This window comes from Rhodococcus sp. EPR-134, from assembly GCF_001647205.1.
Lineage (GTDB): Bacteria > Actinomycetota > Actinomycetes > Mycobacteriales > Mycobacteriaceae > Rhodococcus_F > Rhodococcus_F qingshengii.
Genome location: NZ_LVCT01000360.1, coordinates 1 through 46,325 on the forward strand (window position 1 = coordinate 1; position 46,325 = coordinate 46,325).

At 64.0% G+C, this 46,325-nt stretch carries 40 protein-coding genes, 1 tRNA gene, 1 pseudogene and 1 riboswitch; of the genes and pseudogenes, 22 read left to right on the plus strand and 20 right to left on the minus strand.

Going from position 1 to position 46,325, the window contains the following annotated elements:
* Positions 1 to 282: 282 nt before the first annotated feature.
* The 6 genes from A2J01_RS16085 to A2J01_RS16110 all read left to right on the plus strand — a co-directional run bounded on the left by A2J01_RS16085 (position 283) and on the right by A2J01_RS16110 (position 10,676).
* Entirely contained in the window at positions 283 to 1,137 is an 855-nt protein-coding gene (locus A2J01_RS16085; RefSeq protein ID WP_223257810.1) for a PAC2 family protein, read from the plus strand.
* Positions 1,134 to 2,294: an MFS transporter gene (locus A2J01_RS16090; protein WP_050655280.1), complete on the plus strand. Its 1,161-nt coding sequence runs from the start codon at positions 1,134 to 1,136 to the stop codon at positions 2,292 to 2,294. Before A2J01_RS16085 ends, A2J01_RS16090 begins: the two co-directional genes overlap by 4 nt.
* 146 nt (positions 2,295 to 2,440) lie before the next feature.
* Positions 2,441 to 3,526, plus strand: a complete 1,086-nt coding sequence (locus A2J01_RS16095) for a hypothetical protein (protein WP_019748530.1) — start codon at positions 2,441 to 2,443, stop codon at positions 3,524 to 3,526.
* 33 nt (positions 3,527 to 3,559) lie between these two features.
* A complete protein-coding gene (locus A2J01_RS16100; RefSeq protein ID WP_007733760.1) occupies positions 3,560 to 5,065 on the plus strand; it encodes a TIGR02677 family protein in 1,506 nt (501 codons plus the stop codon).
* Positions 5,062 to 6,504: a TIGR02678 family protein gene (locus tag A2J01_RS16105; protein ID WP_042450991.1), complete on the plus strand. Its 1,443-nt coding sequence runs from the start codon at positions 5,062 to 5,064 to the stop codon at positions 6,502 to 6,504. Before A2J01_RS16100 ends, A2J01_RS16105 begins: the two co-directional genes overlap by 4 nt.
* Positions 6,501 to 10,676, plus strand: a complete 4,176-nt coding sequence (locus A2J01_RS16110; protein ID WP_064113091.1) for a TIGR02680 family protein — start codon at positions 6,501 to 6,503, stop codon at positions 10,674 to 10,676. Before A2J01_RS16105 ends, A2J01_RS16110 begins: the two co-directional genes overlap by 4 nt.
* A gap of 57 nt (positions 10,677 to 10,733) precedes the next feature.
* On the opposite strand, the gene mshC is transcribed toward A2J01_RS16110, so the two are convergent.
* Positions 10,734 to 11,975: a cysteine--1-D-myo-inosityl 2-amino-2-deoxy-alpha-D-glucopyranoside ligase gene (mshC, locus tag A2J01_RS16115; RefSeq protein ID WP_047270508.1), complete on the minus strand. Its 1,242-nt coding sequence runs from the start codon at positions 11,973 to 11,975 to the stop codon at positions 10,734 to 10,736.
* Between the two features lie 10 nt (positions 11,976 to 11,985).
* Positions 11,986 to 14,076, minus strand: coding sequence for an MMPL family transporter (locus A2J01_RS16120; protein ID WP_225320402.1), 2,091 nt, complete (start codon positions 14,074 to 14,076; stop codon positions 11,986 to 11,988).
* Positions 14,077 to 14,203: 127 nt separating this feature from the next.
* Here A2J01_RS16120 and A2J01_RS16125 point away from each other — a divergent pair, with 127 nt between their 5' ends.
* On the plus strand, positions 14,204 to 14,662 hold the full coding sequence (locus tag A2J01_RS16125; RefSeq protein WP_064113092.1) for a MarR family winged helix-turn-helix transcriptional regulator: 459 nt from the start codon (positions 14,204 to 14,206) through the stop codon (positions 14,660 to 14,662).
* Here the strand turns inward: A2J01_RS16125 and A2J01_RS16130 are convergent.
* From A2J01_RS16130 to A2J01_RS16145, 4 genes are read right to left on the minus strand one after another with little or no spacing between them, the layout of a single operon-like run.
* On the minus strand, positions 14,659 to 15,465 hold the full coding sequence (locus tag A2J01_RS16130) for an SCO1664 family protein (protein WP_064113093.1): 807 nt from the start codon (positions 15,463 to 15,465) through the stop codon (positions 14,659 to 14,661). The genes A2J01_RS16125 and A2J01_RS16130 overlap by 4 nt on opposite strands.
* A 4-nt stretch (positions 15,466 to 15,469) precedes the next feature.
* On the minus strand, positions 15,470 to 16,069 hold the full coding sequence (locus A2J01_RS16135) for a DUF3090 domain-containing protein (RefSeq protein WP_003946200.1): 600 nt from the start codon (positions 16,067 to 16,069) through the stop codon (positions 15,470 to 15,472).
* Between the two features lie 55 nt (positions 16,070 to 16,124).
* Positions 16,125 to 16,820 (minus strand): histidine phosphatase family protein, encoded by a 696-nt coding sequence (locus A2J01_RS16140; RefSeq protein ID WP_003946173.1) that lies wholly within the window; start codon positions 16,818 to 16,820, stop codon positions 16,125 to 16,127.
* A 58-nt stretch (positions 16,821 to 16,878) separates the two neighbouring features.
* Positions 16,879 to 17,724 (minus strand): undecaprenyl-diphosphate phosphatase, encoded by an 846-nt coding sequence (locus A2J01_RS16145; RefSeq protein ID WP_030537531.1) that lies wholly within the window; start codon positions 17,722 to 17,724, stop codon positions 16,879 to 16,881.
* A gap of 228 nt (positions 17,725 to 17,952) precedes the next feature.
* On the opposite strand from A2J01_RS16145, the gene A2J01_RS16150 reads away from it, so the two are divergent.
* The 5 genes from A2J01_RS16150 (at position 17,953) to A2J01_RS16170 (ending at position 22,689) form a co-directional block, all read left to right on the plus strand.
* Positions 17,953 to 18,888 carry an aldo/keto reductase gene (locus tag A2J01_RS16150; RefSeq protein ID WP_003946175.1) on the plus strand — a complete coding sequence of 312 codons (936 nt, stop codon included), beginning with the start codon at positions 17,953 to 17,955 and terminating at the stop codon, positions 18,886 to 18,888.
* A 92-nt stretch (positions 18,889 to 18,980) separates the two neighbouring features.
* A complete protein-coding gene (locus tag A2J01_RS16155) occupies positions 18,981 to 19,667 on the plus strand; it encodes a biliverdin-producing heme oxygenase (RefSeq protein ID WP_064113094.1) in 687 nt (228 codons plus the stop codon).
* The gene (locus tag A2J01_RS16160; RefSeq protein WP_003946195.1) at positions 19,664 to 20,671 is read left to right on the plus strand and encodes a heme/hemin ABC transporter substrate-binding protein; all 1,008 of its coding nucleotides are present in this window, start codon (positions 19,664 to 19,666) and stop codon (positions 20,669 to 20,671) included. Before A2J01_RS16155 ends, A2J01_RS16160 begins: the two co-directional genes overlap by 4 nt.
* A gap of 63 nt (positions 20,672 to 20,734) precedes the next feature.
* Entirely contained in the window at positions 20,735 to 21,829 is a 1,095-nt protein-coding gene (locus A2J01_RS16165) for a FecCD family ABC transporter permease (protein ID WP_050655282.1), read from the plus strand.
* Positions 21,826 to 22,689, plus strand: coding sequence for a heme ABC transporter ATP-binding protein (locus A2J01_RS16170; RefSeq protein WP_007733386.1), 864 nt, complete (start codon positions 21,826 to 21,828; stop codon positions 22,687 to 22,689). The genes A2J01_RS16165 and A2J01_RS16170 overlap by 4 nt, the downstream gene beginning before the upstream one ends.
* On the opposite strand, the gene A2J01_RS16175 is transcribed toward A2J01_RS16170, so the two are convergent.
* Complete coding sequence (locus A2J01_RS16175; protein WP_042924727.1) at positions 22,670 to 23,092, minus strand: hypothetical protein; 423 nt, start codon at positions 23,090 to 23,092, stop codon at positions 22,670 to 22,672. The two genes, A2J01_RS16170 and A2J01_RS16175, sit on opposite strands and share 20 nt — an antisense overlap.
* Before the next feature lie 183 nt (positions 23,093 to 23,275).
* Between A2J01_RS16175 and A2J01_RS16180 the strand changes: the two genes are divergently transcribed.
* From A2J01_RS16180 to A2J01_RS16190, 3 genes are all read left to right on the plus strand, one after another.
* Complete coding sequence (locus tag A2J01_RS16180) at positions 23,276 to 24,301, plus strand: YncE family protein (protein WP_064113095.1); 1,026 nt, start codon at positions 23,276 to 23,278, stop codon at positions 24,299 to 24,301.
* On the plus strand, positions 24,301 to 24,549 hold the full coding sequence (locus A2J01_RS16185; RefSeq protein ID WP_003946171.1) for a DUF5703 family protein: 249 nt from the start codon (positions 24,301 to 24,303) through the stop codon (positions 24,547 to 24,549). Before A2J01_RS16180 ends, A2J01_RS16185 begins: the two co-directional genes overlap by 1 nt.
* 63 nt (positions 24,550 to 24,612) lie before the next feature.
* Positions 24,613 to 25,683, plus strand: coding sequence for a quinone-dependent dihydroorotate dehydrogenase (locus A2J01_RS16190; protein WP_003946149.1), 1,071 nt, complete (start codon positions 24,613 to 24,615; stop codon positions 25,681 to 25,683).
* A gap of 58 nt (positions 25,684 to 25,741) precedes the next feature.
* On the opposite strand, the gene A2J01_RS16195 is transcribed toward A2J01_RS16190, so the two are convergent.
* Both A2J01_RS16195 and A2J01_RS16200 read right to left on the minus strand, forming a co-directional pair.
* A complete protein-coding gene (locus A2J01_RS16195; protein WP_064113096.1) occupies positions 25,742 to 26,278 on the minus strand; it encodes a YbhB/YbcL family Raf kinase inhibitor-like protein in 537 nt (178 codons plus the stop codon).
* A gap of 65 nt (positions 26,279 to 26,343) precedes the next feature.
* Positions 26,344 to 27,696, minus strand: a complete 1,353-nt coding sequence (locus A2J01_RS16200; protein WP_003946170.1) for a M20/M25/M40 family metallo-hydrolase — start codon at positions 27,694 to 27,696, stop codon at positions 26,344 to 26,346.
* 118 nt (positions 27,697 to 27,814) lie between these two features.
* Between A2J01_RS16200 and A2J01_RS16205 the strand changes: the two genes are divergently transcribed.
* The 7 genes from A2J01_RS16205 (at position 27,815) to A2J01_RS16235 (ending at position 36,771) form a co-directional block, all read left to right on the plus strand.
* Positions 27,815 to 27,900: transfer RNA gene (locus A2J01_RS16205), tRNA-Leu, on the plus strand.
* 108 nt (positions 27,901 to 28,008) lie between these two features.
* Complete coding sequence (locus A2J01_RS16210; RefSeq protein WP_074447104.1) at positions 28,009 to 29,550, plus strand: SDR family NAD(P)-dependent oxidoreductase; 1,542 nt, start codon at positions 28,009 to 28,011, stop codon at positions 29,548 to 29,550.
* Between the two features lie 156 nt (positions 29,551 to 29,706).
* The gene (locus A2J01_RS16215; protein WP_003946198.1) at positions 29,707 to 30,138 is read left to right on the plus strand and encodes a universal stress protein; all 432 of its coding nucleotides are present in this window, start codon (positions 29,707 to 29,709) and stop codon (positions 30,136 to 30,138) included.
* A 44-nt stretch (positions 30,139 to 30,182) separates the two neighbouring features.
* Positions 30,183 to 31,433: a saccharopine dehydrogenase family protein gene (locus A2J01_RS16220; RefSeq protein ID WP_064113097.1), complete on the plus strand. Its 1,251-nt coding sequence runs from the start codon at positions 30,183 to 30,185 to the stop codon at positions 31,431 to 31,433.
* 152 nt (positions 31,434 to 31,585) lie between these two features.
* Positions 31,586 to 33,769, plus strand: a complete 2,184-nt coding sequence (locus A2J01_RS16225; protein WP_064113098.1) for a malate synthase G — start codon at positions 31,586 to 31,588, stop codon at positions 33,767 to 33,769.
* A gap of 159 nt (positions 33,770 to 33,928) precedes the next feature.
* The gene (locus A2J01_RS16230) at positions 33,929 to 35,623 is read left to right on the plus strand and encodes a VWA domain-containing protein (RefSeq protein ID WP_058038818.1); all 1,695 of its coding nucleotides are present in this window, start codon (positions 33,929 to 33,931) and stop codon (positions 35,621 to 35,623) included.
* Complete coding sequence (locus A2J01_RS16235; protein ID WP_064113099.1) at positions 35,623 to 36,771, plus strand: metallophosphoesterase; 1,149 nt, start codon at positions 35,623 to 35,625, stop codon at positions 36,769 to 36,771. The genes A2J01_RS16230 and A2J01_RS16235 overlap by 1 nt, the downstream gene beginning before the upstream one ends.
* Positions 36,772 to 36,793: 22 nt before the next feature.
* Here A2J01_RS16235 and gcvP read toward each other — a convergent pair whose 3' ends face one another.
* The 11 genes and pseudogenes from gcvP to A2J01_RS16290 all read right to left on the minus strand — a co-directional run.
* A complete protein-coding gene (gene gcvP, locus A2J01_RS16240; RefSeq protein ID WP_064113100.1) occupies positions 36,794 to 39,652 on the minus strand; it encodes an aminomethyl-transferring glycine dehydrogenase in 2,859 nt (952 codons plus the stop codon).
* A gap of 53 nt (positions 39,653 to 39,705) precedes the next feature.
* A riboswitch (glycine riboswitch) is annotated at positions 39,706 to 39,834 on the minus strand.
* A gap of 220 nt (positions 39,835 to 40,054) precedes the next feature.
* Positions 40,055 to 40,609, minus strand: coding sequence for a MerR family transcriptional regulator (locus tag A2J01_RS16245; protein ID WP_021344354.1), 555 nt, complete (start codon positions 40,607 to 40,609; stop codon positions 40,055 to 40,057).
* 332 nt (positions 40,610 to 40,941) lie between these two features.
* Positions 40,942 to 41,415 carry a bifunctional nuclease family protein gene (locus A2J01_RS16250; RefSeq protein ID WP_003946194.1) on the minus strand — a complete coding sequence of 158 codons (474 nt, stop codon included), beginning with the start codon at positions 41,413 to 41,415 and terminating at the stop codon, positions 40,942 to 40,944.
* A gap of 93 nt (positions 41,416 to 41,508) precedes the next feature.
* Complete coding sequence (gene ftsR, locus A2J01_RS16255) at positions 41,509 to 42,246, minus strand: transcriptional regulator FtsR (protein WP_003946161.1); 738 nt, start codon at positions 42,244 to 42,246, stop codon at positions 41,509 to 41,511.
* A complete protein-coding gene (gene garA, locus A2J01_RS16260; protein ID WP_003946166.1) occupies positions 42,246 to 42,740 on the minus strand; it encodes a glycogen accumulation regulator GarA in 495 nt (164 codons plus the stop codon). Before garA ends, ftsR begins: the two co-directional genes overlap by 1 nt.
* Positions 42,741 to 42,951: 211 nt before the next feature.
* Complete coding sequence (gene gcvH, locus A2J01_RS16265) at positions 42,952 to 43,356, minus strand: glycine cleavage system protein GcvH (protein WP_003946160.1); 405 nt, start codon at positions 43,354 to 43,356, stop codon at positions 42,952 to 42,954.
* A 45-nt stretch (positions 43,357 to 43,401) separates the two neighbouring features.
* Positions 43,402 to 44,184, minus strand: a complete 783-nt coding sequence (locus tag A2J01_RS16270) for a DUF881 domain-containing protein (RefSeq protein ID WP_047270499.1) — start codon at positions 44,182 to 44,184, stop codon at positions 43,402 to 43,404.
* A 3-nt stretch (positions 44,185 to 44,187) separates the two neighbouring features.
* Positions 44,188 to 44,538 carry a small basic family protein gene (locus tag A2J01_RS16275; protein ID WP_064113101.1) on the minus strand — a complete coding sequence of 117 codons (351 nt, stop codon included), beginning with the start codon at positions 44,536 to 44,538 and terminating at the stop codon, positions 44,188 to 44,190.
* Positions 44,539 to 44,551: 13 nt separating this feature from the next.
* On the minus strand, positions 44,552 to 45,418 hold the full coding sequence (locus tag A2J01_RS16280; protein WP_003946177.1) for a DUF881 domain-containing protein: 867 nt from the start codon (positions 45,416 to 45,418) through the stop codon (positions 44,552 to 44,554).
* Positions 45,415 to 46,014 (minus strand): CDP-alcohol phosphatidyltransferase family protein, encoded by a 600-nt coding sequence (locus tag A2J01_RS16285; RefSeq protein WP_064113102.1) that lies wholly within the window; start codon positions 46,012 to 46,014, stop codon positions 45,415 to 45,417. The genes A2J01_RS16280 and A2J01_RS16285 overlap by 4 nt, the downstream gene beginning before the upstream one ends.
* Before the next feature lie 109 nt (positions 46,015 to 46,123).
* Positions 46,124 to 46,325, minus strand: a pseudogene (locus A2J01_RS16290) (coenzyme A pyrophosphatase); the annotation flags it as partial.

The window sequence follows — 46,325 nt, forward strand, 5'->3', positions numbered from 1 at the left end:
GAAGTCGTCCAGGGTGAGGTCCGCGGCCTGCAACATGGTGCCCATCGCTCCGTCGCCGATGACAACGCGCTGTTTCAGCGCATCAAGCAGGGCAGAGTTAAATGGGGCAGACATGCCGTCCAGAGTAGTGGGCGCACCGACAAGCTCTGGCCGTAGGCTGGGTGGGTGAGTCCAAGTGAGTTCCCCGTCACTCCCGACGGCCCGGTCGATTTCGATGATTCCGCGGCCTTCGAGAGCCCTGACGGCTTTGCCGTCGACAGCAGCGACCGCCTCGAGGGCGACATCCCTGTCCTACGTGATCCCATCCTCGTTGCAGCTTTCGAGGGCTGGAACGACGCCGGTGACGCAGCCAGCGGTGCGGTCGAACATCTCGAGCTGATCTGGGATGCCCAGCCGCTCGCCGAACTCGATTCAGAGGACTACTACGACTATCAGGTCAACCGCCCCACAGTCCGGCAGGTCGACGGTGTCACTCGCGAAATCGTTTGGCCGGCAACACGTTTGTCGGTCTGTTCGCCTCCTGGCAGCGAGAGCGACATCGTCCTGCTTCGCGGGATCGAGCCCAACATGCGGTGGCGCAGTTTCTGCGAGGATCTGCTCGAGCTGATCGACCAACTGAACGTCAAGACGGTCGTCATCCTCGGCGCCCTGCTCGCCGATACTCCGCACACCCGACCGGTCCCGGTGACGGGCACGGCCTACAGCAGTGAATCCGCCGCCCGATTCAACCTGGAACAGACGCGGTACGAAGGCCCGACGGGCATCACCGGGGTTCTTCAGGACGAGTGCGTTCGTGCTGGTGTACCCGCTATTTCGTTCTGGGCGGCGGTTCCGCACTACGTCTCGCAGCCACCCAACCCGAAGGCCACAGTGGCCCTCCTTCAACGAGTCGAGGATGTTCTCGACATCGAGGTCCCACTCGGGGAGCTCCCGGCTCAGTCGGAGGATTGGGAGGAAGCGGTCAACGAAATGACCGCGGACGACGAGGAAATCGGCGAATACGTGCGCACCCTGGAAGAACGGGGAGACGCCGAAACCGACATCAGCGAAGCAATCTCCAAGATCGACGGCGATGCCATCGCCGCGGAATTCGAGCGCTACCTCAGACGGCGAGGCCCCGGCAGCTTCGGACTGTGAGCAAGAACACTCCAGAAGAAGGTGGAAGTACGCAGCGCCCACTGCGCCTCCGGCTTCAACTGATCGCGCTGTACGCCGGCGGGTTCCTCGGCCCGTTCGGCGGCGGCGTGGTTGCTTCGATCCTTCCCGAGATCGGTGACGATCTAGGGGTCGGTCCGTCGGCGGCCGCCTCTTCCCTCACCGCGTACCTGCTCCCCTTCGCCGCTCTGATGTTGGTGTCCGGGACGCTCGGGACGCGGTGGGGCAAGGTTCGGACGGTGCGCATCGCATACGGCGTCTACGTCCTCGCGTCGTTGGCATGCTTCCTCGCCCCGACACTCGAGATCTTCCTTGCCGCCCGGGTACTGCAGGGCTCCGCGAACGCATTCACCACGCCGCTACTGCTTGCCTCGTTGGCGGCCGCAACACCGCAGGCACGGCTGGGTCGAGCCCTCGGAGCCTTCGGCGCTTTCCAGGCCGCAGGGCAGTCGTCGGCTCCGTTGATCGGCGGACTGGCGGCCGAATTCGACTGGCGTCTGGCCTTTCTCGTCATCGCAGTGGTCGCGGGCATTCTGGGAGCCGTTGGACTTCCGAAGTCCGAAGCACCGGCAGCGACCACTCCCGCCCGTCTCCGCGATGCATTACGCCCCGAAGTGCTCCGCATCGGTATCGCTGCATTGCTCGGCTGGGGCGCCCTCGGTGGACTGAGCTTCCTGCTCGCCTTCCGCTTCGAAGACGAGTTCGGGCTGTCCCCCACCGTCCGCGGCCTACTGCTCACCGTCTTCGGCGTGGCCGGCATCCTCTCGGCCCGGCGCATCGGAATCCTCATCGATCGCATCGGCGCACGCTCCTCCGTGATGATCGGCGCCCTGGGCGGAGCAGTTCTGGTCTCCGTCGTCGGCCTTGCCGGCTTGGTGCCGGTGATCGCGATCGCATGGTTTGTCGCAGGCGTCGCGAGCCAGTTCGTGCTGGTCGGCGTCAACGCGGCGGTCCTCGGATCCGCGGGGCCGAACCGTGGCGGCGCCGTGTCCGTCGTCCAAGCGATGCGCTTCGGCGGCGCCGCTCTTGCTCCCCTGGCCCTGACACCGATTTACGACTCTTCGCCTGCCGCGAGCTTCCTGATCCCCGCACTACTGCTCGCTGTCGTCGCTCCCCTGATCATGCCGAAGCAACGCTGATCGATCTCGGCAATTTCGAATTTGAAGTTGTGTAGGTAGTGAGTTTCTCGGCGAAAGCGAGCACCGTTGTCGCGAGGCTGTCAGGGCGAACATTATTCGGCAAATCTTGTGTTTCCGTCGTCGACAGATATTGATACCATTGGAACATGAGCGAATCTGAGTCGGAACCGGAACGGCCGATCGACATTTTTCGGCGATCGGTTGCCGTCATCGAAGAAAATTTGCCTCCTACGTGGTCTTTGTCGACACAGCGCTCCCCCGACCTGTCCGAGGCGCCACTCCGACTCGACCTCCGCTCCCCTGACGGCGCGGTGGCCAAATTCGGCGTCTACGCCGCTCACGGTGTCCTGAGCAGCGACGTTCCCGGTATCGCCGATCGCTTCCCCACCGGTCAACCCGGCTTCGTGTGCGCAAAATATCTGTCCGAGCCGGTTCGCCGGCAGCTCGATTCCCACGCGATTTCGTACGCAGACGCCACGGGCAACGTGTCGTTGACCGCTGATCGACCCGCCGTCTGGGTGCGTGGACGCGGAGCCGACGCCGATCCGTGGCGGGGGCCTGGTCGTCCTTCCGGACAGCTGACGGGTGATCCGTCAGCTCGCGTCGTGCGTGCGCTTGCCGATTTCGCGGCGCCACTGGCGATCACTGCCTTGGTGCGCCTGGCCGGTGCATCGACGGGAGCAACCTACCGGGTGGTTCAGACACTGTCGGATCGTGAACTGGTCACCCGGCTCCCCCGCGGTGGGATCGGTGACGTCCGCTGGCCGAAGATGCTTCGTGAATGGGCGGCTGAGGCCGGGGCCAAAGCGCCGACGCCTCACGGCTTTCACGCGCCGGACGGGTTGGAAGCACTCTTCGATCAACTGCGTCAGCTCAGCGGTCACATCTACGCCGGTACCGCCTCGGTGGCCGCCGCACCCTTTGCTCGGTACGCGCCCACTCGACGTGCCCACTTCCATGCCGACAACGTCGATCAGTTCGCCGACGCTCTCGGACTACGGCGTGTGGAATCCGGCGGTGACGTGTGGATCACCGCTCCCCTCTCACCGTCTGCCTTCGACCGATTGCTCACCCGCGACGGCATCCGCATCGTCGCCCCCAGCCAAGCGTTCGCCGATCTGCTGGTCGGCCCGGACTCCGACGAGGCGGCGGCCGAGCACCTGCTCACATGGATGATCGAGAACGAATCGCAGTGGCGACGCGCCGCATCCCCTGCTACGGATCGCCCGTAGGAAAAAGAGGGGGCGTCTCTCGCCTACCCTGTCATGGTGGAAGAAACGAGTGCGCCCGATTACGCCGCGTACGCCGACACCAATCGACTGAAGCTGTTTTCGTTCACGATCGCGGAAAAACGGGCCGAGTACCTCTGGGTACTTCGTGCCTTCGACCATGCTCGCGCCAACTACACCGTCCTGCTGCATGCCGGAGCCGTCGCGCACATCCTCGAGAAGATCGGTGGATCGGATCCGGCGGCCGATCTGTCGGCAGCAGAGGTCACTCCCCTGTTGGATCAGCTCCACGTGTGGGAGATCCTCGAGCGCAGCTACGACGGCACCCGCGCGGCCACGCTGGCCGAGTACCGCAATCGCCACTTCGTCTACCAGTTCGGTCAGGCCGGATACCAGGTCTATCGATCGGTCGAAGACGTTCTCGCCGCACGCCTGGACTCGGCGTCGCTCTCGCGTCTCGCTCTGCCGGACCTGCTCGCAGACATGTCCGAACTCGCCGAGGCCAACCGAAGCTCCGACGGCGATCTGATCTTCCGCAAGCTCAAGCGCCTCGACTCGACACTCTCCGACATGGCCGATCGAGCCGCGCACTTCTATCTGACCCTCGGGGACCTCGTACGGACCACGGAGATCACCCCGCAGGCTTTCCTCACGCACAAGGACGCACTGCTCACGCACATGCGGGAGTTCAGCTCCGATCTGGCGCGCTACGCCCCCAAGCTCAAGGAAGCGATCGAGCACGTCGAATCCACCGGGGTCGATCGCATGATCCGCCTCGCCGCCGCCAGTGACGAACGGGTGTTCGTCCCGATCACCGAACGCGAAGACGACTGGGCTGCGCGCTGGCGAGGATTGACCGCCTGGTTCGTCTCTGCGGAATCGGGAATCAGCGAGTCCGAACGCCTGCGTGAGGGCACGATGAGCGCGATCGCCGCGGTTCTCGCGCTACTTCGCCGCGTCACGGAAACCCGTCGCGGCGGTGTCAGCCGTGAGAGCCAGCTCCGGCACCTCGCCGGCTGGTTCGCCGCCACGCCGTCCGAAGACGCAGCTCATGCTCTGTTCCAGGCAGTGTTCGACCTCGGCCGTCCACGCCACCTCTCGATGGTGCATCCGGACGCCGACATCATTTCTCACTCACGTTCGTGGTGGGAGGCACCGCCGGTCGAGATCGCGCGAACACTCGCCGAAACCGGCCGCCCGCCCTCACCCGGCTTGCCGAGCAAAGTTGCCCGCAACGACGGCAGCATCCGCCGCCTGCGCGAAGAGCAGTTGGCGGCGCAACGTACGCGCAGTGCCGCGGCGCAATCCCTCGCGTCGAACGGTGTTTATCAGCGCGAACTCAACGAGCAGGAGACCGAAGTTTTGCTGAGTCTGCTCAATGCAGCACTGACCGCGCGTGTTCCGGTGGTGGGACGCGTCAAGAGTTCCACCGGTAGTGAGAACGGGGTGAAGCTGACGCTCAGTCCCTCGGACGGTTCGACCACCATCAAGACCGCCCGCGGGCGTATGCACCTCGACGGCATCGAGGTCAGTGTTCGATGAGAGCTCGCGAGATCACGCCCCTTGCCCTCGACTCGTATCAACGCGCGGCGCGAGTGATCCTGTCCAACCACCTGATCACCTCGACGTACCCGGATCGAATTGCGTTGCCGCTCTTGCGCCGTTGGGCCACCGAGCTGCGTGACGACCTACTCGAACTGTTCGGCTACCGCCTCGAGGTGACGGAGACCACCGCGCGCCTGTTCACGGTGTCGGATCGACTCAACCCGTCGGCACCGGCCCGAACTGCCTCCGAGCGAACCTTCGATCGCACGCGTTACGCCTACCTGGCATTGTGCCTGGCCGCGTTGGGCCGCGCCGGGAACCAGATCACGTTGTCGGAGTTGGCGGATCACGTCGCGGCCGATGCTGCACAAGTCGACGGCGTCGAACTCTCCACCGATCGTGCGTCCGACCGCGACGCCTTCGTCGACGCAGTGGGCTGGCTCGGAGTCAGAGGCGCCATCGCCCTCGCCGACGGTGACGCAAACGGCTGGGCGTCCAATCCCGAAGCGGGAGAAGCACTCTACGACATCGACCGTTCCGTCGTCGTAGCGCTGTTCCGTCCACCGCGCGCCCTGCAGCACCTTCACTCCATCCGCGGACTCCTGGCCGCCGAGACCTCGAGCGCCTCCGAGGACGACGGAATTCCCGTGGACGCGAAAGAGATCGGACGCCGAGTACGTCGGGCACTCGTCGAGCGCCCGGTCGTACTGGCCGGTGAACTCGATCAGCACGAATTGATCGCGTTGGCGCAGCCCAAGACCGCGTCGGAAGTCGAACTACTGACGGGGTTGGTGGCCGAGCGCCGCGCCGAGGGAATCGCGATGATCGATCCCACCGGCCGACTCTCCGACGTCCGCTTCCCGAGCACCGGAACGATCGCTCAGGTGGCACTTCTCCTGGCCGGCGAGATTGCCGACCGCGTACTCGACGTCGACGCTCCCGAACTGCCGAAACTTCCGATCCCGCACGTGTCGGACGATCACCTGATCGAACAACTCGATGCCGCCATCCCCGAGGCTGGAATCTTCGAGGACCTCGCCGACGAGGAAGAAGAATTCCCGCTTCCTGCCGGCGAACCGACCGAGCCACCGGAACCCGTCACGTACCCGAAAATCGACGACGACTGGCTCGCCGACAAGGTCACCGAGTTGGTGGACCAGTTCGGGCGAACCTTCGCGGCGCAGTGGCAGGCCGATCACAACGGACTGCGCAAGCAGGCGCTCGGGTTGTTGCAGCGTCTACGCCTGACGCATGCGGTCGACGGCGGCGTACTGGTGTTGCCCGTCCTTGCCCGGTACCGCGACGTCGTGGTCTCCGTGCGCGAACGCGATCCTCAGATCGACTTCGCGGTGGACAACTCCGCACCGGATCCGGTCGACGAATTCGGCCCCGAACCTTCCCCCAACGGCGAACTATCAGAGGTAGAGAACGTATGAGCAACGCCCGCTTCCGACCTACTCGGGCTGGAATCATCAACCTCTGGGATTACCGAGACCAAGAGTTCTCGTTCGCCGACGGTCGACTGGTTCTGCGGGGACCCAACGGATCCGGCAAGACCAAGGCCCTCGAGGTCCTGTTCCCGTTCGTCTTCGACGGCCGCATCGAACCGCGGCGCCTCAACCCGTTCGCCGGTGAAGAGCGCACGATGAAGTCCAACCTGCTCTACCGGGGCCAGGACAGCGCGCACTCCTACGTGTGGATGGAGTTCTGCCGCGGCTCCCTCGAAGATCCCGAGTCGGTGACCGTGGGAATCGGAATGCGGGCAACCCGAACCAACGACAAGGTCACCCGCTGGTACTTCGTCGCCGACGGCCGCGTCGGAGTCGACTTCTCGCTGATCGGCAACGACGATCGTCCTCTCACCAAGAAGCAGTTGGCCGAACAACTCGGCAGCGATTCCATCACCGACCGTCCCCTCGACTACCGCACAGCCATCGACGCGCGAATGTTCGGTCTCGGAGTGCAGCGCTACGACCAGCTGATCAATCTCATTCTCACGCTTCGCCGTCCCCAGCTCGCGAAGAACCTCGACCCGAAGGGCCTTTCGCAGGCACTCACCGACGGTCTCCGTCCACTCGACGATCAGTTGGTCCTCGAAGCTGCGCGTTCGTTCAGCGACATGGAGGAAGTCGGCCGCGCGCTCGAGGGGCTCGCGGCCGCCGATCAGGCAGCCCAGAGTTTCATCGGGGTCTACACCAAGTACCTGCGTCAGCAGTCTCGCGGAGAGATCGAACAGGTCAGCACCCGCCTCGCAGCGGTCACCAGAGGTGTTGCCGCCATGGACGAGTCGTCGCTCGCCCAGACCCGCAGCCGTGAGGCGCGGGCAGCAGCCGAGGAGCGCTTCAACCAGGCCGAGCAGGCACTCGAGAACGCGCGCGCCAATGTCGAAGCACTGCAACGCTCGAGCGCGTACGAAGGCAAACAGCAACTCGACGACCTCGCCCAGGCCGTCGCGACGCTCAAGCTCTCGACCGAGCAGCAGGCAGACAAGTCCCGGAAAGCGCAGGCCGCACTCGCTCAACGCGGCGACGAAGCCGACAAGGCTGCATCGTCAGTCAAGCGTGCGGCCGAAGCACTCTCGCGCGCCGAGGACGAACTTCAGGCAGCAGCCGAGGACGCCGGCATCGTCTGGACTCCCCTGCCCGACGGCTCACGCAGTGACCAGATCACGGCAGCCGTCCGTGGCCATGCCGAGGAGCGTGACGGTGACGTACGCGTCGTCCGCACCGCACTGGCGACCGTCGAGAAGGCGGCGACCGAACGAACCCGGGCCGAAAACAGCTCTCGCCGTGGACAAGAGCTGCTCGAAGCGTCCAAGGCCGCGGTACTCGAGGGCGAAGCTGCCGTGGAACTCGCACGCAGTCAGTGCGCCAGCGGGCTGCGCGCGTGGTGGACCGATCACTCCTCCCTGTTTTCGGCTGTCGGCGCCGACACGTCGCTGTTCGAAGCTCTCGACGCGGCGCTCGCCGAGGTCGGCGACGAAGACGCTCCGGCGCTGTCCGCAGTTCTCGCCGAGCACACCGTGGCCGGCACCGAGACGCTGCGCGAGCGTCGACGTGAGGCCGAAGCTGAAATATCTGCATCACACGCCTCCATCGCGGCTCTCAAATCCGAGCGCAAGGCCGTCTCCGCGGAACACGACGACGCTCCGCCTGCCTTCCACGCACGCTCCGACAACCGCAGTGAACTGGGTGGTGCACCGCTATGGCAGTTGGTGCGCTTCGCCGATTCCGTCGAACCAGACGTGGCCACGGGAATCGAATCCGCACTCCAGGCGGCAAATCTGCTCGACGGCTGGGTCTGCCCGGACGAGAAGATTCCCGAGCACGTCAGCGAGCAGTTCCTGACGGCTCTGCCCGTCAAGCAGCGTCCGAAGGGACGAACGCTGGCCGACGTCCTCGAGGTCGAAGGCAATGCCGACGTACCCGACGCTCGGGTACAGGACATTCTCGCGTCGATCAGTCTCGTCGAGGCGCCGGGCGACTCCGACGCAAGCGTCGCGATCGGCGTCGACGGCCGCTTCTGGCAGGGCGTCGCGCGTGGCCGGCACGTCAAGGCCGACGCCGAGTACATCGGCACCACAGCACGGGCGCGTCGACGCGAGGCTCGGATCACCGAGATAGACGCGGCTCTGGAAGAACTTGCCGCGGCAGTCGATACGGCCATGGCACTGGTGGCGCAGACCAACGAGCAACTGAGCCGGATCAACTCTGCGGCAAAGGAATTGCCGAAGACAGGTTCGATCCTGCGCGCACTCAAGACGGTCACCGAATCCGCCGGCGCACTCCGTACTCGTTCGGAGGCCACGGAAACGGCACAACGAGAACTCGATGCGGCGATCGCTGATCTCGCGGCGAAGGAAAAGCAACTCCGAGCGACGGCGTCGCAGCACCGGACGCCGCATATCGGCCGTGAACTCGACTCCCTCGCGGCGGCGATCCGTCATTTCGAGAAGCAGGGGGAACTGGCGCTGCGCTGCCGACGGGAGCATGCCAAGGAAGTCGAACTCGAACGCGAGTCTCGCGACCGTCTCGACGAATCACGCGCCAATGCGGAGGAATTCGCCGAGGAAGCCGCCATCGCCGAGGAGAGTCTGCTCCAGCAGGTGCAGCGTCTCGAGACGCTGCGCGACACCCTCGGTGCCAGCGCCGAGCAGATCGACCTGGACCTGGCAAAAGCCCGCGCGAAGATCGAAGAATGCAAGGTCGAACAGCGTGCGGCGCGAAAGGCGTACGACGCCGCCGTCCTCCAGATCGGCACGGCGGAGGGTGCGTACAACACCGCCGTGGAGACCTTGCGTCACACCCTGACCGAAACCCGCAGTGATGCAGAGCGACTCGCACCCTACGCGCGCCCGGACCTTCTCGAGTTGTTGGGCGTCAAGGAACATCTGAGCTGGCCGGCAAGTTCAGCGGCGTGGATGAGCCCCGATCAGTTGGTCTACCGCATCCAGAACGAAGATCGCAGCGAGGACGCAGCCCACCCGCCTGTCCTCCCCGAAGACGTCGACAAGTTGTACCGAGCGCTCGAGGCTGCGACCTCGGCAGTCCGAGTCACCGACGGCGCCCGAAAGGCAACCCGCACGGCACTGACCTCGGCGCTGCAGGACTTCGACGCGCAACTCGCAGCAGCCGGACAGGACTACCGTCTGCAGTGGGATGCACCGGATGGGCTGACCGTCGTACGAGTCCAGGACGATCAGGGCTATTCGTCGATCGGCGAGTTCGCAACGCGGAACCACGCCGCTCGCGGCGATCAGGAGCAGTTGCTCACCGAATCCGAGCGTCGCATTCTCGAAGATGCCCTGTTGACGGGATTGGCTCAGCAGATCCACGAGCGCACGGTCGACGCACGCGAGTTGATCGCACAGATGGGCACCGAGATGCGTGAGCGTCGGATGTCCTCAGGTAATACCATCGGCGTTCACTGGGTGCTCGCCGACAACCTCGACGACAGCTCGCGGGCGATCTCCAAGCTGCTGGATCGAGACGCGTCGGCCCTCGGCGTCGATGAACTGGCAACTCTGCGAGCACATTTCGCGACGCAGATCCGTACCGCCCGCGCGGCGCACCCCGAACGCTCGTACCCGGAGATTCTGTCCTCGGCGCTCGACTACCGTCAATGGCGCGTGTTCTCGTTCACCCTCATCAGCGGTGAGGGCAAGGAAGACCGTCTTACCGTCGCGCGGCACAGCGCGCTGTCCGGTGGCGAGCAGTCCGTCTCGCTGCACCTTCCGCTCTTCGCGGCGGCGCACGTCATGTTGGACTCGGCCGACCCGCACGCCCCGCGTCTGCTGGCACTCGACGAGGCTTTCGCCGGTGTCGACGACAACGGTCGCAGCGAGCTTCTCGGCTTGAGCGTTCAGTTCGACCTGGACCTCTTCATGACCGGCTACGACCTGTGGATCACATACGCAGACGTCCCCGGGTGTGCGCACTACGACCTCGCGCACTCCACGGCCGAACAGGCTGTCAGCGCCGCGCTGCTGGTCTGGTCGAACGGTGAGCTGCTTGCCGAGCACGACGGAACGGATCTGGCGAGGGCATTGGGCTCGCCGCTACGGCGCCGGGTGCCGACACCCGCCGAAGGTGCGTTGGACTACGCCTAGAAACTGCTGTGCGCCTTTATTAACCGCCCGCGCTTAATAAAGGCGCACAGCAGGGGTTCAGCGAAGCGAAATACCCAGTAGGGCGTCAACGGCATCGGCGAAATCGCCGGGTGCCTGCGTGTCGGATCCGCCGCCCTCGATGGCGCGGCGGGCCCAACCGTCGAGCGCGTCGAGCGCCTTCGGGGTGTCGAGATCGTCGGCCAGGTGCTGACGCAAACGCGCAACAGTGTCAGTGGCAGACGGCGCAGAACCGAGAGCTGCTGCCTCGCGCCACACCTTCAGGCGCGACTGAGCATCCGCGAGGACCTGATCGGTCCACGCGCGATCCTGGCGGTAGTGGCCGGACAGAAGTCCGAGACGGATTGCCGCTGGGTCCACCCCCTCGCCGCGCAGCTTGGAGACGAAGACCAGGTTTCCGCGACTCTTCGACATCTTCTCGCCGTCGAGACCGATCATGCCGGTGTGCACATAGTGCCGCGCGAATCGGCGATCACCCGTTGCCGATTCGGCATGCGCAGCCGAGAACTCGTGGTGCGGGAAGATCAGATCGCTGCCACCGCCCTGGACGTCGAAGCCGGAGCCGATGCGGTTGAGTGCAATGGCCGCGCATTCGATGTGCCAGCCGGGGCGCCCCGGCCCGAAGGGTGAGGGCCACGAGGGCTCGCCCGGACGCTCCGCACGCCAGACAAGTGCGTCGAGCGGATTGCGCTTTCCGACGCGATCGGGATCTCCGCCGCGTTCGGCAAAGAACTTCTCCATCGTCGCGCGGTCGTAGCCCGACTCGTAGCCGAACTGCTCGGTCGCGTCGGCACGGAAGTAGACGTCGGGGAACTCCGCGTCGTCGACGATGTACGCGGCGCCGGACGCCACGAACTTCTCCACCAACTCCACTACTTCGTTCACCGATTCGACGGCGCCGATGTAGTCCTTCGGCGGAAGCACACGCAGCGCTTCCATGTCCTCTCGGAAGAGTGCCGTCTCACGCATGCCGAGGACGATCCAGTCCTCGCCGTCGCGATTGGCTCGCTCGAACAGCGGGTCGTCCACGTCGGTCACGTTCTGGACGTAGTGGACATCGTGTCCGGCGTCGCGCCAGATTCGGTTCACGAGGTCGAACGTGAGGTACGTGGCCGCGTGGCCGAGGTGGGTGGCGTCGTACGGGGTGATGCCGCAGACGTACATCGTCGCCTTCTCGCCCGGGGTGACGGGGCGAACCTGACGGTCGGCTGTGTCGTACAGCCGCAACGGCGGCCCCTGACCGGGAACGGACGGGAGTGCGGTATCGGACCAAGACTGCATGCTGCCGAGCCTAGTGGAGACTGCTCTGAGGCTGGGAAGGTGCTGGCTGATCCTGCTCCGGTTCGGGCGTCGACGCGAGCTTGCTCGGCCACCAGATCTTCTGACCGATGTCGTAGGTCAAGGCCGGGACCAGCAAGGATCGGACGATCAGAGCGTCGAGCAGGACACCGAACGCCACGATGAACGCGATCTGGGCGAGGAACAACAGCGGGATCACCGCCAACGCCGAGAAGGTTGCTGCCAGAACAACTCCGGCAGATGTGATCACCCCGCCGGTCACCGTGAGTCCCCGCAGAGCGCCCGCCCTGGTGCCGATCTTCAGCGCTTCCTCACGCACCCTCGTCATGAGGAAGATGTTGTAGTCGATTCCCAGAGCCACGAGGAACACGAACGCAAAGAGCGGGACCACCGGATCCGCGCCGGGGAAACCGAAGATGTGGTCGAACACCAGCGACGAAATGCCCAGTGTCGCAGCAAACGAGAGCACAACGGTGCCCATGAGAAGCAGCGGTGCGAGAAGCGAACGCAGCAAGAGCGAGAGAATCACGAACACCACGATGATCACCACGGGAATGATGAGTGTCCGGTCCCGTGTCGAGGTGGTCTTCGTGTCGAGGTCGGTCGCAGTGACGCCACCGACCAATGCGTCGGCACCCTCCACTGAGTGAACTGCATCACGCAGTCGCACGATGGTGTCTTCGGCCTCGAGCGAGTCGGCAGCGTCAGTCAACGTCGCCTGCAGGGAGACTCGCCCGTCGACAACCAGAGGCGCTCCCCCGTTCTGCACGACGCTTACGTCGCTGACACCCTCCACGCGACTGGCTGCCGCAACGGCATCCACTTGGTCTGCATTCGCGATGACCACGGCCGGTGAACCCGAACCCGCGTCGAAGTGCTCGCCGAGAATCTCCTGGCCTGCAACCGAATCGACATCGAGCAAGAAGATGTCGGACGACGAGACACCGCTGGCTTTGAACTGCGGCATCATCATCGCGAAGATCACCAGCACCAGCGTCGACGCCACCCAGAAGCGGCGCGGATGCCTACCGATTCGAGCAGCGAGCCCGGCCCAGAACCGGTGATCGTTCGCCTCGTCGTGGTGCTCGCGGTCGGCATCGAACTTCGGCTTGGTCGGCCAGTACGCCGTCCTCCCGAACAGAACCAGGACAGCAGGTAGGAAGGTCATCGATGCGAGGAAGGACGCGGCGATACCGATGGCGGCCACCGGACCGAGTCCGCGGTTCGAGTTCAGGTCGGAGAGCAACAGGCACAGAACGCCCGCGATGACCGTTCCTGCAGACGCTGCGACAGGTTCGAGCGTCGCGCGCCACGCAGTGCGCATTGCTGCGTACTTGTCCTTCTCGATCCGCAATTCTTCCCGGTAGCGAGAGACCAGCAGTAGCGCGTAGTCGGTGGCGGCACCGAACACGAGGATGAACAGGATGCCCTGGCTCTGACCGTTCAGTGCGATGACGTCCGCGTCCGCGAGCAGATACACGAGCAAGCTCGACAATCCGAGTGCGAAGATCGCCGAGAAGATCACCACGAACGGCAGGATCGGGCTTCGGTAGACGATGATCAGGATCACGATCACGACGGATCCGGCTACCAACAACAGCAATCCGTCGATACCGGCGAATGCTGCCGACAGATCCGCAACCTGCCCAGCGGGGCCGGTGACCTTGACTGTCAGTCCGTCAGGGCTCGACTCCAGCGCCGCGCGCAGCGCTTTCACGCTGTCCTTGACTTCGAGGGTGCTGTCGACCGGCAGGAACATCTGGAGTGCCTGGCCGTCGGCCGACGGGATCGGCGGCGATGAGGCGTCGCCGAATCCTTCGGTACCGACGAACGAATCGACGGTCTGGGAAAGGAAGGTGGAGTCGGCGGGCTCGAGGCCACCCGGTCGTTCCGCCACGATGATGGCCGGCACGAAGCGCGTGTCCGTGAAGCTCTCTTGAAGCTTTGCCACCTCGGTCGCTTCGGCCGACGCGGGCAGGAACGACGTGTTGTCGTTCTGCTGCACCGTGCTGAGCTTTCCGGCGAACGGACCGCCGAATCCTCCGATTGCCAGCCAGCCGATCACGAGGAGAGCTGGCACAATCCATCGAAGGCGACGAACAGGACGATTTTGTACTGGTGTGCTCACTGGGTCTCCAGGGATCGGCAGCAGAGGACTTGCCGACTATTTTGTTCAGCATGCTGAGTAATTGCAAACGGAAGGCAGAAAAATGAGCAGCGACGGCCTGGACGACTGGCCCACCGGCCGGCTGTTGTCCACCGCTGCACGCCTGGTGGAGCACTCGTGGGAGAAGGTCTTGCGGTCTCAGGACATGACGCACGCGGGCCTGATCGTGCTCCACTCGATCGCCGGTGGGGCGGCGTCTCAACGCGACATCGCGAAGAACGCCCGCGTCACCGATCAGACGATGAGCCGCACGATCGACCGTCTCGAACGAGCGGGTTACGTCACTCGTGACACCGATCCGAGGGACGAGCGTCGGCGCGTGATCGCGATAACCGACGCCGGAAGACTGACGTACGAGCGACTACTGACGCTCGAGAAGGAAGATGCGGCGTTGACCGTCGGCGTCGGGGATGTCGCCGCGCTGCGCGAACAACTACTGCGATTGGTTCGCTCACCCGGATTGACGGCAACTCGCGAACAGCGGGAAACGTCTCGCGACTAGAAGGCCGGCCAGGGAATCGTTCGATGGCCGTTCGGCTCAGGCATCACAGCGGACTCGGCGAACTGCATCGCCCGCACCGCCAAGGCCACGATTTCCTCTTCGGTGATCAGTTCGGACAACTCGTCGCCGAGATCCCCGTCGAGAGTTGTCGCGAATTCGGCGACGTCGGCGATCAAAGCACCGGGTACGGGCTGCCCGGCCCACCCCCACAACACGGTCCGCAGCTTGTTCTCCGAGTGAAGACAGATTCCGTGATCAACGCCGTACACCGAGCCGTCGACGCCTTCGAGGGCGTGACCACCTTTGCGGTCGGCGTTGTTGATGAGGACGTCCAGAACGGCCATTCGATGCAGCCGTGGATCGTCCGCATGGATCAGGGAGACTGGTTCACCCTCCGAGTCGAAGGCCTGCAGGACCTCGAACCACCCCGGCGGAACGTTGCCGGGACTGCACAGGTCCACCATCTCGAGTCCGCCAGATCCATCCGCGCGGCGATCGACGGTGTCGATCCATCGCTGCACCATGCCTGGACCGAAGGGGCCGTCCCGCAACACTGTTCGCGGAATCACTCCCCAACCCAGCGCCTCGGACACGCGGTACGACGCGACCTCACGCCCCGCCAGAGTGCCGTCCGGGAAATCCCACAGTGGGCGTTCACCCCGCACCGGCTTGTAGACCACACGGGTGGACTGCTCCCCCAGAGTCGACTCACATACCAGCGTGGCGTTGCTCGCTGTGGTGATCTGACCGATCAGAGTCAGATCACCCTCGAGCAGCACGTCCGGCACACCAGGTTCGGACACGACGTCAGACCTCGTCGTCGTCTGCGTCGTCGATCGCGAAACCGAAGGACTCGCCGCGTCGGTACCCATTGGTGCGGATGCAGACGTGCCCCTCGGGCGCCAACGGTTCACCACACAGCGGGCACGGCGCGCGTCCCGCCGCGATGACGCGTTCGGACCGCAGCGAAAACTCGCGCGCTTGCTCCGGAGTCAGGAACACACGGACTGCGTCCGGACCGTCGTCGGCGTCGTCGAGGACAACCGATTCGTCGAACTCCGTCTCGCTGACGGCAAGCAGCTCCACGACGACCGCGCCGGCATCGGCGTCCCAACCGAGCCCCATCGTGCCGACCCGGAACTCCGCGTCGAGCGGTGTGACCAGCGGGCTGAGGTCGGAGACGTCGTCGGCTTGTGGCGGAACCTCGGTTCCGAAGCGTCGATGTACCTCTTCGAGGAGTAAGCCCATGCGATCGGCGAGAACCTGAACCTGCTGCTTCTCGAGCAGCACACTCACCACCCGTGATTCGTGCACGGCCTGGAGATAGAAAGACCTGTCACCGGGTTCGCCCACCGTTCCTGCGACAAATCGGTCAGGAGTGCGAAATACGTGAATCGCGCGCGACATTGCACCTCCTCGAGTTCGAGCAGAACATCACTGAATACCCATTATCCGTCACAGCTCACGCACCGACCTCTCCGCCGGGGACGGACTCCTGCGCGGGAGCCGAACCGTTGGTCGCGGCCTTCGCTGCACCGATCGCGGCGAGCACGTCTCCGGTGTCGTTGACGCGAAGAACGAACGGCAGTGTCGCCGTGTAGCGAATCACACTGACCGAGGCGGGCTCGGCGACGATGCGCTGGAACGAATCGAGATGCATCGCAAACGCGTCGGCGAGAACCGATTTGATGACGTCACCGTGCGTGCACGCGATCCAGACGACGTCCTTGCCGTGTTCTTCGGCCAGCCGTGCGTCGTGCTCTCGGATCGCGGCAACGGCTCGCGCCTGTACCTGGGCCAGCCCTTCACCGCCGGGAAACACTGCACCGGAAGCGTGGCGCTGCACCACTTTCCAGAGCGGTTCTTCCAAGAGTTCCTTGAGCGGGCGACCCGTCCAGTCGCCGTAATCGACCTCGATGAGGCGATCCTCGACCACCGGCGTCAGACCACGGTCGACGGCAATGGGGCCGACCGTCTGCTCACACCGCAACAGCGGCGAGCGGACGATCTCCGCGATGTCCAGACCGACCAGCCGATCGACGACGCCTTCGGCCTGTTTCCGGCCGTGGTCGTCGAGTTCCACACCCGGCGTTCGACCGGCCAGGGTATGGGCAGTGTTGGACGTCGACCGCCCGTGCCGCAGTAGGACAACTGTCATTCCACAACCCTAATGGGGCGGTGGCCGCACGGACGGGTGGTCGACGTCGAAACGGGCCCTATGTCGCGGACACGACCCCTGTGGCCAGCAACGCAAGGACGACTACGCCGAGAGCGATTCTGTATCCGACGAACCAGTACATGGAGTGATCGACAACAAATCGAAGCAGCCAGGCGATCGCTGCGTAACCGACCGCGAAGGCGATGACGGTTGCCACCAGCAACTGCGGACCGCTCGCGTTCAGACCCTCACCGGCCGGCTCGAAGGCATCCGGGAGGCTGAACAAACCGGAGGCGAGAACTGCCGGAATCGCCAACAGGAACGAGTAACGGGCTGCGGCCTCACGGGTGAGTCCGAGGAAAAGGCCGGCACTGATCGTGCCACCCGAACGTGAGACACCCGGGATGAGCGCGAGCGCCTGAGCCGAACCCATGATGATGCCGTCGCGCGCTGTGAGCGATTCGATCGGGCGCGTCTTGCGTCCGTAGTACTCGGCAGCAGCGATGACGAGCGCGAACACGATCAGCATCGTGGCAATCAGCCACAGATTGCGTGCGCCGGTACGGATCTGGTCTTTGAAGAAGAACCCGAGGATGCCGACCGGGATGGTGCCGATGATGACGTACCAGCCCATCCGGTAATCGAGATCGCCCCGGTGCTCGGCATTGAACACACCTCGGAACCAGGCAGTGATGATCCTCACGATGTCGCGTGCGAAGTAGATCAGGACCGCCAACTCGGTGCCGAGCTGCGTCACCGCGGTGAACGACGCGCCGGCGTCACTGCCGAAGAATATCTCCGACACGATTCGCAAATGTCCGGAAGACGAGATGGGCAGGAACTCGGTCAAGCCCTGCACGAGGCCCAGGATCACGGCCTGGAGCCAGGTCATCGCTTCGCCCATCACTCACCGATCCCGGCTGATTCGAATGGGGTTACTGCACACAGGTTTCGTGTGTCGGGTTCACGTTTCACCGGCGCCACGCTACCGGGGCCCACGGCGCCGCGCCGCGCCCGGCACGTCCGTGTCCGAATACCCCGACTCGAGGCGAGCGCCTACTAGTCTGCACGTGGTGAGATCTCTCGGGTGCCGCACTTGCGCACACGAGTCGGGCGCGAGATGCAGGCGGTTATGAAGCACAGATCTGTCGGAACGAGCGGACTTCGGGTCTCGCGACTTGGGCTCGGCACACTGACATGGGGACGCGACACGGACGGCGACGAGGCTGCTGCACAGCTACTTGCGTTCGCCGAGGCCGGCGGAACCCTGGTCGACACCTCGCCCGCCTACGGCGCCGGTGCGGCGCAACGGATCCTCGCCGAGTTGCTCGACGACGTCGTTCCACGTGACGAACTCATCATCAGCTCGAGCGCCGGCATCGACCCCACACCGATCGGCACCGACCGCGTCGACTGCTCGCGGCGCGGATTGCTCCGCCAGCTCGACGCGACTCTTCGTGAACTCGGAACCGACTTCCTCGACATGTGGCAGGTCGCAACCTGGGATCCGCTCACGCCCGTCGACGAGGTTGCAGCAACCCTCGACTACGCCGTCTCGAGCGGCAAGGTGCGGTACGTCGGAGTTCGCGGCTACCTCGGCTGGCAGCTCGCGACGGCCGTAGGAGCCGGTGGCGCAACAACACTCGCCGCGACGCAGGCCGAGTACTCGTTGCTCGCACGCGGCGTCGAGGAAGAATTGTTCGCAGCGGCGGCCCATCACGGCGTCGGAGTGTTCGCCGCAGTACCCCTCGCGGGCGGTGTGCTGACCGGCAAGTACCGCGACGGCATTCCCGTCGATTCCCGCGGCGCCGACGAAGCACATTCGCAGGATGTGCAGAGCTATCTGACCGATTCCTCGATCCGGGTGGTCGACGCAGTCGTTACCGCTGCCGACGGTCTGGGTACTTCCCCACTGGCGGTGGCACTGGCCTGGGCGCGCGATCGCGCCGGGGTGGCCAGCGCCGTCGTCGGCACGCGTGATCTCGCCCAGTTGACAGGAGTACTGGCAACCGAAGAATTGGAACTTCCGAAAGCGATTGCCGCGGCTCTCGACGATGTGAGCGCTTGATCTGTCCCGCTGATCGAAATACCGGAGGTATCGTGTTGGCGAGGGCAGGCTAACCTAGTAGGCAACGCTTGACTACAGCCTCAGGAGAATCAATGACCACGCTCGACGTAGACAGCCTTTCCGCAGACGCAGGCCCAGCCTTCTCCGAACGAATCAAGACCGAGACGGACGCAGCACACCGCGAGACGGAGCAGTCGCGATTCGTAGGCGCTCTACTCGGCGGTGAGCTGACCACGGCTGGCTACGCCGCACTTCTGGGACAGACGTACCTCGTCTACACGAGCCTCGAAGAGGCCGGCCGCACACACGCCGACAACGAGTTGGTCGCCCCGTTCCTGTCCGAGGATCTGTTGCGCGTGGCTTCACTCGAAGCCGATCTCGAGTTCCTCGGCGGACCGAACTGGCGCGACGAACTCGTGGCCCGGCCGGCAACCGAGCGTTACATCGCCCGCCTGAAGGAGGTGGCGTTCGATTGGCCTGCCGGCTTCGTCGCACATCACTACCTTCGGTACATGGGCGATCTCTCGGGCGGACAGATCATCCGCCGGATGCTCGAACGCGCCTACGGATTCGAGACCGACGGACTTCGCTTCTACATCTTCGAAGGCATCCCAAAGCCGAAGCCTTTCAAGGACGACTACCGCTCGAATCTGGATGCACTGCAGATTCCTGCCGAGGAACAGCAGCGTTTCATCGACGAGGTGAATCTGGCATACCGCCTCAACGGCGACCTGTTCGCCGACCTCGAAGGCGACATCGAGAGCTACCTCGTCAAATGATGAAGCGCTTGGCCGCGGCGGCTCTGGTCGCAGCAGCCGGTTTCGGTCTGGTGGCTTGCGGTCCCAGCGACAATTCCACGACATCTCAGGGCGCCAGGACCGCGGTACTCGAAGATTCCAGCCCGGTTCCCGTGTCCGACAACCCGACCGCGACACTGCCCGTGACGGTGAAGAGCTTCGACGGCGTCGACGTGACCATCACCGACAACAGCCGGATCGTTGCGGCCGACCGCTACGGGACGCTCGCGACGACGACGGTGGCGCTCGGCCTCGGTGACAATCTCGTCGGCCGCGACACCGCAGCCAAGTTCCCCGCAGTCGCGGACGTGCCGGTTGTCACGGTCGGCGGCCAATCGCTCAATACCGAGGCAATTCTCGACCTCAATCCCACCGTTGTTCTCACCGACACGAGTATCGGGCCCAAGAGCGTCCAGGATCAGTTGCGCGCCGCCGGTGTTCCCGTCGTCTTCTTCGATCCGACCCGAACACTCGAGGGTGTGCCAGGACAACTCCAGGCCGTCGCCGACGCGCTCGGCGTCCCCGCCCAGGGCGCGGCGCTGGTCGATCGGACCGAATCGGAAATCGCTGGAGCTCGCGACCTGGTCCCCACCGAGGGCGATCCACTGAAAATCGCATTCCTCTACATGCGCGGATCGGCCATCACCATGATCGGCGGTGAAGGGTCCGGAGCAGATTCCTTGATCGAGGCACTCGGCGCCACCGATGCAGGAACCGCCTCGGGCATCACACAACAGTTCGTGCCCATCACCAGCGAAGCGCTCATCGCCGCAGCGCCTGACGCCCTGCTGATGATGACGGACGGATTGGCATCGATCGGCGGAATCGACGGCCTCGAAAAGGTCCCTGGCATCGCGCAGACGCCGGCTGGAAAGAACAAACGAGTAGTCGACATGGCGGACGGTGTACTGCTCAGCTTCGGGCCCAACACCGGACGCGTCATGGCGGCACTCGCCGAAGCGATCTACGAGCCCGGTGGATCGTGAGCAAAGATTCGTGAGTGCTGATTCGTGAGTACAGAGACAGGTAGTTCCGAAGCAGGTAAGACTGTGTCGGCCGAGGATTCACACGACGTCGGGGGCGCCGACAAGTCGGCGTCTGCCCCCGCGTCGCGGTCGCGGGTGAGTGCGGTTCTGGTCAGCTTGACTCTCGCCCTGGTGATCGTCGCGGTACTGTCGGCGTGCATCGGCCAAGTTCCGACGTCGCCTCTCGAGGTTTTGGGCAGCATCCTGCATCGCATCGGGCTCGACCTCGGTCCGATGCCCGCCCATCCCAGCGGTGAAGTGACTTTGTGGGAGGTTCGTTTCCCCCGCGTCGTGCTCGCCATCTGTGTCGGCGCGGCGCTGGGATGTTCCGGTGCGCTCCTGCAGGGTGTGTTTTCCAATCCGCTCGCAGAACCCGGAGTGATCGGAGTGTCTGCGGGCGCGGCAGTTGGCGCGAGTGCTGTCATCGTCGTCGGGGGAACGTTCGTGGCCGGCTGGGCCGTTGCTGCGGCTGCGTTCGTCGCCGGGCTGGTCACCACCGCGGCGGTCTACCTGCTGGCTCGGCACGAAGGCCGAACCGAAGTAGTGACGTTGGTGCTGACGGGCGTCGCGATCAACGCGTTCGCCGGCGGGCTCATCGCGTTCTTCACCTTCGTCGCCAGCCCGTCCGCTCGCGATCAGATCGTGTTCTGGCAACTCGGCTCACTCAACGGCGCTTCCTGGAACGCAGTCCTGATCGTGGCGCCGATGACCGTCGTCGGGATCGCCGCGACCATGATGATCGCCCCACGTCTCGACCTGCTGGCGCTCGGTGAACACGCGGCCCGTCACCTGGGCGTCAACGTCGAACGGCTGCGCCAGTTCGCGGTACTGATCGTCGCTCTCCTCGTCTCCGCAAGTGTTGCCTTCACGGGAATCATCCTCTTCGTCGGCCTGGTCGTTCCGCACCTGATGCGCATTCTCGTCGGACCTGGCCACCGCGCGCTGATTCCGGCGAGCGCCCTCGCCGGCGCACTGGTTCTGCTTGTCGCAGATCTGGGCTCGCGGTCGCTGATCGACAACGCAGACCTGCCCCTCGGAATGCTGACCGCTCTGGTGGGCGGCCCCTTCTTCTTCTGGCTTCTCCGACGCACGCGCGCGCAACAGGGCGGGTGGGCATGAGCAGCCTCGTAAGAAACTGGCGCGAACTGTTCGGCCGCGTCACCCCCGAACCGAAGAGCCCAGCCGTCGGTGATGTCACCCTCGAGGCGCGCGACATCACAGTCGAACGCGGTGGTCGGCAGATTCTGGAAGGCGTGTCCATCGAAGTCCGGGCAGGCGAGCTAGTCGTTCTCGTCGGACCGAACGGCGCCGGTAAGTCGACTCTTCTTGCGGCGTTGGCCGGTGATCAGCCCGTCATCGCTGGGCGGGTGGACGTTGACGGCACCGACCTCACTCAGTGGTCGCCTATCGACATGGCGCGCCGACGCGCGGTGCTCCCCCAGAAACACACCATCGGATTTTCGTTCAGCGCTCGCCAGGTGGTTCGTATGGGACGTGCGCCATGGACCGGAACTCGCCGAGAAGACCGCGACGGCGCTGCTATCACCGCGGCGATGAAGACCTGCGATGTCGAGGGGTTCGCCAATCGGCCGTTCGCCGTGCTGTCCGGCGGCGAGCAAGCGCGGGTCGCGCTGGCCCGGGTACTGGCACAGGAAACGTCGACCATCCTGCTGGACGAGCCGACTGCAGCTCTCGACCTCGGACACCAGGAAGCGGTGATGTCCGTGGCGCGCGCTCGCGCTGCGGACGGCGATGCCGTCGTCGTCGTTTTGCACGACCTCGCGTTGGCAGCGGCGTACGCGGATCGGATCGTCGTGCTCGAAAACGGCCGCATCGCCGCTGACGGTCCCCCGGAATCGGTGTTGCACGAAGAGCTTCTGACCCGCGTCTACGGTTATCCGGTCGAGGTCTTCCCGCATCCGACAACCGGAGCAACGCTGGTCATCCCGCGCCGAGAATTCACCGAACAGAATCGATGATCGATCCCAGCCTGTTCAGGACGGCTCTCACCGTCGGCAGGCTGCGACCGTCGCTCTCACGAACTCCGTCACCGGGACCGGGCTGTGACCAATCAGCCTCCGTGGACAGAACTGCGTCGCGGACCACACCGGCGATGCTTCGCTCGTCGGTCAGATCGATGTCGGTCACCGATCGCTCCGCGGTGGCGACGACGTCTGCAGGGGTCGGCACACTGTGCTCGCAGTATTCGCCGTATACCTCGACGAACAGCATGCTCTTTCGTACGCGGAACGCGAAAGTTCGACCGTCGGACCTGCCGAAACCGTGTGCATGGGCGCCGACGGTGAGGTCCTCGATCTCGAAGCCCGGCCGCGCCGGTTCGGGCGACTGCGCGCCGGAATCGGTGGGTTCTGTGGGAATCACAATGATCTCCTCGGTGATTGCAGCGTCAACCGCAATCGCTGTTCGTACGGTATCGCGTCAAGGGTGTGAGCGGAATGGTCGGTAGTTCCTCGACGCGATGAACGGCGCCCGACTGCGATCAGGGATGATCGATGACAGTCGCACTGCGTGAAGAACAGATGACAAGAAAAAGAGGAACTACACATGGCTCGCCTAGGGATCCGCACCACTGCAGCAGCAATGGGGGCGGCGGTTCTGCTGGTCACAGGATGTTCTTCCGGAGATGGCGGAGACGACCTCATCACGATCGATCCCGCAACGGCAGCGGTCTCACCGGCCACCACCAGTACCCCGGACGGCGTGGTTCACCCGTATTCAGGTCTGATCGATTCCATCACATTCGACCCGATCACGCGCAGCGCTGTAGTGGTTGCCAACGACCCCCGTTCGGTGCTGGTCGTTCCTACGGACAGTTTGGCCGGCGCCGACCCCGCCTCTGCAGGCCGTCCAACAGCCCTGGATTCCGACGTACGCGACGTTTCGATCGGCTCTGACGGTAGCGCTCTTCTGTCGATGGATCGCCAGGTCGTGAAGCTGAATCTGACTTCGGGCGAACAGACGTCCATCCCGGTAGACGGGCAGGCGAATTCAGCGGTCGAACTCAACGACGGCCGCATCGCGATCGGCACGGACGATGGTTCAGTTCACATCGTCGACCCGAAGACCGATCAGTCACAGACGGTTTCGGGATTCGCATCCGTCGACGAACTCGCGGTCACCGGCGACAACCTGAGCGCCCTCGATCACCGTCAGACCTCGTTGACGGCGATCAACCTCGACGACGGCAAACTCGGCGTCGCTCTCCGCGCCGGTGAGGGCGCAACTCATCTGGCCACCGATCGCTTCGGACGCATTCTGGTCACCGACACCACCGGCAACGAACTGCTCGTCTTCACTGCCGATCCGCTCCTGATGCACCAGCGCTACCCCGTCGGCGAGTCGCCGTACGCCGTTGCCTACGACGAGGCCGCGGATCGGGTGTGGGTCACGCTGACCGCGACCAACGAAGTGGTCGGCTTCGATCTGTCGTCCGGCATCCCCGTGGAGACCGGACGGTTCAAGACGGTGCGACAGCCGAATTCGTTGGCCGTAGACTCTTCCAACGGCAATCTGATCGTCGGATCGGCAACCGGTGACGGGCTGCAGGTCATCCCGTCACGGGAGAACTGATGGAAAAGCGTACGCGCGGGATCCCCGCGCAGTGGGAGACGTCGGACGACAAGTTCGACTATGTGCCCCTTCGACTACCGCCGAACGTTTCGCGGGTCACGGCGTCGATGCGTCTGGCGATCTCCGCCGAGTTCGGCGGATGGGAACTCTCCCGAGTCCGTCTCTACCCCGACGGCAGTCGTCGCGTGCTCCTCAAGCGAAAGAAGACGCCGTTGCACGTGACCGATCCGGACGGCATTCAGCACTGATCGTCCAACAGACGACCAGAGCCCGCCGCTGACAAAATCACACCATCGAAGAGCTGGAGAATCGTGTACCAACTGCTGCTGAGCCTGATGTTCCGGGTCCCACCGGAACGCATCCACCACATTGCCTTCACCGCGATGAAACTGGTGACACGGTTCGCTCCCCTTCGCTGGCTGGTCGCAAAAGTCCTTGTCGTCGACGACCCGGTACTGCGGAGTCAGGCATTCGGTCTGACGTTCCCGGCACCTCTCGGCCTGGCCGCAGGATTCGACAAGGACGCCACCGGAGTCGACGCCTGGGGCCCGTTGGGATTCGGTTTCGCCGAGGTCGGAACAGTGACGGCCCAGGCTCAGCCCGGTAACCCCGCGCCGCGTCTCTTCCGTCTTCCGGCCGACCGCGCTCTGATCAACCGGATGGGCTTCAACAACCACGGCGCTGGTCACGCGGCGAATTTCCTGCGACAGCGCCGCGTCACGGTCCCGATCGGTGCCAACATCGGCAAGACCAAGATCGTCGAAGCCGCCGACGCCGCTGCCGACTACACCGCCAGCGCGCAGCTTCTGGGTCCGCTGGCCGACTTCATGGTCGTGAATGTCAGCTCGCCGAACACGCCCGGACTCCGTGATCTGCAGGCCGTCGAATCACTGCGCCCGATCCTGCAGGCCGTGCTCGACACCGTCAGCGTGCCGGTACTGGTGAAGATCGCGCCCGACCTCTCGGACGAGGACGTCGACGCGGTCGCCGATCTGGCAATCGAACTCGGGCTTGCCGGAATCGTCGCGACCAACACCACGATCCGTCGCGACGGTTTGAAGACCCCGGACGCCGAGGTAGCTGCACTCGGCGCAGGCGGGCTGTCCGGTGCACCGGTCGCCGAGCGCTCACTCGAAGTACTTCGGCGCCTGTACGCCCGAGTGGGCGACAAGATGACCATCATCTCGGTCGGCGGTATCGAGACGGCCGATCAGGCGTGGGAACGGATCCTCGCCGGCGCGACACTGGTGCAGGGATACACCGGCTTCATCTACGGCGGACCGTTCTGGGCTCGCAGCATCCACAAGGGCATAGCCAAGCGGGTCCGCGCAGCCGGCTTCTCGTCAATTGCCCAGGCTGTGGGAGCTGAGAACCCTCGCTAGAAACTGCTGTGCGCCTTTATTAACCGCCCGCGGTTAATAAAGGCGCACAGCAAAGTGACTATTCGACCTCGAACGTCCCGGTCAGGGTTGCACGCGCAATCGCGTGATGGAACACGTTGAAACCGAGGAACGCCGGCGACGAATCAGGGGTGACTCCGTCGAGCGCCTCCACGTCGAGGGCATGCACCGCGACGATGTAGCGATGCGGACCGTGCCCGGGAGGCGGGCCTGCACCGATGAAACCGAACCCACCACCGTCGTGGCGGAGGGTGACGGTTCCGGCGGGCAGGACATCGCTGTCCGCCGCGCCGGCACCGGCGGGGAGCTCGGTGACGGAAGCGGGGATGTTCGCCACGGCCCAGTGCCAGAACCCCGACGCAGTCGGTGCGTCCGGATCGAACACCGTCACGACGAAGCTCTTCGTCTCGGCCGGAAAGCCGGACCACGAGAGCTGCGGTGAGATGTCTTCGCCACCGGGGACACCGAAGGCTCCACTGGCCTGAGCAAGCTTCAGCGGCTGGCCCGCAGTGATGTCGTCACTGGTCAGCTCGAAACTCGGAAACTTCGGCAATGGTTCGTACGGATCGTGCGCCATGCGAATCCTTTCTGTGACAAGAGAGCTCGATGTGCGTCGAGCTCACGGATCTATCTACGTGCTCGTCAGGAATTGAGCAGGAAATGTTCCAGAACACGTGTCCCGAACAGTAGTGCGTCCACCGGAACGCGCTCGTCGACGCCGTGGAACAGCGCGCTGAAATCCAGCTCGGGCGGCAACTGCAACGGCGCGAAGCCGAAGCAGCGAATGCCCAGTTTCGCGAATGCCTTCGCGTCGGTTCCGCCGGAGAGCATGTACGGAACTGTGCGAGCCTCCGGATCGTGGGCGAGGATCGCCTCGTTCATGGCGTCTACGAGGTGGCCGTCGAACGTTGTTTCGTACGAATCCAGCTTGGTGATCCACTCGCGGGTCACGTCGGGACCGATCAGTTGGTCCACCGTGCGCTCGAATTCGGCCTGCCGTCCCGGCAGCACGCGGCAGTCGAAGACCGCCTCGGCAGTCTGCGGAATGACGTTCGCCTTGTATCCGGCCTTGAGCATCGTCGGGTTCGCCGTGTCACGGAACGTCGCCCCGATGATGTTGGCGATCGTCCCCAACTTCGCGAGAGTCCCGTCGATGTCGGGTGATCCCGGATCGAAGTCCAATCCGGTCTCTTCGCCGACGGCGGTCAGGAACTCCGCGACCGAATCCGAGATCACGATCGGGAACTGGTGGGCAGCAAGCCTCGAGACCGCGCCGGCGAGTGTCGCGACCGCGTTGTCGTCGTGGAGGAAGGAGCCGTGTCCGGCGCGTCCCTTGGCAGTCAGACGCATCCAACCGAGGCCCTTTTCCGCAGTCTCCACGAGGTAGAGCCGGCGGTCGGTTCCGTCAGGCCGCGGAACCGTCAGCGAGAAACCGCCGACCTCACCCACGGCCTCGGTCACTCCCTCGAACAGATCCGGGCGGTGCTCGACCAGCCACTGGCAGCCGTACTTTCCGCCCGCTTCCTCGTCCGCCACGAAGGCGAACACCAGATCACGCGGCGGTACGACGCCTTCCGCCTTGAACTGTCTGGCCAGGGCCAGGATCATCCCGACCATGTCCTTCATGTCCACGGCGCCACGCCCCCAGACGTAACCGTCCTGGACGGTGCCGGCAAAGGGATGGACGCTCCAGTCGGCGGGCTCGGCCGGAACTACGTCGAGGTGACCGTGAAGCATCAACGCACCACGACCAGACTCGGCTCCCTTCAAACGAGCAAAGACATTTCCTCGGCCGGGTGCTCCGGACTCGACGTATTCCGTCTCGTAACCGACTTCTTGAAGCTGCGCGGCAACCCACTCCGCGCACGCACGCTCGCCTTTGGTGGTTTCGAGTTCTCCCGTGTTCGAGGTGTCGAAGCGGATGAGGGAACTGACCAGTTCGACTACTTCTGCTTCGGCTCTGCTCGGATTCGGATTATTCGGGGTTGTGGTCATTCCACTTTCCTACCATCGAATCAAACGACGCGGGCGACCGGAATGCCCCGCAACCTGGCGATTTGGGGCAGCTCACCTAATCGGATACTCTTTTCCAGCACCGAGAAATCGGGGCCGAGTCCGAGTGGCGGAATGGCAGACGCGCTAGCTTGAGGTGCTAGTGTCCTATTAACGGACGTGGGGGTTCAAGTCCCCCCTCGGACACTCTGTGTTGAGACAGACAGGAAAAGCTCCGGTTCATCGAACCGGAGCTTTTCTCGTAATTGGCGAAGTTCCCGCACCAGGGAACAGTCCGCGCGAGCGGCGATCGAGATGGAACAGAAGTTCGAAGTGGATACAGACACCAAGAAGTCGGATGCACTGCAGGCAGATTCGCTGGAAACAGCCGATTCAGAATCTGCTCGAGCCGAACTCACCGGACTCGACCCCGCGGAACTCGAAATCTGCCTGAAGGTCCTTTCCGAAGCCGCCGAACTCGACGACGAGCATCCCGATTCGATCACCATGCAGCGCGCTGTCGGCCATCTGTTCAAGCGACTCAAGAAGAAGCGTCGCCTCGCCTCGCGCGCAGCCGTCAACGAAGCCGACCGCCAAGTGGTCGCTGCGACTGCCACCGGTTCACCCGATCGCATCGACGACGAGACCGCAGGCATTCCGATCAAGTCGAACACCGCCGGCGCCTCCGCCGGCACGCTCATCAAGGCGCGGCCGTGCTACATCTGCAAGCAGCGCTACACCGCAGTCGACGCCTTCTACCACCAACTGTGCCCCGATTGCGCTGCCACCAGCCGCAGCAAACGTGATGCCAGCACTGATCTCACCGGCCGACGCGCACTTCTGACCGGCGGCCGCGCGAAGATCGGCATGTACATCGCGTTGCGCCTGCTGCGTGACGGCGCACATCTGACCATCACGACGCGATTCCCCAACGACGCGATCCGCCGATTCAAAGCGATGGAAGACAGCAACGACTGGATTCACCGTCTGCGCATCGTCGGCATCGACCTCCGCGACCCCGCCCAGGTTGTTGCACTCGCGGATTCCGTTGCCGCACAGGGTCCACTCGACATCCTCATCAACAACGCCGCGCAAACCGTCCGACGCTCCCCCGGTGCCTACGGCGCTCTGGTCGACGCCGAGTCCGGAGCGCTGCCCGCCGGTGAACTGCCTGATGTCCTGACCTTCGGCAAGACGAGCGACGCTCACCCCGCGGCTCTGGCCGGATCGCTGTCGGATGTCGCAAGCATCACCTCCGGAAATCTGTCCGCCGACGCGGTCAGTTCACTCGCACTCGTCGCCAAGTCGGCTTCACCCGATCGCATCGAGCAAGGCATCGCCATCGACGCCGGCGGGCTGCTGCCGGACCTCGCGCACACCAACAGTTGGGTCCAGACCGTCGAGGAGGTCGATCCGATCGAGCTTCTCGAAGTCCAGCTCTGCAACTCGGTCGCGCCCTTCATCCTCGTTTCGCGCTTGCGCCCGTCGATGGCCGCGGCCGCTGCACGACGCAAGTACGTCGTGAACGTTTCCGCCATGGAAGGCCAGTTCAGCCGCGCGTACAAGGGCCCTGGCCACCCGCACACCAACATGGCCAAGGCAGCACTGAACATGCTGACCCGCACCAGCTCCAAGGAAATGCTCGACGACGGCATCCTCATGACCGCCGTCGACACCGGTTGGATCACCGACGAACGCCCGCACTTCACCAAGATGCGGTTGGCCGACGAAGGTTTTCACGCACCACTCGACCTCGTCGACGGTGCCGCCCGCGTCTACGACCCCATCGTTCAGGGTGAACTGGGCGTCGACCTGCACGGCTGCTTCCTCAAGGATTACAAACCTTCGCCGTGGTGATCGGCAGTACGCCGCATTCGTGATGGGCAGCACCCAGCCGCCCCGATGTGGCGATCTCGTCACCCCCAAACCCCCGTGTCGAGTAGCTCATTTCAGGTAGAGCACAGCATTGCAGGCGATAATGGAGCCGACACTGCTCACCGACTCGGAGGAACCATGACGATCGCCGTCGTACACAAGGACAGCCCGGAAGGCCGTGCCGCAATCGTGGCCGCTGCACGGGAATCCGTGGGTCGAAGCGAGGAACTGCTGGTTCTGCACGTCCTGGACGACGTCAACATCGGAGGCACGGTCAACCTCGGAGACACCGAGGACGATCGGGCCGCTCTTCGCGGCGAGATCCAGTCAGCGCTCGACGCCGGTGGATTCTCGGAGACGAAGTGGGATCTGCGCACCACCGAGCACGACGGCGATCCGGTTACCGCACTCGTCGACCTGGTCCACGACGCGGGTGTCGATCTCCTGATCGTCGGAACACGCCGGATGTCCCCCATCGGCAAGTTCCTCCTCGAACGCCCGCTGCAACGCCTGTTGCTCGAAGTCGAGGCTCCGATCCTCGTCGTCAAGGAGCCCCTCCCCGCCGAGTGACCGCGGTCACATCACTTTCGACTACTCGTTTGTAGGCTGGCTCCATGACTGGAACCTCGCCCGCCCGAGAACTCGACATCATCGTCTACGGAGCGAGCGGCTTCGTCGGTAAGCTTCTCGCCGACTACCTCGTCAAACATGCTCCCGAAGGCACGAAGATCGGCCTCGGTGGCCGCTCCCTCGAAAAGTTGGCAGCCACTCGCGCCGATCTGGGTACTGCCGCTGCCGATCTCCCCTTGATCATCGCCGACGCCGACGACGCAACCGCACTGAAGGCACTCGCCCAGCGAACCCGGGTCGTCGCCACCACGGTCGGCCCGTATGCCAAGTACGGCCACGCCCTTGTTCACGAATGCGCCTCCGCCGGAACTCATTACGTCGACCTGACCGGTGAGGTGCTGTTCCACCGCGAGAGCATCGACGACAACCATGAGCTGGCGGTCTCGACCGGTGCCAAGATCGTCCATTCCTGCGGATTCGATTCCATCCCTTTCGATCTCGGAGTTCACGTCCTGCACGAGAAGGTCGCCGCCGACGGCGCCGGCGAGCTCACCGACACCACCCTGGTGGTCACGGCCCTGCGCGGCGGCGTGAGCGGTGGCACCATCGATTCGCTTCGCAACCAAATCGACGTGTCGAAAGACGATGCGCGCCTGCGGAAACTTGCTGCCTCGCCGTACTCGCTGAGCCCCGATCGTGATCGGGAGCCCGAACTCGGACGCCAGAGCGACGTGAGCGTAATCGACGGCAAGAAGATCGATCCGTCGTTGAAGGGGTGGAAAGCGCCGTTCGTGATGGCGTCGTACAACACACGAGTCGTCCGTCGCAGCAATGCGCTCCGAGAGTGGGCGTACGGCAAGAAGTTCAAGTACAGCGAGGTGATGAGCGTCGGCTCATCGGTGGTGTCACCGGTGATTGCGGGCGGCGTGGCGGTCGGCCTCGGCGCGCTGGTCGCCGGACTCGCTCTACCTCCGACACGTTTCCTTCTCGACAAGGTCTTGCCGGCTCCCGGTGAAGGTCCGAGCGAGAGCACCCAGAAGAAGGGCCACTTCACGCTCGACGTGTTCACCACGACCACGACCGGCGCCCGATACACATCACGAGTGAAGGCGAAGGGCGACCCGGGATACAGCGCGACGGCGGTAATGCTCGGCGAATCTGCGTTGTCGTTGGCGAAGGACCAAAAGGCTCTTCCCCCGGCCACCGGCGTTTTGACTCCAGCGACAGCGCTCGGCGACGTCCTGGTCGAGCGTCTACGCGCGGCTGGTTTCGAGATTTCCGCGCGCAAACTCTAGACAGAACGAATTTCACTTGATCGTTTCAGCTCTTCGCGCCCGATTATCGCAGCTCAGGGCGCGGACAGCGGTGGGAATACTCCCAGGTAACATTGATGTTGGTTCATGGCATCCATATGTGATGCTCCGCTTTCGGAAAAGTGAGGCTATTCATGACTGAGCGCGTTCAGGTCGGCAGTCTTCAGGTTGCCAAGGTTCTCTACGACTTCGTGGTCGAGGAGGCTCTTCCCGGCACCGGTGTAGACGCCGAAACGTTCTGGGCCGGCGCCGACAAGGTCATCACCGAGCTCGCACCGAAGAACCGCGACTTGCTTGCCAAGCGTGACGATCTGCAGGCTCAGATCGATCAGTGGCATCGCGATCACGCCGGCGCTCCCATCGACGCCGCCGCGTACAAGGCGTTCCTGCAGGAAATCGGCTACCTCCTGCCGACGCCTGCCGAGTTCTCGGTCACCACCGCGAACGTCGACACCGGGATCACCTCGACGGCCGGCCCGCAGTTGGTCGTGCCGATCCTCAACGCGCGCTTCGCACTCAACGCGTCCAACGCCCGCTGGGGTTCGTTGTACGACGCGCTGTACGGCACCAACGCCATCTCCGAGGAGAACGGCGCCGAGAAGGGTTCCGGCTACAACAAGGTCCGCGGCGACAAAGTCATCGCCTGGGCGCGTGAATTCCTCGATGCGGCAGCACCTCTCGCGTCGGGATCGCATGCAGATTCAACCAAGTACGTTGTCGACGGCAGTGAACTGAAGATCACGTTGGCAGACGGTACTGTCACCACGCTCGCCCAGCCGGAGAAGTTCGTCGGCTACCTCGGCGAGAAGGACGCACCGACGAGCATCCTGCTGCTCAACAACGGATTGCACGCCGAGATCCAGATCGACGCCTCGTCCCCGATCGGCAGCACCGACGCCGCCGGCGTCAAGGACGTCGTTCTCGAATCCGCCGTCACCACGATCATGGACTTCGAGGACTCGGTCGCCGCTGTCGACGCCGACGACAAGGTTGTCGGCTACCGAAACTGGTTGGGTCTCAACCGCGGTGACCTGTCCGAGGAGATCAAGAAGGGCGCCAAGTCCTTCACCCGCACGCTCAACGGCGACCGTAAGTACACCGCAGTCGACGGCAGCGAACTCAGCCTGCACGGTCGTTCGCTCCTGTTCGTCCGCAACGTCGGTCACCTCATGACCAACCCCGCGATCCTCGACGCCGACGGCAACGAGGTCCCCGAGGGCATCCTCGACGCCTTGATCACCAGTGCCTGTGCAGTGCACGGCCTCTCGATCAGTGACGCCAACGGACCGCTCGACAACAGCCGCACCGGCTCGATCTACATCGTCAAGCCCAAGCAGCACGGTCCCGAGGAAGTTGCCTTCACCACCGAACTGTTCGGCCGTGTCGAGCAGGTCCTCGGGCTTCCGGAGAACACGCTCAAGGTCGGCATCATGGACGAGGAGCGTCGTACGACGGTCAACCTCGCCGCCTGCATCAAGGAAGCCGTCGACCGCGTCGTGTTCATCAACACCGGCTTCCTCGACCGCACCGGCGACGAGATCCACACCTCCATGGAAGCCGGCGCGATGGTGCGCAAGGCCGAGATGAAGAAGCAGAAGTGGATCGGTGCGTACGAGGACTGGAACGTCGACACCGGACTGGCCTGCGGCCTGCAGGGCAAGGCGCAGATCGGCAAGGGCATGTGGGCCATGACCGAGCTGATGGCAGACATGCTCGAGCAGAAGATCGGTCACCCCAAGGCCGGCGCCAACACCGCATGGGTACCTTCGCCGACCGGCGCAACGCTGCACGCGACGCACTACCACCGCGTCGACGTATTCGCAGTTCAGGACAGCCTGAAGGGCAAGCCTCGCGCGAGCGTCGACGACATCCTGACCATCCCGCTCGCTCCCAGCACCGACTGGACGGACGCGGAGAAGAAGGAAGAGCTCGACAACAACTGCCAGTCCATCCTCGGCTACGTGGTCCGTTGGATCGACGCGGGCGTCGGCTGCTCCAAGGTTCCCGACATCCACGATGTCGCGCTCATGGAGGATCGCGCCACGCTGCGCATCTCGAGCCAGCTGCTCGCCAACTGGCTGCGTCACGGCATCGTCAGCGAGAGCGACGTTGTCAGTGCACTCGAGCGCATGGCCCCGGTTGTCGACCGTCAGAACGAGGGCGACGCCGAGTACCGCAACATGGCACCTGATTTCGATTCCAACATCGCGTTCCAGGCTGCCAAGGAACTCATCCTCGAAGGCGCGAAGCAGCCCAGCGGATACACGGAGCCGATCCTGCATCGCCGCCGCCGCGAGTACAAGGCCGCCAACGCCTGATTTCACCTTCTTCGAACTCGAAGCTGAACCCGAACAGCCTCGGCACCGCTCCCGGTGTCGAGGCTGTTCGCGTAGGCCCCGAAGTTTCGTCACTAGACTGGCCGAGGACAAAGTCCGTTCAACAGACATTCTTCGAGTGACCAAGGTAGGGCAAGGTACGTGGGCGAACATCGCGGCGGGTCAGGCGCCAGAGGTATCAGTAAGGGGCCGATTCTCGTCGTCGTGCTGATCGTCTTGATCGTGGCAGGCTTCTTCGGATGGAAGGCCCTCAGCAACCGGATCGACCATCAGGGACAGCAGGCAGCCGGTACGTGCGTCGAGGGCAACAAGACACTCGACGTCACCGCGGATCCGTCCATAGCCCCACAGGTCGAGGAACTGGCGAAGCGGTACACCCAGACCTCGCCGGTGGTGCGTGATCACTGCATCGCCGTCGTGGTGCACGGTGCGCCGTCCGCGTCGGTCTCGACGGCACTCGAAGCCGGTCCGGCGGCCCCCTGGGACGACGCAGCATTGGGACCGCGTCCCTCCCTGTGGATCCCGACGAGTTCGTTCGAACTCGCGCCACTGTCGGGCAAGGCCGTGATCAACGGTGATCCTCGCTCGCTCGCGAGTTCCCCGATCGTTCTGGCAGCCGGTCCCGAGACCGCGGCAGCATTGGCCGGCGCAGCATCGAGTTGGAAGTCTTTGCCGTCCGATCTGACGGTCGCCCTGCCGGTCGGAAGTACCGAAACCTCGATGGCTGCACAGGCGATCGCTGCCGACGTCGCCGATGCGGGTGCCGGTCCGGTCACGACGGATCAGGCGAAGTCCGCTCAGGTCAACGCTGCGCTCAGTGCACGGGCGTTGCAGTTCCAATCCTTGCCGACTCCCCCCTCGTCCACCGCCGAAGCCCTCGGAGCACTGAGCGCCGGAACACCGGATTCGGTGAAAGCCGTTCCGGCCACGGAACAGTCGATAGCGCAGAGCGCGAACGCGGCGATGACGACGTACTCCCCCGCCGGCGCAACGCCAGTCGCGGACTATCCGGCGGTCATCGTCTCGGGCAGCGGGATCGACGAAACCGCGTCGCGCGCAGCGGCACAGTTTGCCGATTTCATGCGTGAGCCGAATCAGTCACAGTTGTTCGTCGGCGCCGGTTTCCGGGTCGAGGGCCAAGACCTTCCCGATCTCGGGGCGGTGTCCCCGGCCAAGATCTCGTCCACGTTGAAACCGGCTTCGGCGGAGACCGCAGCGGCGCTCGGTGACATAGTCGCCAACCCGGTCTCGCCGCGTAGTGCCACCATCCTGATGGACACGTCGGCGTCGATGGGTACCGACGACGGTGGCACTACCCGCTTGGCGAACGTTGCCTCGGCGGTGAATACCCAATTGGGTCGCAGCCCTGACGCTTCGGACATCGGCCTTCGCGAGTTCAGCACGGGCACCGACGGAAAACCGTCCGAGCGCATCCTGGTTCCGGGCGGTTCACTGTCCGAGCCGAATCGGCGTGCCACGATCACCGATTTCCTCAACGGGCTTCGGGCCGGCGGAAAGACCTCCAAATACCCGGCGCTTGCCAGCTCCTACAAAGCCGCCGTGGACGGTTTCGACGCGGGGCGAGTCAACTCGGTGCTGCTGATCACCTCGAGTACGCCTGACGAATCCACCACGACGCGAGCCGAACTGCTCAGCGCGATCGCCGCTGCGGGCAATCCGTCGCGTCCGGTACAGGTCGACGTGATCGTCGTCGGTGCGGGCGACGACGTCTCCACACTCCAAGACGTCTCGGATCGGACGGGCGGCACATTGGTTCGGGTCGATTCGACGTCCGACCCCGCTCTCGCGGCCGCAGTGACCAAGATGCTGTCCTGATGGGGCGCGTCGCGGTTTTTGCAGTCCTTCTCGCCCTTCTGACCTGGTTCCTGCATCGCCGACTCGTTCGCGCCACCGGCATCCCGAGGCGATGGGCTCGTCTCGCCGACACTGCGCTTGTCGTCTTGGCGGTCTCGACGCTCATCGGGGTCGGCAGCGGCGAAGTCTTTCCGACATCGTGGGCGCGACCGATCGGATTTGTCGGATGGGTCTGGCTGGCTTCGTGGCTGTATCTGATTCCCGGACTGCTCGTGATCGGCCTGTTCGCCGGGATCGGTCGACTGCGTGCACGCCACACGGATACCACGACCGAAGTCGACCCAGCCAAGCGTCGTACGTTGCAGTTGGCTACAGCAGCAGTCACTCTCGCGGCGATCGGCACCGCCGGCTACGGCGTCTACGAGGCGTCGGGCCCCAAGATTTCCCGCGACCGCGTGCCGCTCGCTCGTCTACCTGAGGGCTTCAACGGATACCGGATCGCCTTGATCACCGACCTGCACGTGGGACCGGCCCGCGGGGTCGACTTCACCCGCAAGGTGGTCGATATCGTGAACTCGCAGAATGTCGATCTGATCGCGATCGGCGGCGACCTCGTGGACGGAACCGTCGCGAAAGTTGCTCCCGATCTTGCTCCGCTCGCCGATCTTCGGGCGCCCGACGGAATCTTCGGAGTCAGCGGAAACCACGAGTTCTACGCCGACGACGGCGGCAAATGGCTCGACGTGTGGGAGACATTGGGGATCACCACACTTCGCAACAGCCGCACCTCGATCCAGCATGGCGGCGATACCATCGACATCGTGGGCATCCACGACTACACGTCGCCGGCCCCGTACGAGCCGAACCTGACTGCCGCGCTCGCAGGTCGCGATCCGAATACTTTCGCCTTGCTTCTCGCGCACGAACCGCGTCAAGCGATCGAGGCGTCCGAGATGGGTATCGATCTGCAACTGTCCGGGCACACTCACGGCGGTCAGATGTGGCCGCTGCGGTATCTTGTTCCGCTGCAGCAGCCTTCGGTGCAAGGCTTGGACAGGGTCGGAAACACAGTGCTGTACACGCCGCGCGGCGCCGGGGCTTGGGGTCCGCCGGTACGCGTCGGCGCCCCGCCGGAGATCACTGTTCTCGAACTCGTACACGAGAGGTGATGATCTCCGGCGGGCACACGCCTTAGTTGCCTGCGAACGCTTCGATCGGCGGGCAGGAGCAGACCAGGTTGCGGTCGCCATGTGCACCGTCGATACGACGCACGGACGGCCACACCTTCGGGCGAGCCTTGCCACGCGGGAAGACGGCGATCTCACGCGAGTACGGGTGATCCCACTGCGCTGCAATGCTTCCCGCAGTGTGGGGAGCACCGCGTAGCGGGTTGTCCTCCACCGTCCACTCGCCGGCGCCGACGCGATCGATTTCGCCGCGAATAGCGATCATCGCCTCGCAGAACTCGTCGATCTCTTCGAGGTTCTCGCTCTCGGTGGGCTCGACCATCAGTGTGCCGACCACGGGGAAGCTCATGGTCGGTGCATGGAAACCGTAGTCGGCCAGACGCTTTGCCACGTCGTCGACGGTGACGCCAGTGTCCTTGGTCAACCCACGGAGGTCGAGGATGCACTCGTGCGCGACCATGCCGTTCTCGCCGGTGTAGAGAACCGGGAAGTACTCGTCGAGTCGACGCGCGATGTAGTTGGCCGACGCAATGGCGGTCAGGCTGGCGCGGCGCAGGCCCGCAGCACCCATCATCCGGATGTAGGTCCAAGTGATGGGCAGAATGGACGCACTGCCGTACGGCGCTGCCGAGATCGTTCCTCTACCACCGAGTTCGGGGGCCATCGGGTGTCCGGGCAAAAACGGCGTCAAGTGTGAGCGCACACCGATCGGGCCGACGCCGGGTCCGCCGCCGCCGTGCGGGATGCAGAAGGTCTTGTGCAGATTCAGGTGGCTGACGTCGCCGCCGAATCGGCCCGGACGGGCAAGGCCGACAAGCGCATTGAGGTTGGCGCCGTCGACGTACACCTGGCCACCGGCGTCCTGTACCGCTGCGCAGATGTCGGCGATCTCGTGCTCGTAGACACCGTGCGTTGAAGGGTAGGTGATCATGATCGCGGCGAGACGCTCGGCGTGATCGGCGATCTTCGCGCGCAGATCGTCCACGTCGACGTCACCGTTGGGACGGCAGGCGACAACCTCGACGCGCATCCCGGCCATGACGGCAGAAGCCGCGTTGGTGCCGTGAGCGCTCGACGGGATGAGGCAGGTGTCGCGATGGTCGTCACCCCGGCTGAGGTGGTAGTTGCGGATCGCGAGCAGGCCCGCGTACTCCCCCTGGCTGCCGGCGTTGGGTTGCAGGCTGACGTTGTCATAGCCGGTGACCGCGACCAGCCAGTCTTCGAGATCCTTGATGATCTTCAGCAGACCAGGCGCATCCGATGTCGGCGCGAACGGATGGATCGCATTGAACGCGGGCCAGGTGATGGATTCCATCTCGGCGGTCGCATTGAGCTTCATGGTGCACGAACCCAGCGGGATCATGCTGCGATCGAGGGCGATGTCCTTGTCGGACAGCGCGCGCAGGTAGCGAAGCATTGCCGTTTCCGTACGGTAACGGGTGAAGGCTTCGTGCTGCAGGTAGTCGGACGTGCGCTCCTGAGCAGCCGGAACCGAGTTGCCCTCAGCTTCGATGGCGACAACAGCATCCTCGATACCGAACGCGTCGAGCACGGCAAGGACGTGGTCGGCGGTGGTGGCCTCGTCGCAGGAGATACCGACATGATCGGCATCGACCAGACGCAGGTTGATCCCGGATTCCTTGGCCGCAGCGACGACGTCGGCCGCCTTGCCCGGAACCTGAGCGAGCACGGTGTCGAAGAACGAATCGTGGACAACGGTCACGCCGCCTTCGCGCAGGCCGTTTGCCAACGCGTGTGCGCGGGCAGCGACGCGCAACGCAATCGCCTTGAGTCCCTCGGCGCCGTGGTAGCTCGCGTACATCGCAGCGAGGATGGCGAGGAGCACCTGAGCGGTACAGATGTTGGACGTCGCCTTCTCGCGGCGAATGTGCTGCTCACGTGTCTGCAGCGCCAGGCGGTATGCCTTGTCTCCGTCGGCGTCGATGGAGACGCCGACCAAGCGGCCGGGCAGCTGACGCGCATGCTTGGAGTGCACGGCCAGGTAACCGGCGTGCGGTCCGCCGTATCCCATGGGAACACCGAAACGCTGGGTGGTTCCGAAGCACGCATCCGCGCCGAGCTCACCGGGTGAGGTGATGAGCGTCATCGCGAGGAGGTCTGCGCCGACGGCAACCAGTGCGCCGCGCTCGTGAGCTTCCGCGATGATCGAGGTGTAATCGACGACTCGTCCCGAGGCACCTGGGATCTGGGCGATGACGCCGAAGAAGTCACCTTCCGGAAGACCAGCGGTGAGGTCCGCGGAGACGATCTCGATGCCGAGCGGCTCGGCGCGAGTCTCGATGACGGCGAGGGTCTGCGGGTAGAGATCGGCGTCGACGACAAATCGTGGGGACTTGCTGCGGTTCGCGCGGCGCAGGAGCGTCATGGCTTCGGCAGCGGCGGTGGCCTCGTCGAGCATCGACGAGTTTGCCAGTTCCATGCCGGAGAGATCGGCGACCATGGTCTGGAAGTTGAGGAGGGCTTCGAGACGGCCCTGGCTGATCTCCGGCTGATACGGGGTGTACGCGGTGTACCAGGCCGGGTTCTCGATGATGTTGCGCAACAACACCGGCGGCGTCAACGTGTCGAAGTAGCCGAGGCCGATCATCGACGTCGCGACGGTGTTCTGGGCTGCGAGTGCAGTCAGTTCGGCAAGTGCCTCGTGCTCTCCGACCGGAAGCGGCAGAGCGTCGAGTCCGGCAGCGATGCCGTTCGGGGCAGCGTCGAGGATGACGGAGGGAACGGCCTTGGTTGCCAGTTCGTCGAGTGAATCGACCCCGACGAGTTCGAGGATGCGCGCGAGTTCCGCGGCGTTCGGACCGACATGGCGGTCGGCAAATATACGGCTTGCAGCGTCGATCACGACAACTCCCAGACAGATCGGAGGATCAGGACACACACCGAACTGCGGTGTGTTCCTCCCCCTCTGTCGCATGCTCGATTCCCGAGCGCCTGAGAGATTCGGTAGTGATCCGCCGAAGGCGGAAGCCACAGCCTTTCCCCGTCGGCGGGTGGGTTGTCCCACCGCTTTCCAGAGGCGTCGGAGCCCGTACGGTCCTTGGTGCCTGAGAGATTGACGGGGAGGTATTGCTCCTTCGGCGCCCTGATCCCGCTCACGACTGACCTTTGAGACAAAGACTGAAACAAAGACAAGTTCGGTGAATCGGTATCCGAGGCTCTCCCGTACGCCGGCGACGCAGGCCCAGTCTAGTTGACCGAAACGCCTACCTGCACCGTGGCATCCTCCAAAGAGATGTGACGTACGTTATCCGGTTTTGCGGCTGGCGCGATTCTTGCGTCGCGAAGCCAACTCGTCTTCCGGGTTGGGATCACTTTCACCGCCGTCGGCCCGCTCGGCGGGGAAGTCGGCGATCGTTCCGGTGAGTTCACGCATCGCGCCACTGACTGCGATGCCGAATACGCCCTGCCCACCCTGGAGGAGGTCGACGACCTCTTCGGGGGACGTGCATTCGTACACGGTGGTGCCGTCGGAGAACAGAGTGATGTTGGCAAGATCGCGGACGCCACGCTTACGGAGGTGATCGACGGCAACGCGGATGTTCTGCAGTGAGATGCCGGTATCGAGCAGACGCTTCACGATCTTCAGAACGAGAATGTCCTTGAAGGAGTACAGACGTTGGCTTCCGGATCCGGCAGCGCCACGGATCGACGGAACAACCAACGACGTCCGTGCCCAGTAGTCGAGTTGGCGGTACGTGATCCCGGCGATCTGGCACGCACTGGGTACTCGATATCCGACGAGGTCGTCGGGGATGGAATCGTCCGGGAACAGGCCCGGCTGCAGCTCTTCGGAAGACATTTCTGCAGTCGCGGCACTACCGGCTATGCCCGTCCCGCGCTCATTCGACTGTTCTTCCACTGCCGTCTCCCTCTCGCTTCGCCATCATGTAACCAACCTGTGCTATCAGCAGTCACGAGAATCCCGTGCCGACCGAACTTTCAGATGTGAATCCAAGGCAGGTAATTCCATGAGTGGACTTACCCAGAGTACGCCTCGATCGACAAGGCGAGAAGATCTCCACCGCACGCAACGGTAAGTCCAGGAGGGTGCATGGTCAACGCAACACGCCGACCGAGACTCAACCTCTACTTGAGAGTTGAAGACTAAAGTCCGCAACCAGTCAATTCAGGCTAACCATCAGTGGCTTTGAAATCGTCCGGCGAGATGGTGTCGAGGAATTCCTTGAACTTCTCGACCTCGTCTTCGCGCTCGTCGGGAATGACCAGACCGGCCTCGGCGAGAACAGCCTCCGACGCGAAGATCGGAACGCCGATGCGCAGGGCCAATGCAATCGAGTCCGACGGACGTGCCGAGACAGTGGTCTGCTCGTCGAAGACGAGATCCGCGTAGAAAGTGCCCTCTTGCAGGTCCACGATCCGAACTTCCTTGAGGCTCCGACCGAAAGATTCGATCAAGATCTTGATCAGGTCGTGAGTCAGCGGCCGCGCCGGCTCGACTCCCTGTTGTTCGAGAACAATCGCGGTAGCTTCGGTTTGCCCGATCCAGATCGGCAGGTACCGATCGCCGTCGGACTCTCGCAGCAACAGGACCGGCTGATTCTGAGGCTGCTCGACACGAACTCCGATCACACGCATTTCGCCCATCGAGCTTGCCTCCAACCTGACGTGATCCAGCCGACCGACTCCGATGCGGTCGTACTGAAATTCTATTCGAGTGTGCCCCGCTGATCGAGGAACTCAGCGATCGAGACTTCCCCGAACTGCCGATTTGACCAGACACGTGTGCAAAGTCAGTGACAGAGCGGCCAGCTCCCGCACCATTTCCTCGGCACGATCACGTGCTCCGGCGTCACGACCCTTGGCAACCGGTCCGGCGATCTGAGTCACCAGCCCCGCTTCGCGATCAGCAGCCAACTTGAACGCCCGCAGATGGCGAACCTCCAAGCCGTACTCGGACATCGCCTTAGCGGTGCGCGCCAACGTCACGGCATCCTCGTCGAAGAATCCCGCCGCGCCGGGAACGACCAAACCGGTGCGGATCAGATCGGTCAGAAACCGATCGTCGATGTCAGCGCGCGCGAGAAGATCCTGACGACCGACTCGAACTTCGCGATCGACCCGGAACGCCTCGGGTGAGACATCGCCCGTAGCGATCGACAGGACGCGAGCACGACGAGGCGCAGGAACTTCTGCACTCACCGTCGCTGCGCCACTGTCGATCGCTTCGAGTTGTTCTTTGATCACTTTGAGCGGCAGGTACTGATCGCGTTGAGCGGTCAGCACGAAGCGAAGACGCTCGCAGTCCTCGACAGAGAATCTGCGGTATCCCGACGGTGTCCGTTGCGGGCTGATCAAGCCCTCGGACTCGAGGAAACGGATCTTCGAAATCGTCACGTCGGGAAAATCTGGACGCAACCGATCCAGCACGGAACCAATCGACATTCCGGGCTGGCTCTGCTGCCGCACTGCCGTCATTAGCTACCCGCACCTGCTGACGACTCGCCGACCTGCGAACCGCCGGCACGAGGGCCGGTGAGGAACACCAGACGGAACTTGCCGATCTGAACCTCGTCACCATTCGCGAGAACTGCCGAATCGACAGGCTCACGGTTGACGTAGGTGCCGTTGAGGCTTCCGACGTCGACGACGTGGAAATCTGCATCTTCCTGACGGAACTCGGCGTGACGACGGCTGACGGTCACGTCGTCCAGGAAGATGTCGCTGTCCGGGTGCCGACCTGCCGACGTCGTCGGCTGATCGAGCAAGAAGCGGGATCCTGCATTCGGTCCCCGCTTGACCACCAGAAGTGCGGCTCCGGCGGGAAGGCCTTCCACGCCCGAAACCGGCTGCTCGGCGGCCGGTGCTGCAGAGGAGGTGTTGTCGAGCTCATTGAGGAAGTCCGCGCGGAAAACCGAAGTGGTCTCCGCCGGCGACTCCCCATAGCCCGCGTCGTTACCGTTCTCGCTCACTGTTTCTCCTCCTGGGTCAATCATCCAGATCATGAATCACTGGACTACGCAGTGCACTTTCTTCACGAGCATCTTTCACAGTCACGTTCGATACGGCCCTGCGCCCCGACTCGGCACATGCGTACCTAACGACCGTACCCTGCGCAGACCGCCGTGTGCAGCGAGACAGGCCGCGACACAACACGAGTTGGCCGGTCCACGCGCAGGTTTTCTACTCGGACGTGAGTCCCTTGTATGCCTCCGCGTCCAGAGTTGCCGCGAGTGCGGCGTCGAGTGTGGCCTCGTCGGCAACCTCGAGTTCGACCAACCAACCCGTGTCGTACGGGTCGGTGTTGACGAGGTCGGGCTGTCCGTCCAATTCACCGTTCGCTGCAAGAACTTTCGCAGTGAACGGAGCAAAGATGTCGGAGACGCTCTTGGTCGACTCGACCTCACCGAGCGATTCACCGGCGGTCACGTCTTCGTCGACAGCGGGAAGCTGGACGAACACGACGTCACCGAGCTGCGACTGAGCAAAGTCGGTGATACCGACTCGAACTGAGGTCGGGCCGGTTCGCTTCACCCACTCGTGCTCCGCGGTGTAGCGCAGATCGGTAGGTGTATCGAGCTCACTCACAGTGGCTTCCTTTCACAGGCCGTCCGAAAGTCGGACGCAAAAAGATCAATTTCCGGGTTGAGCGTATTGGCGCGGATTCAATTGTCGCAAGACGGAGATCGTGACCTGCTGCGATTGCTCGACGGACGACGTTCCGCCATTGCGTGCGACATTGTCGAAGACGCCTCCGGGAATGTTCAACGCTGCCGCCAATGTCGGCGGATCTCCGATCGCGGTCACAGTGTACGGCTGCTCGATCCGGGTTCCGTCCAATTCGATCTCGCCGCCGCGCCCACTCACCCACGAGTTCACGCCGATACGAATGGGTTCGCCGTTCGCACCTGCGATCGAGATGGCTTCGGCACCGGCAGCACGCAGTTCCTGGATGAGATCGAGAATCACTTCCGATCCGACGCCGCCCGCCGGATCTGTCAGGGTCATCGTCACACCCGGTCCAGTGGCCGGAGCGGTCCCCACTTGAATGGAGAGTGAGGTCAGCCGCGCCCGCGCCTCGTCCAGCGCTGCTCCCGTGTTGCCACCGGCTTCCAAAGTGGCAAGCGATTCCTGAAGATTCGCGACTTCCTGCCTCAGCGCGGCTTCGCGCCGATTCAAATTGTCGAGAACCACCAGGAGGTCGGCAGGGCGCGCGGCGTCGAGTGAATCTCCGGCCACTGTGCTGCGTACCTGTGTGGCAATCGCAACGCCGAGCACGCTCAACAGCACAGCAGCGAGGATTGCGAAGACGACGTTGGTGCGGTGTTTGGACGGTGAACGCAACTCGTGACGACCTTCACCCGCAGTGGTGACGGGAGGTTCTTCTTCCGGTTCGGTCGTGGAATGTTCCGCCATGACTCACGCTCCGAACAGCCGGCGTCGCAATGCCGCTGCGTTGCCGAAGATCCGGATACCCAACACGACGACGATCGCCGTCGAGAGTTGAGTACCGACACCCAACTGATCACCGAGCCAGACGATCAACGACGCGACGAGCACGTTGAAGACGAAGGAAACCACGAACACCTTCGCGTCGAAGATTTCGTCCAGATACGCGCGTAGTCCACCGAAGACGGCGTCGAGCGCCGCAACGACAGCGATCGGACGATAGGGCTGGATCACGTCGGGCACCTGCGGGCTGAAAACTACGCCCAGGACGATGCCGACGACCAGTGCTGCGAGTCCGTACAGGGCGGAACCGGCCTTCATCGAACTCCTTCTGTCACTTGGGTTCTGTGGGTTCTGTTGCCACTCGGACGGCGCGAGGCGCCGCAGGCGGCAGAGTCAACGAATCGTCTTCGGCCACCGCGAAACCGACTCCGTACAGTTGCGAGACGCTAGACATTCTCACGTAGGCGTCGCTGACGACGAATTTCCGCTGCAGTGCTCGCGTGTCTCCGATCGCCTCGACGAGGTACGGGGAGAAAACAGGTTGGTTGTCGACGAGCATCGCGCCGCCCGCCTGACGGATGGTCACCGTCGGCCCGATTCGCACGCCGCCGACGGCGATCGCCTCCGCTCCCCCAGCCCACAGGGCGTTTACGACGGTCTGCAGATCGCGATCGAGGACAACTGTCTTACCGCCGACACTCCGTTGCGACGCATCCGAGAGGTTCGGGCGTCCGGCCGGGTCCGTCAACGTCACCACCAGTCCCTCCCCGTGAACAGCTTCGGCTCCTGCGCCGGATTCGACCGCTCGCAGTTGGTCGAGGACGGCGCTGCCGCGTGCATCGCCTTCGAGCGCCACGCCGCGCGCGGCGTCGACGGCGCCGCCGAGTGAATCGCGGGACGCGGCCAGTGAATCGATTCGATCCTCCGCATCACGGACCTTCGCCACCAACTCGCTTCGAACCTCTTCGGTGCCGGTCACCTGCTTCGTCGCTTGAACAGCCGAGACCGTGACGATGAACCCGATCAACAGTGCGCCGAGGGCCAGCCACGGCCCCGTCTTCGAGGATCTGTTCTTGGTGTGCTCGTGCTGGCGTTCGAATGCAGTTGCCTCGTAGCCCGGGTCGAGATGTTCGGTCATGAGTGACCGAAGCAGCGACGGTACCGGGTTACGACGGACGTCCTCCCCGGTCGACTTCATCGGGGCACGACCTCGTGGGTTCGCGCAACGTCAACGGCCTTGAGCACGTAGATCGCGGCAGTCCACACGTACAGGACGGTTCCCCAGATCAGGAAAGCGAAACCGAAGGCATGGGTGAACGGTCCGATGGCCCAGTCTCCGTGCCCGGCAAGAATCAACGGCAGAGCGAACATCAGTAGGAAGGTCGCAGCCTTGCCGAGATAAACCACCTCGGGCGGTGGCAGGCCACGCCTGCGGTAGATCGGCAGCGTCAACGCAACCAGAAGATCACGGCCGATGAGTATCGCTGCGACCCACCAGGGAATGAAATCGCGGGCGACGAAGGTGACCAGTGTCGTCACGACGTACAGACGATCGACCAGCGGGTCGAGAAGCGCTCCCAGACGCGAGGTCTGTCCGAGCACTCTGGCCAGCTTGCCGTCGAGCCAGTCGGTGAACCCGCTGAGCATCAGCAGCGCCAATGCCCAGCCGTCCGAGTGCGTGACGAGCAGCAGGTAGGCGAACAGCGGCAGAGCGAGTAGACGCACGATACTGAGCACGTTGGGAACAGTGAGAATCCGATCCGTGGGGATCGGTTCTTGTTCGCCAGAGTTCACTGCACACACCTCGCGTCGTTCGATTGCCGTGCGGCCAGCTTTCCACAGCACGACGGACTATTCGCCGAGGCGCCGTAGCCTGAACAGTCCCGAGCGTGTCGAGCTGCCCCTATCTCCAGGCGAACACCGGCTGCTCGAGCTTGTCGATGCGCGTGTGCCGTCCGTTCAGCACTTCGCGGAACTGATAGATGACGGCTCCGGTCGGCGCATGGATCAGGCTCGTTCGGAACGGCCATTGGATCACCGGGTTCGGTGACTCCGCGATGGTGACGAAGCGCGAGTCCACGTCGAGCTCCTCCGACGTGACGGCA

Excerpts from the sequence above, each read along its gene's own strand:
- A2J01_RS16095 (WP_019748530.1), top strand. The coding sequence starts at position 2,441 with ATGAGCGAATCTGAGTCGGAACCGGAACGGCCGATCGACATTTTTCGG.
- A2J01_RS16100 (WP_007733760.1), top strand. The coding sequence starts at position 3,560 with ATGGTGGAAGAAACGAGTGCGCCCGATTACGCCGCGTACGCCGACACC.
- A2J01_RS16105 (WP_042450991.1), top strand. The coding sequence starts at position 5,062 with ATGAGAGCTCGCGAGATCACGCCCCTTGCCCTCGACTCGTATCAACGC.
- A2J01_RS16110 (WP_064113091.1), top strand. The coding sequence starts at position 6,501 with ATGAGCAACGCCCGCTTCCGACCTACTCGGGCTGGAATCATCAACCTC.
- mshC (WP_047270508.1), bottom strand. The coding sequence starts at position 11,975 with ATGCAGTCTTGGTCCGATACCGCACTCCCGTCCGTTCCCGGTCAGGGG.
- A2J01_RS16125 (WP_064113092.1), top strand. The coding sequence starts at position 14,204 with ATGAGCAGCGACGGCCTGGACGACTGGCCCACCGGCCGGCTGTTGTCC.
- A2J01_RS16135 (WP_003946200.1), bottom strand. The coding sequence starts at position 16,069 with ATGTCGCGCGCGATTCACGTATTTCGCACTCCTGACCGATTTGTCGCA.
- A2J01_RS16140 (WP_003946173.1), bottom strand. The coding sequence starts at position 16,820 with ATGACAGTTGTCCTACTGCGGCACGGGCGGTCGACGTCCAACACTGCC.
- A2J01_RS16145 (WP_030537531.1), bottom strand. The coding sequence starts at position 17,724 with ATGGGCGAAGCGATGACCTGGCTCCAGGCCGTGATCCTGGGCCTCGTG.
- A2J01_RS16150 (WP_003946175.1), top strand. The coding sequence starts at position 17,953 with ATGAAGCACAGATCTGTCGGAACGAGCGGACTTCGGGTCTCGCGACTT.
- A2J01_RS16155 (WP_064113094.1), top strand. The coding sequence starts at position 18,981 with ATGACCACGCTCGACGTAGACAGCCTTTCCGCAGACGCAGGCCCAGCC.
- A2J01_RS16160 (WP_003946195.1), top strand. The coding sequence starts at position 19,664 with ATGATGAAGCGCTTGGCCGCGGCGGCTCTGGTCGCAGCAGCCGGTTTC.
- A2J01_RS16170 (WP_007733386.1), top strand. The coding sequence starts at position 21,826 with ATGAGCAGCCTCGTAAGAAACTGGCGCGAACTGTTCGGCCGCGTCACC.
- A2J01_RS16180 (WP_064113095.1), top strand. The coding sequence starts at position 23,276 with ATGGCTCGCCTAGGGATCCGCACCACTGCAGCAGCAATGGGGGCGGCG.
- A2J01_RS16185 (WP_003946171.1), top strand. The coding sequence starts at position 24,301 with ATGGAAAAGCGTACGCGCGGGATCCCCGCGCAGTGGGAGACGTCGGAC.
- A2J01_RS16195 (WP_064113096.1), bottom strand. The coding sequence starts at position 26,278 with ATGGCGCACGATCCGTACGAACCATTGCCGAAGTTTCCGAGTTTCGAG.
- A2J01_RS16200 (WP_003946170.1), bottom strand. The coding sequence starts at position 27,696 with ATGACCACAACCCCGAATAATCCGAATCCGAGCAGAGCCGAAGCAGAA.
- A2J01_RS16210 (WP_074447104.1), top strand. The coding sequence starts at position 28,009 with ATGGAACAGAAGTTCGAAGTGGATACAGACACCAAGAAGTCGGATGCA.
- A2J01_RS16215 (WP_003946198.1), top strand. The coding sequence starts at position 29,707 with ATGACGATCGCCGTCGTACACAAGGACAGCCCGGAAGGCCGTGCCGCA.
- A2J01_RS16220 (WP_064113097.1), top strand. The coding sequence starts at position 30,183 with ATGACTGGAACCTCGCCCGCCCGAGAACTCGACATCATCGTCTACGGA.
- A2J01_RS16225 (WP_064113098.1), top strand. The coding sequence starts at position 31,586 with ATGACTGAGCGCGTTCAGGTCGGCAGTCTTCAGGTTGCCAAGGTTCTC.
- A2J01_RS16235 (WP_064113099.1), top strand. The coding sequence starts at position 35,623 with ATGGGGCGCGTCGCGGTTTTTGCAGTCCTTCTCGCCCTTCTGACCTGG.
- A2J01_RS16245 (WP_021344354.1), bottom strand. The coding sequence starts at position 40,609 with ATGTCTTCCGAAGAGCTGCAGCCGGGCCTGTTCCCGGACGATTCCATC.
- A2J01_RS16250 (WP_003946194.1), bottom strand. The coding sequence starts at position 41,415 with ATGGGCGAAATGCGTGTGATCGGAGTTCGTGTCGAGCAGCCTCAGAAT.
- ftsR (WP_003946161.1), bottom strand. The coding sequence starts at position 42,246 with ATGACGGCAGTGCGGCAGCAGAGCCAGCCCGGAATGTCGATTGGTTCC.
- A2J01_RS16270 (WP_047270499.1), bottom strand. The coding sequence starts at position 44,184 with ATGGCGGAACATTCCACGACCGAACCGGAAGAAGAACCTCCCGTCACC.
- A2J01_RS16275 (WP_064113101.1), bottom strand. The coding sequence starts at position 44,538 with ATGAAGGCCGGTTCCGCCCTGTACGGACTCGCAGCACTGGTCGTCGGC.
- A2J01_RS16280 (WP_003946177.1), bottom strand. The coding sequence starts at position 45,418 with ATGAAGTCGACCGGGGAGGACGTCCGTCGTAACCCGGTACCGTCGCTG.